Origin of the sequence: Bradyrhizobium sp. JYMT SZCCT0428 (genome assembly GCF_018131075.1) — a bacterium.
GTDB lineage: Bacteria > Pseudomonadota > Alphaproteobacteria > Rhizobiales > Xanthobacteraceae > Bradyrhizobium.
This window is the reverse complement of sequence record NZ_JAFCLS010000024.1, coordinates 1-57,671: the sequence shown is the minus strand read 5'-3', so window position 1 is coordinate 57,671 and position 57,671 is coordinate 1. Positions and strand designations below refer to the sequence as shown.

The window sequence follows — 57,671 nt, the reverse complement described above, 5'->3', positions numbered from 1 at the left end:
GGCCGACATCTGGATCATTCCATCCCGCCGCAACGCGCCCGGCGTGTCCGTGCCAAGCCGGATCTATAATCCTCTCGCCGTCGGCCGGCCCGTGATCATCTGTTCCGAACCGGACGGGAGGCCGCCCTTCTCGTTCGCGAGGAAGAAATCGGCTGGGTGGTCGCGCCCGAGAAGCCGATTCGATCGCGAAGGCGATCAGCGCCGCCGCCGGCGCGCAGGCCGCCACGCGGGAGAAAGGCCATCGGGCGACACTGGTCGCGTCGCGCTATACTGGGCCGATCGCATTAAAAGCATATCGCAATCTCATGAACGACCTGCTCGACCGTAACCTTTCAAACACCGGAACGCACCCTCGCCAATTGGTGCGAAAGTTGAGCACCGGCTTCACCGACGATATTTTCAGACCGGTATTTTCGAACCAGAATCTATCTGATACGAACCGTTGGCGCCAACGCCAGACCGCCGCTGAGCTTTCATGCCCCCCTTCGATTCCTATCAAACTCTCCTCATTCCGGTCGTGGCCGCACTTATTTGTGGCGGCCTCATCGTGCTGTTGCATCCGCTGCTGCGGCGCTACGCGTTGGCCCGCCCGAATGCGCGCTCATCGCATGTCACACCGACCCCGCAAGGCGGCGGCATCGCCGTGATGGCCGCCACCGCGGTCACGGCTGTTCTAGCCGGATCGCTTGGGCTATCCCCGTTCGGACACGAAATCGCGACCGTCATGGCGGCGGCGTTCTGCCTCGCTGTGGTCGGCATGATCGATGATCTCCGGCCGATCGCGGTCACTACGCGCCTGGCACTGCAACTGGCCATCGTCGCGGTTCTAGTTGCAGCGCTTCCCGCCGAGATACGGATTGTCCAGGCGATCCCGCTTGGTCTGGAACGGGCGCTGCTGATCTTGGGATTGCTCTGGTTCATCAATCTAGTGAACTTCATGGACGGCCTGGACTGGATGACGGTTGCCGAAATGCTGCCTTTGTCGGCATCACTTGCGGGATTTGCATTTTTCGGCGCGGCACCACCGGTCGTTCTGCCGATCGCGCTGGCGCTTGCCGGCGCCTTGCTCGGCTTCGCTCCGTTTAACCGGCCGGTCGCGCGCTTATTCCTCGGCGACGTCGGCAGCTTGCCAATCGGTCTGATGATCGGCTGGTGCCTGATCGAACTAGCCGCGCAACAGCACGTTGCGGCTGCGCTGCTGCTGCCGTTGTATTATCTCGCCGACGCGACGATTACCCTGTTCAGGCGGATGGCAAGAGGCGAGCGGTTCTGGGACGCGCATCGCTCGCATTTTTATCAGCGCGCTACCGACAACGGGTTTGGCGTCGGTCAAGTCGTCGCAGAAGTATTCCTGCTAAATTTATATCTCGCAGGGTTAGCCGTGGCATCGATCGTCATCGGCTCAATTGCTGTGAATGCAATAGGGCTGGTTCTCGGAGCGATCGGCGTTATGGTTGTGCTTGTTCGATTTTCGAAGCCGCGAGCTGGATAGTTGCACGCGCGCCCGCACCGAATTCCGGAATCGCCTCGTTCAGCACCGCTTCGATCAGGCCGCGCTGCTCGCCATTGACCGCCTGGTGAAGCGTGGCGAGCCAGGCGCTGATAGTCTCGAGCGAGGACTCGCGCGGACGCGCGGCGACGATGCCGGCAACGCCAATCTCGACGGTCTCCTCTTGATGGGCAAACAGGATTTCGTTAAGTCGCTCTCCGGGCCGCATTCCGGTGAAGACGATTTCGATGTCATGGCCCGGCTCCAGGCCGGACAGCCGGATCATGCGTTCGGCAAGGTCGACGATCCTTACCGGCTGCCCCATGTTGAGCACGTAGACCGACACGTCCTGATGCGCCGGCGCCACCGCGTGCGTGGCCGCCGTGATCACGAGATCGCAGGCCTCGCGGATCGTCATGAAAAACCTGACCATGTCGGGGTGCGTGACCGTGACCGGACCGCCTGCATCGATCTGCGCCTTGAATTTCGGAACCACCGATCCGTTCGAGGCCAATACATTGCCGAACCGCACCGAAATGAGCCGCATCGGCGGCTTGCCGTCCAAGCGCATCGCCAGATCATGGTCCAGCGCCTGGCAATACATTTCGGCAAAACGCTTGGTCAGGCCCAGCATCGAGACCGGCTCGATCGCTTTGTCGGTCGAGATCATTACCATCGCCGTGGCGCCCGCCGCCAATGCCGCGTCGGCGACATTCACTGATCCGAAGATGTTGGTCTTGACCCCCTCGCTCCAGTCGCGCTCGAGGATCGGCACGTGCTTGAGCGCCGCGGCATGGAACACGATATCCGGGCTGAACTCGCGCATCAGCCGCAGCACGCGTTCACGGTCGCGGATATCCGCGATCCGGCCCTCGATATCGACGCCGGCTTCCCGTGCGGCCAGCGCTTCCGTGACCGCATACAGCGCCGGTTCTGAATTCTCGATCACCAACAGTCGCGCGGCGCCGAACGTCACCACGCGCTCGCAGATTTCCGAGCCGATCGAGCCGCCGCCGCCGGTGACGATCACGGCTTTGCCCCGAACCAGCGCTTCGAGACGCGCGTAATCGATTTTTTCGCTGGGCCGCAGCAGCAGGTCTTCGACGGCGACGTTCGTCAACCGCGGCGTCTCTCCACTCTCCAGCCCCGGAAGCCGGCTGACGATCAGGCCCAGCCGGCGCGCGCGCATCAGCACGGACTCGGGCCGCGCATCGGGTTCGAACGCCGACGGCGCCATCACGATACGCGAAATCGGCTTGTTGCGTTGTGCAAAATCGCGAACCACGTCCTCGATATCGTCGATCGCGCCCAGTACCGGAATGTTGCGTATCAACTGCCCCCGGTCGGCCGGCGACGGCGACAATACGCCAACCGGCCAAATCCGCTTGACGGCACCGCTCTCAATTCCGCGCAAAAGGATCTCGGCATCCGCGGCACGGCCGATCAACAGCGCCAGCGAAGCACCTTCTGCCTTGGCGTGCGCGCGGGCGCGCGTATAGCGAAAATACCGATAGGCAAAACGAAAACCGCTCAGGAAGAACACCTCAAGAAAAAAGTAGAGGATGATGGTGATCTTGCCGATGAAAAATGCGCCCAGGACGTTCGGCGCCACAGGGTTGCCAACGATGTTTGGCGCGACAAAGATGTAGTCGAGCACTAGCAGGGCGAGCGTCAGCACCGTTGCGGCGCGCAGGATGTTCAATGCATCTGGCAACGATATAAAGCGCCATTTCGTCGTCGTCAGATTGAAAACATAGCAGACGACAACGCTGAGCACGATGAAGAAAGGCAGGATGCGCAGCAACAGCGGCAGGCGGTCGAAGAAAGCCTCCCCTTCAAAACGCAGATAAAAGCTCACCAGCAACGCGACTGCGGTTGCGAGCGCATCATGCGCCGCGATCAGGAAATTGCGATAGGTCAATTGCGAAAGGCGCGTCATATCACTCGCAGGCTATAAACGACATCAGGTCCGGAAGGGTGTCCCCTTGCTCGCTGATAGCTCATCTTCCGCGTGCAGGCCAGCGATCATGATCTGGGTCGCGTCGCTTATTCGGCGGTCTTTTCGCCTCGTTTGGCTCGCAGCACCATGCCACCGGCCACTCCGACACCCAGAACATACATCCAGCCCTCGTGGAAATCGAACAGATGCGAGTTGAACAATGAGCTGAAGAAGTTCTGTAGGACGACCATGAGGCCGATCCAGGCCACCAGGCCTTCGCCACGAAACAACAGCAGATGCACCAGCCACATCGCATACAAGAGGACGACCCCGACGGAACCCCATTGGACCGCGACGTTGAGCGTCTGGTTATGCGGATTTCCGATTACCTCGCGCTGGGCAAGTTCTGCGGGACCGGTGGCGGCGGCCTCAAAGAGCCTCCGCGTCGATCCGGTCCCATGTCCAATGATCGGCGCCTCGGCAAAAAACCGCAGCGACTTCTCCCAGAACACCAGCCGCAAGCCGAGCGACGTCGGCTGGTTGAGTTCCTTGTACAACCGGTAATCTCGCGCAAACCTGTCCGTCGTCGCCTGCAACTGGGGCGATGCGATCCACGCCAGCCCGCCCAGCACGGTCGTGGTCACGAACAGGATGACGTTGGTCCGCCATTTCAGGTGCATCAGCGCGAATACCGCAAGCATGACCGGCATGGTGACGAGCGCGGTGCGCGACACGATAACGAACGCCATGTTGGCGAGCAGGCTTGCAGCAATCGAGATCAGCAGCAACGCCTGCCAGAACTTCTTGTCCCGCAACAGCGTGATGACGGGATAAGCGAGTACGATCGCGCACAGTGCAAATTCCTGGCTCTGGTCGATGTAGTTCTTGACGAAAATACCGCGGTCGGCCCCCTCCGGTTTGAGCGTCAGGCCGGGATACATCAGGACCAGCCAGGACATCACCATCAGCAGCGCGCAGGAGACCAAAAAGGCGACCAACACCCACATGCCGCGCGCCGAGCGTTCGAAATGATAGAACAGCAGCGGCAGTACAAGGAGCTTCGTTGCGGGACTGAGGGCGTACCTGCGCGCGTCCCATGGCGCGTCGGACCAAAGCGTCCCGACCAGCGCCAGCAGAAACAGCGCGATCGGCAACGCGCTGATCGGCCGCTTCAGCGATTGCAGGAAAAGCCTCAAATCGAGCGTCGGCGCGACCGCCAGCAGCCAGATCACGGCAAAGATGCCGACCAGCGAGGTCGACCAGGGCAGCGAGAACGCGATCAGCACCGCGAAAATATCGGCAGCTTTCGTCCACCAGGCGGGATCGCGCCAGAGCGGCAGCGCCTGCCCTCCCGGCGAAGTGGCCGTCCTGGCGTTCACGCTGCGCCTCCGCGGGCGCGGTCGACCAGCGAGGTCGTAGAGTGTCCGGGCAGGATATCGATCAGCAGCACCTCGCCGCCGCAGGCCTCGACGACCTCATAGCCGACGACCTGCTCGCGGGTATAGTCTCCGCCCTTGACCAGCAAGCTCGGCTTCACGCGCGTGATCAGGTCGATCGGCGTGTCCTCTTCGAAGATCGCGACGAGGTCGACCGCCTCCAGCGCCGCCAGCACCTCGGCGCGCGCGCGCTCGTCCTGCACCGGGCGCCCCTCGCCCTTCAGCCGCTTGACCGAGGCGTCGCTGTTCAACCCGACGATCAGGCGGTCGCAGGCGCCGCGCGCCGCGGTCAGCACCTTAACGTGGCCGGGATGCAGGATGTCGAAACAGCCATTTGTGAAACCGACGCGCAGGCCCTGTTTGCGCCATTCCGCCAGGTGAACATCGAGGTCGCCGCCGGCCGCCACGATTTTTTCCTCGGCCGCCAGCGACGCATGCGGCAGAATTTTCCGCCGCAGTTCGGCCGGCGTGACAGTGGCGGTGCCCTTCTTGCCGACCGCGACGGCGGCCGCGGCATTCGCCATCCGCAGCGCCGTCTCCCAATCGGCGTTGGCGGCGAGCGTCAGCGCCAGTACCGCGGCGACCGTATCGCCGGCGCCGGAGACGTCGCGCACCTTGACCGGAAGCGCCGGAACATGGATAGCCCCGCCGCCGCGCTCGATCAACGTCATGCCACGTTCGCTTTGCTTCACCAGTATGGCTTCGCAATCGGCCAGATACATCGCATCCTGGGCGGCATCCGCAATGCCCTGTTCGGTGTCGGCGCGGGTGTGGGTCGCAGCGGCGAATTCCTTGCGGTTGGGCGTCAGCAGCGTAGCTCCCCGATAGATCGCCAGATTCGCGCTCTTGGGATCGACGATCACGCGCTTGCCGAGTTTCTTGGCGGCGTCGATGACATTGCGGATCACACGCGGCGTCAGCACGCCCTTGGCGTAGTCGGACAGCAGCACGATGTCGGCGCGGGCGAGTTGCGGCAGGATGGCGTCGATCAGCTTTTGCTCGATGTCGGGCGCCGCCGGCTGCGCCAACTCCCAGTCTGCGCGCAGCATATGGGTCGAAAAATGCTCGGAGACGAAACGCACTTTTCGCGTTGTCGGCCGGCCGGGATCGGAAACCAGCACGGCCTCGATCCGGTCTTCCCGCGAAAGCTCGGCCCTTAGTTTCGCGCCCGCTTCGTCTTCACCGACCAGACCCACGAAAGTGCAGCGCGCGCCGAGCGAGGCGATATTGCGCGTGGCGTTGCCGGCACCGCCGACATTGGTCTCGCTGCGCTGGACTGCAATGACAGGCGCTGGCGCCTCCGGCGAAATCCGTGAGACTTCGCCATAGATGAACTCGTCCAGCATGAGATCGCCGACGCAGAGGACGGTCTGCCGGGTCATCGCATGCGACAGGGCATCAAAATCAAACATATGGTCTACCTGTGGCCCGTCAGCGGAAGCGATCGGTGCGGTCGAGGAAACCCTTCACGTAGGCGTCGACCGCGTCTTCCAGCGCCGTGAAGCCGCCGTTATAGCCGGCGTGCTGCAGGCGATCGACTTCGCTCTGGGTGAAATATTGATAGCTGCCGCGGATCTGTTCGGGCATGTCGATATACTCAATGTTCGGCTTGGCGCCGAGCGCGGCGTAGGCCGCAAGCATCAGATCGCGAAAGCTGCGGGCGGTGCCGGTTCCGACGTTGAACAGACCGCTGACACCGGGCGTCGCCAAGAGCCATATCATCACGCGAACGACGTCGTCGACATAGATGAAATCGCGGCGCTGATCGCCGTCCGCAATCCCCTCGCGATGCGACTTGAACAGCTGCACGGGTCGACCGGCCTTGACGTCGTCGAAGCGCCGCGCCAGCACGCTCATCATCGTGCCTTTGTGATATTCATTGGGCCCGAACACGTTGAAGAACTTTAGCCCGGCCCATTGCGGCGGCAACCGCTCGCCGCGCGCGGCGCGTTCGGCCACCGCCATGTCGAACAGATGCTTGCTCCAGCCGTACAGATTCATCGGCCGAAGTTTTTTCAGGTTTTCCACGGATTGGTCATCGCGAAAGCCTCGCTCGCCATCGCCATAGGTGGCCGCAGAGGACGCATAGATCAGCGGCGTCGCATTCGCGGTGCACCAGTCGAGCAGCCGCATCGACAGCCGGAAATTGGTTTCGATGACGAGATCGCCGTCGGTCGCGGTCGTTTCGGAAATGGCACCGAGATGGATCACGGCCTCTAACCGCCGGCCCTTCAGCCAGTCCATCAGTTCCGCCGGCGGGACAAAGTCGGCGAGCTGGCGCTTGGCGAGATTATGCCATTTGCCGTCATGGCCGAGGATGTCGCACACGGCCACGTCAGTGCGCCCCGCGTCGTTCAATGCGGCCACGACGTTCGATCCGATAAAACCGGCGCCACCGGTCACCAGTAACATGTCATCCCCTGCCTTGATGTGCGGCGCCAGCTTTGCCCCAGACGCGCGCGGCAGGCAACTTGGCTTATGAGGCGTGGTGAAGTCACGGGCTGCGGCTTTACCTGCCGGTGCGGAGCGGTTACCGACGGAGCCGGAAAAAGACCAGTCGTCAGACACCTAAGATATGAATAAAGATTCAATAGATGGGATTGCGATGGAGGATGCGGCCGATACGCGGCCCATCCTGATCATCCCCTATATGTGGATCGGTGACTTCGTCCGAGGCCATACTGTCGTGCGCGTCCTCAAGCAGCGCTGGCCGAACCGGCCGGTCGATTTGCTGGTGACCTCCCTTTGCGCCCCACTGGTCGATTACATGCGGGGGGTCCGCGCCGGGATTGTCTGGGACCTGCCGCGTAGCCGGCTGGCGGTGGCCAGGCAGCAGGGTCTGGCCAGAGAATTGCGGTCGAGGGGCTATGCGACCGCCCTGGTCCTGCCCCGGACCTGGAAGGCGGCGATTGCGCCGACGCTGGCCGGTATCCCGGAACGGGTAGGCTTCTTCGGCGAAGCCCGGTTCGGGCTGATCAACCGGATGCGTTGGGGCGAGAAGGCCCTGCCCCGCTTTATCGACAAGAATGCCGCGCTGGCGCTGCCCGATGGCGCGCCACTGCCGCCGGAATGGCCGGTGCCGCAACTGGCCGTGCCGCCGGAAGATGCCAGCCGTTGGCGGCAGGCCAATGGGCTGGCTACGGGGCCTGCGGTGGCGCTGGGGCCAGGTTCCGTCGGTGCGTCCAAGCGCTGGACCTATTTCCCGGAAGCGGCCCGGCTGCTGGCAGAACGCGGCTTTGAGGTCTGGGTGGTCGGCGGTCCCGGCGAAAAGGCGCTGGCGCAGGAGATCGTGGCCGCCGGGGGACCCCGAATCCGCGACCTTACCGGATCAGACCTGCGCAACGGAATCCTGGCAATGGCGGCGGCCAGCGTCGCCATCTCAAATGATTCGGGCCTGATGCACATCGCCGCCGCGATCGGCACGCCGACCATGGGCATTTTCGGGCCGACCAGCCCCTATCTCTGGGCGCCCCTGAACGGCCTGGCGGCGACGGTTCTGCAAACCAAATCGCAACTCACCTGCCAGCCCTGCCAGCGCACGATCTGCACCATGAACGACCATCGCTGCATGCGGGACATCCCGGCATCCGACGTAGTCGAGATCGTGCAGCGCGTGCTCGGCGAAACCCGCGCGCATGCGCAGCTCCCCCCATGACCTTGCGCATGGACCGCACGATCAGTACCAAGACTTGCCAAGGTAGAATTCGCGCGTTGCAACCCTGACGGTGCATCTTGAACCAGAATTCGAAAGACCCGATCGCCGCCCATCTGAAAGAGTCGCTCGTCGCGCTCGAACGCGCCAACACCGACGCGGCACTGCTGGCCGTCGCGCACGCCATTGCAGCCGCGATCATTGCGGCGCTGCGCGCCGGCAACAAGCTTCTGATCATCGGCAATGGCGGCAGCGCCGGCGACGCCCAGCACATCGCCGCCGAAATCGTCGGCCGCTACAAGCAGGACCGGCCCGGCTATGCGGCGATTGCGCTCACGACGGACACGTCGGCGCTGACGGCTATCGCCAATGATTACGGCTATGAGCAGATTTTCGCCCGCCAGGTCGAAGGCCTCGGCGTGCGCGGCGACGTGCTGCTCGCGCTCACCACGTCGGGCCGCTCGCCGAACGTTCTGGCGGCGTTGCGCAAGGCGCGCGAGCGCGGGCTTGTCACGGTCGGCTTCACCGGGGGCAAGGGCGCGGCCATGGGCGCGGATTGCGATCATTTGCTGGTGGCGCCGACCGACGACACACCGGTGGTGCAGCAGATCCATCTCGCGATCGGCCACGGCATCTGCGACGAGATCGAGCAGGCCATGATGCGCGAGGCCTCTCCGAAATGAGCGGCGCCGAGCTCGCCCGCGCCATCCAAAAGCCCGCCGCCTTCCTCGACCGCGACGGCGTCGTCAACCATGACGACGGCTATGTCGGAACGCGGGAACGGATTCGCTGGATGCCGAATGCGGCGAAGGCGATCCGGCGGCTGAACGATGCCGGTTACTTCGTGTTTTTCTTCACCAACCAGGCCGGTATCGCGCGCGGTTATTTCACCGAAGCCGAACTCAACACGCTGCATGACTGGATGCGCGCCGAGCTCGCGGCGCAAGGCGCCGTCATCGACGACATCAGGTACTGCCCGCACCATCCGGAAGGCACCGTCGCCGGCTATCTCGAAAATCATCATTGGCGTAAGCCAAGCCCCGGCATGATCCATGATCTGATGCAGCATTGGCCGGTGCGTCACGCCGGCAGCTTTGTCATCGGCGATCGCGCGACCGACATCGAGGCCGGGCAAGCCGTTGGCCTGCCGGGCTTTCTGTTCACCGGCGGCGACCTTGATGCGTTTGTGTCAGATATCTTGCAGCAAACATACGTCTCCTGACATGGCCTATCAACCACGCGACGTTGGACCGGAAGAAGCACGATCGAAGGGCGTCTCGATCGAACATAATCTAATGCCAAACGGCGAATTTCGATTTCGCCTCAAGCACGACGATGGCATTGCCTATATCCGGACCGAGGCAACCGACAGCGGCGGCTGGCAAAAGAGCCATTATCACCGCAGCGTTCGCGAAACCTATATCGTCCAACGGGGGCAAAATGGCTCTCGCTGAACTGGTCGACGGCGCTTTAAAGCTACGCATACTCGGACCGAACGAGATATGCACCACCGAGCCAAACGTTTCGCACAACGGTTACATGTATCGCAATTCGGTCATTCACACCGTCAAGCACGGCGAGGCTGGCGATAGCGCCGACTGGCACTCAAATCCTCTTCTCGATGAGAAAACAGCTCATCTTGATGATTTGGACATCACGCGTTTGGAGACGAGATAGAAAGACTGCGATAAACTTCGGCGATCGCATTGGCTTCAGCTTCGAGACTGAACTTCTGCAGCACGCACGCCCGCGCCCGCGTCCCCATCGCTGCCGCGGAAGCGGGATCGCGCATCAGCGGTTCCAGCGCCGTCACCAGCGCATCGACGTCACCGGGTGGCGTCAGCACGCCGGTGACGCCGTCCTCGACCACGAATTCGGCCGCCCCCGCCCGCGACGCCACCAAAGCTGCACCGGACGACATCGCCTCGATCAGCGTCAATCCAAAGCCTTCATTGCGCGAGGTGAAGGCGTAGATCGTCAGCCGCTGATACCAGCGCTGCACTTCCTCGATCTCGATCTCGCCGGTGATGATAATTCGTGACTGCAAACCAGCAGCCTCGATCTGCTTTTTCAGGGCGTTGGCAAAACTCTGCTGCTCGGGCACGACAGCGCCGACGATCACGGCGGTGAAATCGGGATAGCGCGGCAGCAGCCGGCACATCGCTTCGACAAAAACGTCGCTGCCCTTTTGCGAGCGGACCCGGCCGAAGCAGCCGATCGCATAACGGCCCGGCAATCCGCTTTGCGCAAACGCCGCCGCACGATCGGCCGGCGGCGCATAACTGATGGTATCGACGCCATGCATCACGACCGTCGATTCACGGTTGAGGAAGGAAGCCGAGAGCGCGCTGGTGGCGATGATCGCGTCCATGCGGCGGATCAGCCAGCGCGTCAGCGATTTATGATGCCGCTGCGCCGCCGAGGTGAACACGAGCTTCAGCGGCCAGCCGAGCGCGCGCAACAACACGCCGGCAATCATTTCGTCGTTGCGCCGCGCGTGCCAGATCAGCGGTGTGCGGCGGCGCCAAAGCTTCAGCAAATCGCCGAACCCCATCCGCGCAATGCCGTCGGGGGCGTGGGAACCGAGCCATGCGGCGCGAAACATTTGGGCGAGTTTCGGCGCCACCATCCGGTTGGTCGCGGTGACGCCGGAATAACGCCTGTGCAGATTCGGCACGATCAGCTGCAGATCATCGGCTGAATTGTTCTCGATCGGCACGTCCGGCTCCGTTTACATGGGTTCCTATACGCAACATTAAGCATAGTGGCCAGTTCACTCATGCCGAAACCCACTCTTCACCGCGCCCCGGCTAGCATCGGCGGCAACAACTGGGAGAGAGGGTAAGCCCATGACCGTGCTTGTCACCGGTGGCGCCGGCTATATCGGAAGTCATATGGTTCACGCGCTGGCGGACGCCGGCGAAAGCGTCGTCGTGATCGACAATCTCTCCACCGGATTCTCCGCCTTCCTGCCCGAGGGCGTGCCGCTGTTCATCGGCGATGCCGGCGACGAAAACCTCGTCGAGGGCGTGCTCTCCCAGCACGGCGTCGAGAGCATCATCCATTTCGCCGGCTCGGTGGTGGTGCCGGATTCGATGCGCGATCCCCTGGCTTATTATCGCAACAACACCATGACGACGCGCAGTTTGCTGAACGCAGCCGTCAAAGGCAGCGTCAACCGCTTCATCTTTTCATCGACCGCCGCCGTCTATGGCAACCCGGATACAGTGCCGGTGCCCGAGCATGCGCCGACCCGGCCGCTGTCGCCCTACGGTTCTTCCAAGTTGATGACCGAACTGATGCTGCACGACGTCGCCGCGGCGCACGATCTGAAATATGTCGCGCTGCGTTACTTCAATGTCGCCGGCGCCGATCCGAAGGGACGCGTCGGCCTCGCCACCGTCGGCGCGACGCATCTGCTGAAGATCGCCGTCGAAGCCGCCACCGGGCAGCGCGCCAAGATCGACGTGTTCGGGACTGATTATCCGACGCCGGACGGCAGCTGCATCCGCGATTTCATCCATGTCAGCGACCTCGCGCAGGCGCACCTCGCTGCGCTGTCGTATCTGCGCAGCGGCGGCAATTCGGTGACGCTGAACTGCGGCTATGGCCGCGGCTATTCGGTGCTGGAGACCCTTGAGGCGGTGCGTCGCGTCGCCATGCGCAATTTCGCGGTCCAGTACGCGCCGCGCCGGCCCGGCGACATCATGACCATGGTCGCCGACACCAGCCGCATCCGCTCAACGCTGGACTGGACGCCGCAATATGATGATCTCGAGACCATAGCCACCCACGCGCTGGCCTGGGAAGAGCGGCTGTTCCACGAGCGCGGCGGCCTCGGCCGGCAAGCGGAATCGGCGTAAAATCAAGCTGTTATTTGGCTTGAAAAACCGCCATTTAGCGGGCAAGCAGTCACCGTAGCAGCCCTGACACGCGGGTAGATTCATGCCCTGCGCCGTCGATGGAACGCGGATGACCGAGCTTCCCAAAGATACGCCGAGAAAAATCACCGACGACCCCTATGGCGCCGCGATCCTGATTCGCCGCCTGGTGGCCGAACAGGGCCTCGCCTATTGGCGGCGCTATCTGCTGGCGTTCGCGCTGATGGGGGTTGCGGCGGCGACGACCGCCGGTTCCGCCTATCTGCTCGGCGAAGTCATCAACAAGGCCTATGTCGACAAGGACGTGCGCGGGATCGCGATCCTGTCGCTGGTCACCATCGTCATTTTCACGCTCAAGGGTGCGGCGACCTACGGCCACACCGTGATCCTGTCGCAGATCGGCAACGCGATCCTCGCCAACAACCAGCGCCAGCTGTTCGCCAAGCTGATGAGCGAAAACATCGCCTTCTTTTCCGAGCGGCATTCCTCGGAATTTCTGGCGCGGCTGACCGCCGGCGCCACGTCGGTGACGCAGGTCCTCAATCTCCTGATCAACGCCATTGGACGCGATCTGCTGTCGCTGATCGCGCTCGTCGTCGTCATGCTGATGACGGACCCGTACATGGCGCTGCTGGGTTTCGGCGTCGCCCCGCCGGCGATGCTGGTGCTGCGCAAGCTCGTCAAGCGCATTAAGGGCCTCGCGCATAACCAGTTCTCCGGCACCGCCGACATCATGGAAACCATGCAGGAATCGCTGCAGGGCATCCGCACCGTGAAAGCGTTCACGCTCGAGCAGGCGATGCGCGAGCGCATCGACGCCAGCATCACCGCCGTCGAACGCAACGCCAACAAGATGGCACGCGTCTCCAGCCGCTCGAGCCCCCTGATGGAAACGCTGGGCGGTTTCGCGATCGCCGCGGGACTGATGTATGGCGGCTATCGCGTGGTCGCGATGGGCGCCTCGCCCGGCCAGTTCTTTTCGTTCCTGACCGCGTTCCTGCTGGCCTATGAGCCGGCCAAGCGGCTGGCGCGGCTCAATATCGAGTTGAACAGCAACCTGATCGGCGCGCGCAAGCTGCTGGAAATCGTCGACAGCCCACCCACCGAGCCCGCCGACGACGACAAGCCGGCCCTGAAACTCTCGGACGCGCGGGTCGAGTTTCGCGACGTGACCTTCGCTTACCGGCCAAGCGAGCCGGTGCTGCGCCGCATGAGCTTCATCGCCGAACCCGGCAAGACCACCGCGTTGGTCGGCCCGTCCGGCGGCGGCAAATCCACCGTGCTAGCGCTGCTGCTGCGGCTCTACGAGGTGGGCGACGGCGCCATCCTGATCGATGGCCAGGCGATCTCGGGCGTGTCGCGCCATTCGCTGCGCCAGCAGACCGGCTATGTCGGCCAGGACGTCTATCTGTTCCGCGACACCATCGGCGCCAACATCGCCTTCGGCAAGATCGGCGCCACCAGGGACGAAATCGAGGCCGCCGCCAAGGCCGCCTGCGCCCACGACTTCATCATGGGTTTTCCGCTCGGCTACGACACCCCGGTCGGCGAGCACGGCACGCAACTGTCCGGCGGCCAGCGCCAGCGCATCGCCGTGGCCCGGGCGCTGATCAAGAACGCGCCGATCATCCTCTTGGACGAGGCCACCGCCGCACTGGATTCGGAATCCGAGAAAGCCGTACAGGAAGCCATCGAGCATCTGTGCCGGAACCGGACCACGATCGTGATCGCCCACCGCCTGCACACCATCATGCACGCCGACGCCATTCTGGTGGTCGAAGGCGGCGAGATCGTCGAGCGCGGCCAGCATGACGACCTGTTGCGGCGCGCCGGGCGCTACGCCTCGTTCTTCCGCCTGCAACAGCGCGACGCCGGTCACCCCAGTCTGGCGCCGATCAGCGCAACCGCGTAAAGCTATCGCCGCCGTTCCACCCCAAAACCCGTCCAGAGACCCATTTCATGAACGCCGCATCCTACGTCATTCCCGTCCCCCCGCAGCCGTCGCTTCCCGTCGTCGGAGAGACAAAGTCCTATCCCGTGCGCCGCATCTGGTGCGTCGGGCGCAACTATCTCGAGCACATCCGCGAGATGGGCAATGACGAGCGCGCGCCGCCGTTCTTCTTCGCCAAGCACGCCGACATGCTGGTGCCTGACGGCGCCACCATTCCCTATCCGCCGCTGACCAAGGACCTGCATCACGAGGTCGAGCTGATCGTCGCGATGAAGAGCGGCGGGCTGAATATTCCCACCGAGAAGGCGCTCGACCATGTCTACGGCTATGCCGTCGGCATCGACCTGACCCGCCGCGACCTGCAGATCGCCTCGCGCAAGAAGGAGCGCCCGTGGGAAGTCGGCAAGTCTTTCGACTATTCCGCGCCCTGCTCGGCGCTGCAGCCGGCCTCCAAGATCGGCCATCCCGCCAAGGGCAAGATCTGGCTCACGGTCAACGGCACCGAAACGCAAAAGGGCGATTTGACCGAGCTGATCTGGAACGTGCCGGAAATCATCTGGCAGCTCTCGCAGCAGGTCGCGCTCGCCGCCGGCGACATCGTCATGACGGGTACGCCGGCCGGCGTCTCCCAGCTCAAGCCGGGCGACAAGATCGAATGCGGCGTCGACGGCGTCGGCACGCTGAAGGTTGCGATCGGCAATCCGGAGTAGACCGTCGCCCCGGATCTGATCCGGGGCTTTTTCATTACTGCGGTGTAGGAGCGATCAGTTCCGCCCCATCGCCTGCAGGCCCTTGAAGGTCAGGCGCTTGGGGTCCGTGACGCCGGCCAGATAGAGCCTGCGGATAAAGGCAACGACCGCGTCGCGGTCGCAATCGGTCAATGCAACCACGGCATCGACGGCAATTCGCTGGGCATCCATGGGCTTCCTCGTGCTGTCAGTTAGCCTCAGGCCGGACAGCGTAGGCGGCACCGGTTAATCCGGTGTTAACCGTTGGGGCAGGCTGAACGATTCGCGCGGGCCCGCGTATACGCGAAATTACGCAGGAGGCTTTCCGGCTGGTGCCACGGACAGCCCGCGGCGAGGCCGTCACGAATACTGCATCACCCCGTCGTCGATCCTGCCGTAGCGCAGCGTGACGATGTCGAGGGCGTAGTTCTGGTAGAGCCGCCACGGCCGCTTCGAGCCCTGCTTGGGCATCTGCGCGATGGCGCGCTGCACGTAGCCGGAAGAGAAATCCAGCCAGGGCACTTCGGCTACGGTGGGATCGAGATTATGCGGCGTACAAGATCTGTAGCCCTGCCGGTCCATGTAATTGATCAGGCGACAGACATATCCGCACGTCAGATCGCATTTCAGCGTCCAGGATGCGTTGGTGTAGCCAAACGCCGACGCTAGGTTGGGCACATCCGCATACATCATGCCCTTGTAAGTCAACGTTTTGGCGAAATCGACCTGCTTGCCATCGACGCTGACTTCCATTCCACCAAGCAGTTGCATCACGAGCCCGGTGGCGGTGACGATAATGTCCGCCTCCAGTTCGCTGCCGTCCTTCAGCCTGATACCTCTCGGCGTGAAGGTATCGATCTGATTGGTGACGACCGACGCCCGTTGATCCCTGATCGCCGTGAACAGGTCGCCATCGGGCACAAGGCACAGCCGCTGGTCCCACGGATTGTAACGCGGCGAAAAGTGCTTCGCGATGTCGTAATCCGGCCCAAGCGCCATTTTGACACCGCCCAAAATCAGTTGCTTGACGCGCTCGGGTTTGCGCCGGCTGAGCTGGAAGAAATACATGCCGAGCAATACGTTGCGCCAGCGGACCAGATGATAGGCGAGCTTGGCCGGCAGATTGCGCCTCAATTTGTTGGCGAGCGCATCCTCGGCCGGCCGCGCCACCACATAGGTCGGCGAGCGCTGCAGCATGGTGACGTGAGCGGCGGTCTTGGCCATCTCCGGTACCAGCGTCACCGCCGTCGCCCCCGAGCCGATCACGACGACGCGCTTTCCCGTGTGGTCGATGTCTTCGGGCCATTTCTGCGGATGCACGATGCGGCCGGCGAAATCGGCGGAGCCGGCAAACTCCGGCGTGTAGCCTTCCTCGTATTTGTAATAGCCCGAGCACATGAACAGGAAATTGCAGGTGAAGCGCGCGGTCTCAGGTCCGCCCTCGCCCACCTTGCGTTCGGCCTCCACGCTCCAGCGCGCGTCCTGCGACGACCACGACGCGCGCTTGACGCGTTGGTTGAAGCGGATTTTTTTGTCGATTCCGTTCTCGACGGCAGTCTGCCGCACATAGTTGAGAATATCAGGCCCGTCGGCGATCGCCTTGGCCTCGGTCCACGGCTTGAACGCATAGCCCATCGTGAACATGTCGGAGTCGGAGCGGATGCCGGGATAGCGAAACAGGTCCCAGGTGCCACCGATGCAGTCGCGGCCTTCGAGAATGGCGTAGCTCTTGCCCGGGCACTTCTCCTGCAGGTGATAGCCCGCGCCGATGCCGGACAACCCGGCGCCAACGATGAGGACGTCGAAATGCTCTGATGTATCCGTCATCGCGCTCTCCCTGCCCAATGGTATGGGCAGGGTCATGCGAAATTGCAACCGGCTTCAGGTGGCCGCGGCGGCGACGGCCGCGGAGTCGAAATATTCGTAGAATTCAACCGCCTTGCCGTCCTTGAAGCGCCAGAAGTCCATCTTCGGCGTCTCCGCAAGTTTGCCGGTCTTCTTGTTGATCCACGCCGTCGAGCCGCGAGCGACCACCGCATCACCCTGCGCGATGTACTCCTCGATGGTGTAGTGCTGCATGGTCCACTCTCCAACCAAGGTGTTGAAATAGGTACGAAGCTGCTCGCGATTGTCGTACCGCGTCGCAAATTCCAGCGGAGCCGCGCCGCGTGGGACCGATTGGAAGTTGATGTTCGGCGCGACGACGCTGTCGAACCAGTGATCGACGCTGCCGCCCTTGCTGTCGTGCCACTGGCGATAGGCTTCCTTCAGGATCTGAACGTTGACTGCTTCACTCGACATGACCTTCCCTCCGCAATGTTGTCGGTGTTCTGAAAATGAAGTCTGGAAAGCGGGCCGCCCGCTTCATAGTGGCGGGCTTTTTTGTGTTTTCTACCTCAGATCGTATCAGGGTTCTGCCATGAAAAAAGCCCCGGATCGCTCCGGGGCTTTTTTGTCGCGCATGCGGATGGATCAATACCGGTAGTGATCCGCCTTGAACGGGCCTTCCGGCTTGACGCCGATATACTCGGCCTGGTCGGGGCGCAGTTCGGTCAGCTTGACGCCGATCTTGGCGAGATGCAGCCGGGCCACCTTCTCGTCGAGCGACTTCGGCAGCACGTAGACTTCCTTCTTGTACTTGCCGTCCTTGTTGTTGGCGAACAGTTCGATCTGCGCCAGCGTCTGGTTGGTGAACGAGGCCGACATCACGAAGCTCGGATGGCCCATGGCGTTACCGAGGTTCACCAGGCGGCCTTCCGACAGCAGGATGATACGGTGGTTGTCGGGGAAGGTGATCTCGTCGACCTGCGGCTTGATGTTGTCCCACTTCAGGTTCTTCAGACCCACGATCTGGATCTCGTTGTCGAAGTGGCCGATGTTGCAGACGATGGCGCGATCCTTCATCGCACGCATGTGCTCGATGGTGATGATGTCCTTGTTGCCGGTGGCGGTGACGAAGATGTCGGCGCGGGGTGCCGCGTCTTCCATGGTCACGACCTCGTAGCCTTCCATCGCCGCCTGCAGCGCGCAGATCGGATCGACTTCCGACACCATGACGCGGCAGCCGGCCTGGCGCAATGACGCGGCCGATCCCTTGCCGACGTCGCCGAAGCCCGCGACCATCGCAATCTTGCCCGACATCATCACGTCGGTGCCGCGGCGGATGCCGTCGACCAGCGATTCACGGCAGCCATAGAGGTTGTCGAACTTCGATTTGGTCACGCTGTCGTTGACGTTGATCGCCGGCCACAACAGCGTACCGGCCTTCTGCATGTCATAGAGGCGATGCACGCCCGTGGTGGTCTCTTCGGAAACGCCCTTGATGCTCTTGGCAATCTCGGCGAAATAGCCCTTCGGCTTTTCCTTGAGCTGCTTCTTCAGCAGCGTGAAGAAGACTTCCTCTTCTTCCGAACCCGGCTTGTCCAGGAACTTGGTGTCGCCGTTCTCGGCGCGCAGACCAAGATGGACGTACATGGTGGCGTCGCCGCCGTCGTCAAGGATCATGTTCGGGTGACCGCCACCGTGCCAGTCGAACAGCTTGGCGGTGTAATCCCAGTATTCGGTGAGGCTCTCGCCCTTGACGGCAAACACCGGAATGCCGGCGGCTGCGATCGCCGCCGCCGCGTGATCTTGCGTCGAATAGATGTTGCAGGAGACCCAGCGGATGTCGGCGCCGAGTGCGGCCAGCGTCTCGATCAGCACGCCGGTCTGGATCGTCATGTGCAGGGAGCCCGCGATGCGCGCGCCCTTCAGTGGCTGCTTCGGGCCGTATTCCTCGCGCGTCGCCATCAGGCCGGGCATTTCGGTCTCGGCCAGCGAGAGTTCCTTGCGGCCGAAGTCGGCGAGCGAGATGTCCTTGACGATGTAGTCGGTAAAGGCAGGCTTCTTGGCGGCGGCGGTCATGTGTTGATCCCTTGAAAAAGCTTATTCCGAAAAGCGCGAAAGGCTTTCCGGAATAAGCAGGATGATTACGGAGAAAATCAGAACGCACCCTTCAGTGCGGACACCAGATCGGTTTTTTCCCAGGAGAAGCCGCCATCCTTTTCCGGCGCGCGGCCGAAATGGCCATAGGACGCGGTGCGGCGATAGATCGGCCGGTTCAGCTTCAGCGTGCGGCGGATGTTGGTCGGGGTCAGCCGGAACAGTTGCGGCAGCACCTTTTCGAGCTTCTTTTCATCGACCTTGCCGGTGCCGTGGGTATCCACCAGCAGCGACATCGGATCGGCGACGCCGATTGCATAGGCGACCTGGATGGTGCAGCGATCGGCAAAGCCGGCTGCGACAACGTTCTTGGCGAGGTAGCGCGCGGCATAGGCAGCGGAACGATCGACCTTGGTCGGATCCTTGCCGGAGAAGGCGCCGCCGCCATGCGGCGCGTAGCCGCCATAGGTGTCGACGATGATCTTGCGGCCGGTCAGGCCGCAATCGCCGTCGGGACCGCCGACCACGAAGTTGCCGGTCGGATTGACCAGGAAGTCGGAATTCTTTTCAGGCATCCAACCCTTCGGCAGCGCCGACTCGACTTCATGCGCGATCATGTCCTTGATCAGGCCGGGCGAATACTTCTTGCCGTTGCGGCTCTTCTCGTTGTGCTGGGTCGAGACCACGACCTTGGTGCAGCCGACCGCTTTACCTTCGACATATTTCACCGTGACCTGGCTCTTGGCGTCGGGCTGCAGGTCGAACAGCTGACCGCTGCGGCGCTTCTCCGACAGCACCTTCAGGATGCGGTGCGCGAAGAAGATCGGCGCGGGCATGAAGCTGCCCTTTTCGTAGATTTCGCTCTCGTTGCAGGCATAGCCGAACATCATGCCCTGGTCGCCGGCGCCTTCTTCTTCGCCGCTCTTCTTTTTCTTGGCGTCGACGCCCATCGCGATGTCGGGCGACTGGCCATGCAGCAGCACCTCAATATCGGCGCCATGATAGGAGAAGCCGTTCTGGTCGTAGCCGATGTCCTTGACCACGCTGCGGGCGATCTCGGAGATCAGTTCGCGATCGACCACCGAGACGCCGTGAATGTCGCGGAACAACTGGCCACGGCCCTCGCCCGCAATCACGATCTTGTTGGTCGTGCAGAGTGTCTCGCAGCCGAGACGGGTATTGACCGCACTGTCGTCGGCAATACCGAGCTTGACGTCCTTCTCGAGGAAGGCATCGAGAATGGCGTCGGAGATTTGATCCGAAACCTTGTCCGGATGGCCTTCGGAAACCGACTCGCTGGTGAAAAGATAAGACGCGCGCATCAACAACCCCTTGTTTCCGCCTGATGTCGGCGGGCTCTCTTTGTCATTTATCCCGGAATGTCAGTCGCGACGGCGCGAGATGACGTAGGATTCGTCGTAAAACCAAAGCCCATTATGTTTGCGCAGAACCTCTCGGGTGGCATCGAGGGTTCGGCCGTTTTCGGTCATTTCCGTCAACCGTTCGTCTTCGATCTGGGCCACATACACCGCCGCGTTCCACGCTGCAAAGGCCGTCGAGGTTCCGATCGAGCCGGTGACCTCGTTGGGCAGCGCTTCCATATCATAACGGAAGATGGAACGGTTATCGGCGTAGGCATTAAAATTGAGGTCGCGCCCGGCCGACCCCAGCTCGTATTTCACCGTGCGCAGTAGCTCATGACGGCTCACCGCGAAAGGATTTTCTCCGGGCCACACCGCCTGGATGATTTCCAGCCCTGGATCCTGCCCGTGGGAGTGAATTCCGATCAACCGGCCGCCGGCCCGCAGCGCCCGCGCCAGCGGCGCGATAATCCGCTTGGCGCGGAAATTCACAGAGGATTTGGCCCGGTATGGCTGGGATGCAATGACGAGGTCGAAATTGGCCTCGGTTCGGCCCGCCCGGGGGATGATCGAATCAAGCAGGAACCGGTGGTCCTCCCGGTAAACTACCAGCGCCACCGGCCGTTCATAGATCGGCATGCCCGATTTGGGACTAATATTGGCTCGCCAGTTCTGCTCCAGAAATGGGCCCAGTGCGGCGATCTGGGTCTCGAATTCACCTGAGGATGCGCCCTGGAGTGCGACCTCATGCCAGATCATGCCCGCGGCAGCCGCGGGCGAGGCCGGGGTCAGCCAGGGCGCCTCGGCGTAGTACATGTTGGTGAGCACAAAGACGGTCGCGGGATGCTCGAACAGCCGGTCCGGGACCTTGTCGAGCGTCAGGCGGACGTCCTCCAGGCTGAGCTCCTTGCCGGCGATATAGAACGGCATATGGGGGAAGCGGCCGTGCATCGAGCGCATCACCCGCGCCAGCACGGTGCCGTCGCCGACGCCGGCATCGAACACCCGCAGCGCCGGCGGCCGCGGATGCAGGCTCGACAGCTCGAGCGCCACCCGGTCGGCGGTCACCCGCTTTTCGCTGCAGGTATGGACGAACAACAGATATTTCTGCCGGTTCTCGAAGAAGCGGAAATTGCCCCTGGGGTCGCGCTTCTCGGGCGGCACTTCGATCCCGCGCGGCGGCGGCAGCCCGCCCGGTGTGGAAGCGGCGATATAGGCCTGGATCCGGTCCAGCGTGTCGATGGTGATGCGCTTGCCCTCGCGCAGGCGGTGCACCAGCTTGCCGTCATTGACGGCCCGGCGGCCAAACGTCGTCTCCGCCATATCGGCCTGGCGGCAGAACTCCGATATCTGGCTGAGAATCTTGTCGTTTTTCATCGGGTGGCGGATTGGGACGGAGCGGTGGGCAACGGCAGATGACCAGGATGTCCTACCATCATCTGCCCACTGGGGAAAGGCCTGTTTCCCGGTCCGGCCGGCATGAACCGCCATCCCGCATTTCGCCACCAAGACAAGGACGCAACCCCTTGATGTAAGGACCAATTGATGCGCCGCGCGATCCTGACGCTGACCTTGCTTGCAGCCGCCCTGTGGTCGGCGCCCTCCCTCGCCCAGTCCCGCAAACAACTCGGGCCGCTCTGCACCACCGACACCACGCCGGCCGATCAGATGATCGATGCCTGCAACAAGATCATCGCGCTCAAGGTGTTTTCCGGCGAGAAACTCGCGGGCATCTATTTCTGGCGCGCGGTCGGCTGGAACAAGAAGGGCGACTACGTCAAGGTCATCGCCGACACCAGCGAGGCGCTCAGGCTCAAGCCTGATATCGCAATCTACAATCTGCGCGGCTCGGCCTATTACGACAAGGGCGAATACGACATCGCGATATCGGACTTCAACGACGCGCTGCGGCTGGGACCACCGAGCGGCATCCTGTTTCACAACCGCGGCAACGCGTGGCGCGGCAAGGGCGAGTACGCCAAGGCGATCGCCGACTATGACGCATCGATCAACGCCGGACGGAAGTCTCCGTTCTCCTACCAGAACCGCGGCATCTCGAAACAGGCGCTCGGCGATCTCGACGGCGCGATGGCCGACATCAACGAAGCGATCCGGCTCGACGCGGCGCTGCCGCAGCCGCTGATCCACCGCGCTGTGCTTTGGCGTGCCAAGGGCGACTTCGAACGCGCCATCGCTGACGGCACCGAGGCGATCCGCCTCGCCAAGGCGAAGGCGCCGGTCAACATCATGACGCCGCCCGGCAGCGTGTTGATTTCGGCCTACAGCCAGCGCGGCCTCGCCTATGAAGCAAAGGGCGATTTCACCAGCGCGAAGCAGGACTACGCCGCCACCCTCGAAGGCAAGGCGTCGGACGCCGGCAGCAAATCCAATCAGGCCACCGCGAAGGTTCGGCTCTCGCTGTTGTCGGACGCAACGGCGCCGGCGCCGAGAGATGCGACATCAAACACGACATCGACAACGACGACGGGGCCGGTCGGTGCGGCGACCCCTGCCCCACCTGCCGCCCCGGTCCAGAGCATCACGCGGCGCGTCGCGCTCGTGATCGGCAACGGCGCCTATGCGCACGTCACGCCGCTACCCAACCCGGTCAACGACGCCCGCTCGATCGCCAGGAGCCTGCGCGACATCGGCTTCGTCGTGAACGAAGGCATCGATCTCGATCGTGTGGCGATGCAATCGACGATCCGCGACTTCCTGCGCGATGCGGCACGGGCGCAGGTGGCGGTGGTTTATTACGCCGGTCACGGCGTACAGGTCGAGGGCCGCAATTATCTCGTGCCGATCGACGTGGCGCTGCAAGCCGGCGGCCGCATGACGGATGCGATGGTGGAAATGGATACGATCATGGCCGGTCTCGACGATCAGGTGCGCACCAACATCCTGATCATGGATGCCTGCCGCAACAATCCCATGACTCCCCCCGTGGCGACGACACAGGTCGCTTCCGCGGGCGCCAACCGCGGCATCCAGCCCGGACCGGGCCTCGCCGCACCGGCCAGCCTTGGCGCCGGCTCGACGCTGGGCGCGGGAACGCTGATTGCTTACGCGACCGCGCCCGGACAGGTGGCGCTCGACGGCGAAGGCGTCAACAGCCCGTTCTCGGCAGCCCTGTCGCGCCACATCGGCACGCCCGGGCTCGAGGTGCAGCAGATGCTGACCCGGGTCCGCGCCGAAGTGGTCGCCGCGACCAAGGCCAAACAGGTGCCGTGGTCGAACTCGTCGCTGCTCGGCGAGGTCTATCTGACGGGGAAATGAGGACGCCGTCTCTCCACGTCATTGCGAGCGAAGCGAAGCAATCCATATCGCAGCATAGCGGATGGATTGCTTCGTCGCCTCCGCTCCCTTGCGCAAACGCTTCGCGCTTGTCGCAGGCGATGACGATGAGGAGAGTGACGTCTACTCCCCCACCCGCTGCGCAACGAAGACGCCGTTCGGCTGGTGAAAGACCACCTCGTCAATAGCTGCCTCGCCGCGAAATTCGACGACGAAGCCTTCCAGTTCGACGATGCGAAACCTTCTGCCCTGCTCGGGCGCGAGGCGGTAGGCCGGCTGGTAGTCGGGCTTCAGCACGAGCCGGTTTTCGCTATCCAGCGTGACGCGATGCGTTATCGAACCGCTCTTGAAGTGACCGACGCATCGGGCGCGGAACGCCGGATCGGTGCAGTCGCCGGCCGCAAGCCGTGCAAAGACGATATCCTTCACCATTGCCTCCAGCGGCGCCGACAGGCTGACGATGTTGCCGTCGCGGTCGGTCAGGAAGGTGATGGCAAGCCGGTCCGGCTGCAGGCGGTGCGGCTCCTCGGGCAATTCGAACGTCTCGTAATGACGGTGCGTCAGGGGCGCGGACATCCCGCGCCATGCCCAATGCAGCGCACCGTCCTCAGGCTTCACCGACATCACCCCATAGGCCGGATGCGCGTACTCGCCGGCATACGCCGGCAATTCGTGCGCCGGTCGCGTATCCTTGTGACGCGCCTTTTCCCGCGCGTCCTTGTCGACCTGCATGTGGGCGATGAATTTGTCGCGCTGCTTGAGGAAGCGCGCGCGCCACTCGACCGGCTCGCGTCCGCGCAGCCGGTCGAGGATGTACCAGGTCAGCGTCGACGGCACTTCGCTCGGGCTGCGGTTGGTCAGGACGGCAATTCCGATGCCCAGATCCGGCATCAGTGTCATCAGCGATCCCCAGCCGACCCAGCCGCCGCCGTGAAACACCATCCGGTCGCCGCGATAGTAGTTGGTCTGGAAGCCAAGGCCATAAAGCGCCTGACCGAATTCGGCGAGGTTGGGCGCCGAGATGAAGGCACGCGACGCATGCAGTTCATTGATCAACGCCTCCGGCAGCAGTCGCTCGCCGTCGAACTCCCCTTTGCCCAGATGCAGCCGCATCCAGTTCGCCAGATCGGCGACCGAGGTGTTGATCGCGCCGGCCGCAATGGTGCGGATCGGCAGGCGCATCGCCGGCAGCCGTGTATCCTCGTGCATCATGTACGGCCGCGCCGCTTCACCTGCGGCTTCAAGGTCGTCGAGGTTGAAGCTGACGGTCATGCCGAGCCGGTCGGTCAGTCGGGTCCGGATGAACGCGTCAAAGCTCTGCCCGCTGAGGCGCTCGATCAAGAGACCCGCAACGTTGTAGCAGAGGTTGTTGTATTGCCAGGTGGTGCGGATATCGCGGCTCAATTCGAGATGCCGCATCAGGCCTAGCATTTCGGCGGGCGCCCGGTCGCCTGCCATATGCACCCAGTCATGGCGCGGCAGCCCCGACTGATGGCTCAGCAGGTCGCGCACCGTGACCCGCTCGGTCGCGACCGGATCGCTCAGGCGAAACTCGGGCATGTAGTCGCGCACCGGCTTGGTCCAGTCGAGCCGCCCCTCATGGTGCAACAGCGCCATCGCCGTCGCGGTGAATGATTTGGTGATCGAGCAGATTACGAACTGCGTCGCCGGTGTCACCGGCAGCTCCGCCTCGACATCGCGCTGACCATAGGCCCGCGTCAGCGCCACCTTGCCGTCCTGCACCACGGCAAGGGCGACACCCGGCACCTTGCAGTCGGCCATCACTTCGGCGGCAAGACGATCGAGATCGGAAGCGAACGAGGAAACCGGCGCAGTTGGCGCCTCGGCGGATGCGTGGGACATGAGCTTCTCGGCTCGAACAGCACTAGCGCACATCCCGGGTCAGGCTGCACCACGCGGCAAGGTTGCGTTGTGGATTATAGCTCGTGGCGAGCCACTCGCGAAGCCTGCCTGACGGAGAAGTGAAGACGCTTGGTTTGGTGCGGTTCGCCCTCGCGGCCCTCGAAGGAACGTACTTGCACCGGCTAACGGCTGCGCCGGAGCAGCTTCTCCGCCTCTTCGATTTCGGGGAGATCCTGCCCTGCGTCGAAATCGACGAGGAATGGCCCCAGCAGTTCGGATACGGGCGCCGTTCGACCATTCCTGATGTAGAAGCGCGCCAGGCCAAGCGCGCTGCGCAATTCGAAAGTCTTGGTCTGCTGGCGGCGGGCGATTTCAAGCGCCTTGTTGAACGCATCTTCGACCTTGGAAGCGTCCGGCGGGTCGCAACGGAACAGCAACTCTCCCTGGGCACGATGCAGTTCGGCATCGAGCCAATGCTGGCCGGATTGTTCCGTCCAGCCGATCAACTCGCGCACAATTTCCAGCCCGGTCTCGAGTTGCCCCGCTTCTGCGTTCGCCAGGGCAACATGCATTCCCCAGAACGGCTCACACAGGTAGCAATCATTTTCATGCAGCAAGGTCCAGCCGCGGCGCATTTCGCTCAGCCCCTCCACCTGTTCGCCGGCGCGCCACTTTGCAAGGCCGTTCAGGTAGGTCCCGGCGGCCACATACAACGGCATGGTATGTTCGCGGGCGAGAGCGAGGGCAAGGATGGTCTCTGTCTGCTGCAACATGCCCCGGCACAGTCCGTCGAAGACGGCCTTGTGAACGAGCGCGTTGGCCTGCGACAGCGCCCGCTTTTCTCCCGGAACGCTCACCGCTGCCGCGGCGAGCCGGCGCGCTCGATCGATCTTCCCGGTCGGCCAGAGCACCAGGGCAAGAAACCTCATGATGACGAACGGCAGGTCCAGCGTCGACGCCCTGAAGGTCTCGGGGTCAGGCTCGGCGCCGTAGATCGCAAGGGCCCGCTCAAGATGCACTTTCGCGTTGATGTAATCGCCCCCGAACCAGGAGGTCACCCCGCTGGTGCAATGGGCGAGGACTGCCGCCACCGGCGATTCCGGCCGCCGGTCGGCGGCGCTGACGATTGCATCAACCAATTCCCGCATCGGCGCGATCTCGCCGTGGGTGAGGCAGGCATTGAACAGGCCGGAATGGATCGGCGCCAGTTCGACCGGATCATTGATGTCAGCCGCGAACTGCCGGGCGCGCGTCCATGCCGCCACCGTTTCCGGCGCGCTGTGCCCAAGGCTTCCGCGCAGCGCGCGGCTATAGGCAATCTGGAGATCGAGCCGGCTCATGATGCGGCCCGGTTCGCCCGGCAACCCATCGGCGATCGCGACGGCCTTGCCGAGATGGGCGATCGCCTCGGAATAGGCCGAGCGCTTCAGCGCCTGCTGGCCGGCCTTGCGCCACCAGCCGAGGGCCACCTCGCCCAATCCAGCTTCAGTGAAGTGGTAGGCCAGCACTTCCGGCTCGGTTTCGGCGATGACCGGAAAGCTGTCGCGCAGGACATCGCCAATATGCTTGTGGAGCTGCAGCCGCCGGCTCTTGAGCAGGCTCTCATAAGCCGCTTCCTGAACCAGCGCATGCTTGAAGCTGTAGCGCGCTTCCGGCGGCGTGCCGCGCCGCATCAGCAGCTCGGCCTGCTCGAGCTGCGCCAGCGCGGCGCTCAATGTCAGATCATCGCGACCCGCCACAGATCGCAGCAGCGTATAGGAGAAGTCGCGGCCAATGGCGGCGCCGATCTGCGCCACCTCCTTGACCGGCGCCAGCCGGTCGAGCCGCGCCATCAGCGAGTCCTGCAGCGTCGCGGGAATGGCGAGCGACGGGAACGGACTATCGAGCCGATAGCGCCCGGCATCTGCCACCAGCAGTCCGGACTCCAGCACCATCTTGGTCAGTTCCTCGACGAACAGCGGGATGCCATCCGTCCTCTCGATGATCTGCGTCATCATTTCGCCTGGCAGCTGGCGACCGACGGTCACCTGCTCGACCAGCGCGCGGGTGTCCTGCGGGTCAAGCCGATCGAGCCGCAACAGGCTGACGTTGGGAAGCCCCACCCAGGGCGGCTCGAACTCGGGCCGAAAGGTTATGAGCATGAGTATCGGCAGTCCCCTGATCCGATCGACCGTGAGATCGAACAGCTCGAGCGTCGTGGCGTCGGCCCAATGCATGTCCTCGCAGACGACCAGCACAGGCTGCTGCCGCGCCAGACCCTCGACCTGATCGAGAAGGGTAACGAAGGTCTGCCGCCGCTGCTGCACTGGATTAAGGCCGAGCGGCGGATAGCGCTCGCCGGTTGAGATCGAAAGCAGAGCGGCGATCAGCGGCGTCGCCTTGGCCACCTGCTGCGTTCCGAGCGCCAGCATGGCCTCGAGCTTGTCGAGCTTTTGCTCCTGCGTATCCTGCGACCTGATGCCGGCAGCGCGCTCGAGCTGAGCGACAAAGGGATGAAGCGCACTGTTGGTATGGTAGGGCGAGCACTGATAGCGCACCCGGCGGTGGGTCCCCAAGGCAGGGTTCTCCAACAGCGTCGCGACGATGCGCGACTTGCCGATCCCGGCCTCGCCGGAAATCAGGACCACCTGGCCCTGGCCCTGCCACGCCAGTTGCTGGCGCGAAAGCGCGAATTCGATCTCTGCCTTACGGCCGACAAAGCCGGTCGAGCGCACGGTTCGCACCGCCTCGAAGCGACTCTCCGATGCGGCTCCGCCTTCGACCGCCCAGACCGCGATCGGCTCGTCGATGCCCTTGACCTCGCGGCGGCCGAGGCTGCGAAACGTGAACAGGTCGCCAAGCAGTTGGCGCGTCGAAGCCGCAACGACAACCGCCCCGGGCTCCGCCAGGCTCTGCAGCCGCGCAGCGACGTTCGGTGTATCGCCGACCATCGCCTGCTGTTCTGACGCGCCTCCGCTGATGAGGTCGCCTACCACAACAAGTCCGGTCGCGATCGCGATCCTCACCTCCACCCGCTGTATCGCGCGCGTCTCCAGCGGCCCTATTGCGGCGGTGATGTCGAGCCCCGCCCGCACCGCGCGCTCTGCGTCATCCTCGTGCGCAACGGGATAGCCGAAATAGGCAAGGATTCCATCGCCGACGAACCTGGCGATAATGCCGTCGTAAGTGGCAATGACCCTCGCGCAGGCGGCGCGATAGGCGCGGATCACCTCCCACATGTCCTCGGGATCGAGGCGCGCCGAAAGCGCCGTCGAACCGACCAGGTCGCAGAACAGGACGGTGAGGTGGCGTCTTTCGGCATCGCGCCGGATCGCGGGCTCGGCGACCAGTTCGGCTTGATTGAGTTCGGCAATCGCGCGCAGCATTTTGCGGCGATGTCCGAGCAGGACTCCCAATCTGTCGTAGTCCTGATCCGTCAGTTCGGGAAGGACACCAAGATCAATGCCGTTCTCGGCAAAACGCAGCGCGTATTGCCCAAGCCCCAGCTTCTCGAGCCAGTCCGCAATTTGCTGCATTGGCACCACCACGCTCTGGTTGGCGGCCTGCCCAATATTGGAACCACGGTAACGAAAAAATTATTGCATATTTTTCCCGGTCGTCGCACGTCCTGTTTGCGGCATCCGGGCGGCGCCTGGCTGTCGATTTTTCCGGAGGTCGCGCAGCCGAAATGTCCGCTACTCAAAAGAGTAGTGGCAGGATGCAAAACGGCAGGATTGCTGGACGCTCCGCGCGGCGGCAAGACCGAACCCACTCGCAACGTTGAAAGAATTCGTACCGATATGCACTCTGCGCCAGATTGAGCCGATCGATCAGTCGGCGATATCTGACCCGCCGAGACCTGCGCTGCATCAACCGTCGGCCAACGAAAAGTCAGGTACTACGTTACTCCGAACACGTTTGTTTGAACCTTGTCTCCCGAAACATGACGAAGGGAGCATGCCGTGGCGATGTGAAGGGGTTCACACCGACGTGCGGTAGGCAGTGCTAGAAGCTCGATCGGTCCCAACGGCTGCTGTCATGAGCGACATCTGATTTTTCCGGGGACCCGAGGGCGTTCAATAGCGCCCCGCGTGGAAGCGGCGCAAATACGCGCCCGGCAATGTGGCGGCAACCTGCGCGAGCCCAGGCCAAACACATTCAACAAAACTGCAGGGCATACGGTGTGTTCGGGGACATAGGCGCATGACGCCGTCAAACGCGTTGATGCGGCCGATCGGGATTTCCTCACGCCGGACGATTGCTGCACGAGGCGCGGCCAACTTATCGCGTCGTTCCGGCAGGCAACTCTTAGGAAAGGCAGCCCCATGAAAATGGCCAATGCAAATTTCGACAGGTCATCCGGCACGAAGACGGCCGGGTTCGCTCCTGCGGCTCTCATCAAATCGGCGCATCTCATTGAACGAGTAGGACTCGCCGCGATTGGAGGCTCCTGCGGCTTGTACGTCGCCGCAGCATTATTGCGCCGGCTAAACGAACTGCCCTTAAGTGTCGGGATCGTCCTGTTGATGATGCTCTTTGGGGCTTTCAGCTTCTATGTCGGCATCGACCTGCCCCGCCGTTCGGCCCGGAGATCAGCCTCGATCCAACGGCAACGATGGAGCCCGGATACTGTGGTTGAGATCCTGAGCGCGGTCGGAATATTTCTTGCCGCGATTGCGACGTTTGCGTCCGTCGGCATCATCATCCTCGATGAGACCGTGTCTGACGGATGGCTGGCCTTGATCGGAGGCGGCTGGATGACCGGCTCTTCGTTGCAGGTTGCTGCCGGCATCATCGCCCGCAGCTACGGCACGGCCGAAAATGCCGGCAAGTGATTTCCGATTGCCGTTGGAATGCACAGCCCGGCTGGGGCGCAGGCCGACGCGATTGGCTCATAGCGGCTATTTGCAATTCAAGACCGATCGGTCTATATATATGGCCATGACACGCCAATCCCCAATGCAGCTACCACGTGGCCGGCCCCGTGGTTTCGACACGGATGCCGCCGTCGAGCGCGCCATGGGCGTGTTCTGGTCACGCGGCTATCACGGCACGGCGCTTCCAGACCTGCTGCGAGCGACGAAGCTTTCGCGCGGCAGCCTTTATGCCGCCTTCGGGGATAAGCACGCGCTCTTCCTGCGTGCGCTCGATCGCTATATCGCCGACGCTCTGGCGCGGATGGACGTCGAACTCGGTCCGCGCCGACAGCCGGTTGATGGCCTGCGGACCTTCCTTGCTGGTTACGTCGAGCGCACGAGCGGCGCCAGCGGTCGACGCGGATGCCTGCTGGTGGCCACAGCCATGGAATTGGCAGGCCACGACGGGGATGTCGAAGGTCGCATCGGCGGTTTTTTCAAAGCCATGGAGGCCAGGCTCGCCAGCGCATTCTCGCGCGCGAAGGCAGCCGGCGAACTGGCAGCCGGCGTTGAGCCTGCAAGTGCCGCGCGGATACTGGTCTGCTTCGTCGAGGGACTTCGGGTGGTCGGCAAAACGGGACCAACGCGAACCGCGTCGCAAGCTACTGCCGACGCCCTTCTCGACCGCTTCATCAAGTAGCTCAACCATGGACGCACGCCATATTCGCGCGCCTATCTGGACCGATTGGTCCTGAAATGAGGATGCCATGTCTGCCATTCAGATCGCCTGCGCAGTGCTGGTGCCTCTCATCTGGGGCTATCAGTTCGTGGCCATCAAAGTGGGCGTGCTGCAGTTTCCGCCACTTTTCTTCCTTGGACTGCGCTTCCTCGCCATAGCGCTGCTGCTCATCCCCTTCGTCACAAGGCCGACACGTCAAGAGTTCGGCTCAATCGCCGTCATCTCGGTCTTCCTTGGTGGACTGAATTTCGGGTTGTTCTATGTGGGCCTGGGGCTCGGTTCCGGCAGCATGTCTGCCGTCGCCTATCAACTCACGACGCCCTTCACCGTCCTGTTGGCCTGGCCGCTGCTTGCGGAGCGGCCGTCGCTGATGACGTCCGCCGGTGTGTTGGTTGCCTTCGGCGGCGTGGTCGTGCTGGCCGCCGGGCCGGGCCTGTCCGCAAATGCGTTACCGATCCTACTGGTGGTCGGGGCAGCCTTCGCGTTCGCGGTCGCCAACGTCCTGACCAAGCGCCACGGCCCGTTCGATCCCCTGATGTTGACGGGATGGTCGTCACTTTTCACGGTACCGCAGGTCATGTTGATGTCGCTGTTCCTTGAACACGGGCAATTGACGACCCTGGTCACCGCGGACGAACGTGGCTGGATGGCGCTCGCCTACACTATTTTCATCGGAGGAATTGTCGGGTTCGGCCTTTGGTTCTGGCTGATCGCCCGTTGCACCATGGCCCGCGTGGCACCATTCGCGCTTCTGCTTCCGGTCTTCGCCTTGCTGTCGAGCGTGTTGTTCCTTGGCGACCGCGTGACCCCGACGTTAGCCATCGGGGCACTGCTCGCCATCTCGGGCGTCGCCATCACGCAAGTAAGACCAATCGCTCGACCAGATGCGTCGCCCCGCACGCAATAGCAATTGGATACGACGGGTGCGACAAAACAACCCGACGGGCAAATCAGTTCGGATTTACAGAATCTGTGTCAAGCCCAAGAATCAAAAATATTTCCGTTTACCAGAATGACAATCAAAGGTATGTATTTGCCCATCCCGTCCTGGTCAGAAGGGCGTCGGCCGTCGTCACGGACGTTGGACGGGTTGCGGTGGACGCTTGTTTACGTCTGACGACGGCGTGGATTAAGCGTACGGCAAAACCGTGTGGTCCTGGCGCCCGTTGCTGGCGTCAAGCCGTCGGCTAGGCGTGAGCTGAACCGGCGGTGACGGAGTCAACCAAGAACTCGTCTCCGGGGAGATCACGGCATAGGCCGTAAAGCCATTGCGCAGGGAAGGCCGGGTGTTCACCGCTGCCCTGTATGCTGGTGTGCACTTTGTTTTGTGCAAACCGCACACGAGACCGCGGGTGCAGCGCGCACCCGGTCTTCCCTGCGCCCTCTTATTTCGAGAGCAAGGAATTTCTGGCAAAGCTCGGTCGCAGTGCGCCGCGAGAATGCGAAACTGCGTTTAGTGCACGCTTCAACAACAAACACGGCCGTCGTCCCGGGCTTGACTCGGGACCCATACGCCGCGGCAGTTATTGTTGAAGAAGGTCTCTAACACCAGCGTTCTCACCGATGGGCCGCGGCGTATGGCTCCCCCGATGCGCAATTGCGCATCTGAGGTCAAGGCCGGGACGACGGGTGGAGAGGGCCGGGACGACAACGCGGAGTTATGAAGCTACTTCCCCCACACCTCGTTGGCGACATCGACCGCGAGCTTCAGCTTGGCCCACTGCTCTTCCTCGGACAGGATGTTGCCTTCCTCGGTCGAGGCGAAGCCGCATTGCGGCGATACCGCGAGCTGCTCGAGCGGCGCGAATTTTGCCGCCTCCAACAGCCGGCGCTTGATGTCTTCCTTGTTCTCGAGCTCGCCGAACTTCGAGGTGATGACGCCGACCACGACCACCTTGTTGCCCTTCGGCAAATAGCGCAGCGGCTCGAAGCCGCCGGCGCGGTCGGAATCATATTCCAGGAAATAGCCGTCGTAATTGGTGCCGGCCAGCATGGTCTCCGCGACGGGCTCGTAGCCGCCGGAGGAAATCCAGGTCGAGCGGAAATTGCCGCGGCAGACATGCGTGGTGACAATCATGTCGGCTGGCCGCTCGGCCAGCGCGTAGTTGATGACGCGGGCATAGATCTCCTGCAGGCCGTCGGGATGGTCGCCGCGCTCGCGCGCCTTCTGCAACTCGTCCGGCGAGCAGAGATAGGCCCATACGGTGTCGTCGAACTGCAGATAGCGGCAGCCCGCGTCGTAGAACGCCTTCACCGCCTTGCGGTAGGTCTTGCCGAGGTCCTCGAAGAAGGCTTCGAGATCGGGATAGACGTCCTTCGAGATCGCCTTGCGGCCGCCGCGGAAATGCAGCACCGCGGGCGACGGGATCGTCATCTTGGCCGTGACATGCGCGGTGTCGCAATGCTTCTTCAGGAATTTGAAGTGATCCAGCATTGGATGGTTGTCGGGGAAGTCGAGCTTGCCGATGACCCGGATGGCGTCGTGCCGGGTCTGGACGCCGGCGAACTGGATGCCTTGATCAGGGTGATACAATTCGCAGCCGGTTAGATGGCTCAGAAAATCGAAATGCCACCAGGAACGGCGGAATTCGCCGTCGGTCGCGAGCTTGAGTCCGAGCGAGGCCTGCTTGTGCACGACCTTTTCGATTTCCATGTCCTCGGCCTTGCGCAAATCCTCGGCCGTGATCTCACCCTTCTCCAGTTTGGCGCGCGCTTCCTTGATGCGCTGCGGCCGCAACAGGCTGCCGACCTCGTCGGCACGGAACGGGGCTTTGGTTCGCTGCATGGTCTTACTCCCAGAAAATTTTCAGTGTGCGGCGCCAGCGACGCCAAGATAGCGTTCGAGTACCGCAGGATCGGCCTTCAGCGCGCTGGAGGCCGCATCATGCACGATCGCGCCGCGTTCCAATATCACAACCCGGTCGGCCAACCCCAGAATCTTTTGGGCATTCTGCTCGACAATAATCGAGCAAATGCCACCGGCGCGGGTAATGGTGCCGAGCGCCCGCAGCAGCTCCTCGACGATGATGGGCGCCAGCCCCTCGGTCGGCTCATCCAGCAGCAGCACCTTCGGATTGAGCGTCAGCGCCCGGCCGATCGCCAGCATCTGCTGTTCGCCGCCGGAGAGCTGGTTGCCGAAATTACTGCGGCGTTCCTTCAGCCGCGGAAACATTTCGTAAACCCTGTCGACGGTCCATGGGCCGGGCTGCGCCACCGCGGTCATGTTCTCTTCCACCGTCAGCGAGCGGAAGATGTTGCGCTCCTGCGGCACCCAGCCGATTCCGGCGCGCGCCCGCTGGTCCGGCCGCATCGGGGTAATGTCGAGCCCGCCAAGCGCGACCGTGCCGCCAAAACGCCGGGTGATCCCGACGATCGAGTTGATCAGCGTGGTCTTGCCGGTGCCGTTGCGGCCGAGCAACGCCAGCACCTGGCCTTCGCCCAGCGTCAGCGACATCCCCGGCAGCACCACCGCCTGCCCGTAGCCGGCGCGCAGGCCATTGATGACGAGTAAATCAGACATCGGCAGCCTCGCCGAGATAGACCGCCTTGACCTGGGGATCGCGCGCCACCTCGTCCGGCGGGCCTTCGACCAGCATGGCGCCGTTGACCAGCACCGAAATCCGGTCGGCGAACGAAAACACCAGATCCATGTCGTGCTCGATCAGAAGAACCGTAACGTCGCGCGGCAGCGCTGCGACCGCGGCCAGAATATCGTGGCGCTCGCTCTCGGGCACGCCGGCGGCGGGCTCGTCGAGCAGCAGCACCCGCGGCTTGGTCGCGATCGCGACCGCGATCTCGAGCAAGCGCTGCTTTCCGTAGGGCAGCGTCGCGGTGAGTTCATTCATGACGTCGAGCAGGTGAAAGCGCGACAGCGTCTCGGCGACCTCCTGGTTGACGTCACCCCGCGTCCCCATCCGCCGCCACCAGTCGCCGCCGCGGCCGAGCCGTTCGGAGACCGCAAGGCCAATGGTCTCCAGCGGCGTCAGATCGGCATAGAGCTGGTTGATCTGGAAGGTACGCGACAGGCCGCGCAACACCCGCTTGTGAACCGGCAGGTCGGTGATGTCGTTGCCCTCGAGCAGAATGCGCCCGGAATTGGGGGCAAGCACGCCGGTGAGCAGGTTGATGACCGTGGTCTTGCCGGCGCCGTTCGGTCCGATCAGGGCATGGCGGGCGCCCTGCTCGACCCGCAGCGACAGATCACGCGTGACCCGCAGGCCCCCGAATGATTTTTCAAGTCCCTTGGTTTCCAGCGCGATCGTCATGGCGCGTCACTTTCGGGAACGGCCACGACGGCTTTGCGTCCGGCGATTTTCCGGATCACGAGATTGGGCAGCCACAGCGCCCAGCGATGCATGCGGTCACGGCCGACCAGCACGATCACGACCAGCACGAGACCGATCCAGAACAGCCAGTACTGCGGCGTGATGGTGGAGAAGAACTCCTGCAGCATCTTGAAGACAACAGCGCCGATCAGGCCGCCATAGAGATAGCCGGTGCCGCCAAGCACCAGCACCAGCATCAGATCGGCCGATTTTTCGAACGCGAACACGTCGAGCGAGGCCAGCGCCGTGGTCTGGGTGAACAGCGCGCCGGCAATGCCGGCGTAGAATGCGGCCAGCGTATAGATCGCGATTAGGCGGCGATTGACCGGCACGCCGATGGCGGACGCCCGCAGCGGATTGTTCTTGATCGCACGCAGCGACAGGCCGAATGGCGAGTTCACCACCCGGCGCGCGAGCAGGAACAGCAGGAACAGCACGATCAGCGAGTAGAAGAAGCCGGTCTTGCCGAACATATCGAAGGCGAACGTTCCAAGGATCGGCGCCATCTCGATGCCCTGCAGGCCGTCGGTGCCACCGGTGATATTGGAGAAACGCTCACCCAGCGCTTCCAGCAGCAGCGCGATGCCGAGCGTCACCATCAACCGCGTCAGGTCGACGCCGCGGATCACCAGGAAACTGGTGAGAAAGCCGAGCACCATGGCGACGAGACCCGCCGCGACCAATGCAATCACCGGTTCGGTGATGATGCCATGGAGCGCCAGCAGCCCGGCACAATAGGCGCCGACACCGAAGAAGGCGGCATGGCCAAGCGACACGATACCGGCATAGCCAAGGATCAAATCGAGCGACAGCGCGAACAGTGCCAGCCGCAGGATGTCCGTCATGATCAGATAGCGCGACGGAAACAGGAATGCGCAGGCCAGGACCAGAACCCAGAACGCGATTTCGCCTCCGCGCCAGCGGGAGCGGGCCATGGCATGAGACGAGATTTCGGGAAGCGAGCTCATATCGGTTCACCGCGCCGCGGTGCGGCCGAACAGACCGTTCGGGCGCCAGATCAGGATCACGATCATGATGGTGTAGATGACGAATGGCCCCATCTTGGGAACGTAATATTTGCCGGCGACGTCGCCGATGCCGAGCAGCAGCGAAGCCAGAAACGGCCCGGTGATGCTCGAGGAGCCGCCGACGGTGACCACGATCAGGAAGTAGATCATGAACTTGAGCGGAAAATACGGATCGAGGCCGAGAATTTCGGCGCTGAGCGCGCCGCCCAGACCGGCAAGCCCGCAACCGAAAGCGAAGGTAAAGGCAAACACCTGCGGCACGTTGATGCCGAGGCCGCTGGCGGCACGGGGATCATCGACCGCCGCGCGCAAACGGCTGCCAAACCGGGTTTTCGCCAGGATCAATTGCAGCCCAACCGTCAGCAGGCCGCAGATCACGATGATCATCAACCGGTAGCGGCCGATGCCGACGCCGAAGAAATCGAACTGGCCCTCGAGCGCCGCCGGCAGCTTGATGAAGATGCGCGACGATCCCATGATGTAATCGACCGAAGCCACCGACATGAAGGTGAGGCCGATCGAGAACAGCACCTGGTCGAGATGGCTTCTTGTGTAGAGATGGCGGTAGAGCGAGCGTTCGAGCACCACGCCGATCAGCGCGCTGGAAACGAACGCCAGCGGCAGCGCCGCAAAGAACGGCCAGCCGGAATTGTTGACCAGAACGGCGCAGACATAGCCGCCGGTCATCGCGAACGCGCCATGGGCGAGGTTGACGAAGTTCATCAGCCCCAGCGTCACAGCCAGCCCGCAGGCCAGCACGAACAGCAGCATGCCGTAGGCGACGCCGTCGAACAGGATGGTGAAGAGCGTGGTCATTCAGGGATAGCCCGAGGATTGGGAGCCGTCATTCCGGGGCAGCGCACAGCGCTGAACCCGGAATCTCGTGCTACAGTTTCGAGATCCCGGGTTCGCTGGCTTTGCCAGCGCCCCGGGATGACGGCTTCGCCGTCACTTCTTCGTCTTGCCGGAATCCTTGACCGCCTCGAAGGTCGCGAATTCGACGTTGTAGAGTTCACCGTCGACCTTCTCGACCTTGCGGATGTAGATGTTCTGCACGATGTCGCGGGTTTCCGGATCGATCGAGATCGGGCCGCGCGGGCTCTCCCACTTCAAGCCCTTCATCGCCTCGATCAGCGCATCGCCGTCGGTCTTGCCACCGGTCTTCTTCAGCGCCTCATAGATCAAATGGATGCCGTCATAGCCGCCCACCGCCATGAAGCCTGGGCGCTGGTTATAGGCCTTCTTGTAGGCAGCGACGAAATCCTTGTTCATCGCGGACGGATGCGCGGCGGAGTACAGATGCGCGGTGACTGTGCCGAGCGCCGCATCGCCCATGCCGTTGAGCAGATCGTCATCCATCACGTCGCCGGGGCCGATCACCTTGATGCCCGCCTTGTCGAGGCCGCGCTCGGAATATTGCTTCATGAAGTTGCCGCCCTGCCCTGCCGGCACGAACACGAACACGGCATCCGGCTTGGCATCCTTCATGCGCTGCAGGAACGGCGCGAAGTCCGGATTTTGCAGGGGCACCTTGACCTCTTCGACGATCTCGCCGCCGCCGGCGGTGAAGTTCTGCTTGAAGAAGTTCAGCGCATCGTTGCCGGGCGCGTAGTCGGAGGTCAGCGTTGCGACCTTCTTGATGCCGTTCTTGGCGGCCCAATCACCGATGATCGTCGACGACTGCGCCAGCGTAAAACTGGTGCGCACGATATAGGGCGAACGCTCGGTGATGATCGAGGTGCCCGCCGCCATCACGATTTCCGGGACCTTGGCCTGGGTCGCCAGCGGCGCCGCGGCAAGGGCTGCCGGAGTCACGCCGAAGCCGGCGATGAAACTGACCTTGTCGTTGACGATCAACTCCTGGGCGAGGCGCTTGGTGTTGTCGGGGACCGCGCCGTCATCCTTCAGAATGACCTCGATCTTCCTGCCGGCGACGGTGTCGCCCTTCTGCTGCATGTAGAGCTTGACGGCGTTGTCGATCTGCTTGCCGGTCGAGGCCTGCCCGCCGGTCATCGGCAGAATCAGGCCGATCTTGACGGCGTCCTGCGCCTTCGCGGGTATAACGGCCAGCACGCCGGCGACCGCGCCTGCGGCCAGCAGCAATTGATGACGAATAGACATGAATTTTCTCCCCCTGATCGGTCTTGTGCCTTGAGCCGAGTCCCCGGCCCTTGCCTCACCATAACCCAAATTTTCGGCCGGGTAGCGCCACGACATGGCGTCTCACCGCGGCTTGTTGTCAATCGGACGAAGGGCGCGTTTCCTTGGACGGACACGGTCCCCGGGGCGTTCCTGCGTCAGGTCGCTGACAGTATTATAACACCGTCATCGCTTCGAGACCCACCGGGCGGCCCGACCGTCTCCGGCCTTCGTTCCATTTGTACATTTGTACAAATAAAATGTTGCTGTCAACAAATAAGCGGCAGGTCACTCCCTGCCGCAAGGCGGCCTCAAATCCATGATCCTTAAAGGTCTAAGTTGTAACCTGCCGCCCATGTCGATCCGTGCCCCCCAAATCCTTGTCCTCGTTGCCGTCGCGTTCGCGGGCTGCTCGCTGAGCGGCTGCGGAACCATCAACGAAAAAATCTCGGCCGGGGTCAGCGACGCCATTCCGGCCTGGGCCGGAGGCGTGCCGGCGGACGCGCCACCGCGGCCGGGCACCGCGAAGTACGACGAGTTCATGAGGGAACGCGAGCGGAAACGGCTGCTGCCTGCCGCAGAACGCGGCGAGGAAGCAAAACCTGCTTCATCCTCGCAGGATGCAATTCGCTAACGAGACGATACGGAGCGGCCGTCCGCATCGTAAGGCCGGATCGGCCACCCGCTCCTGGGCGATTGCAAAATACCAGCTCGCGAACCCTGGCAACAATGATGACGTGATCCCTTCAGTTCGAAGCCCGAACGGCGTAGGGTGACTCGGCATTTCGACGCCCACGGCATCGACGTCCATTTCATTGTGGTATCAGCCCAAATGGGTGCGGGACCGTTCTAACAGCAAATCAAACGATGTGAGTTGCATGGCTTTCGCAACGACTACCGCGCGCCCGCGCTTGTTATACGTGGTAAACGAAGACTTCGCGTTTTTGCTCAACCGGCTGCCGATGGCGAGAGCTGCGCGCGCCGCAGGCTATGAAGTGCACGTGGCAACGCGCGTCGATAAAGGCGCGACCGCCATAGAAGCAGAGGGCTTCACGCTTCATAGGATACCATTCCGCCGAGGCGGATTATCTCCATTTGCAGCAGTTCCGACAATCGCCGCACTTCGACGGCTTGAAAGCAAGATCAGGCCGCAGATCGTTCATCACTCCGGCTTGCAATGCTGCGTGTATGGATCGATTGCAGCTTTGGGAAGAAAAATCCCGCTTGTTAACGCAATTACCGGCCTGGGCTACATCTTCACTTCGGTGACTTGGCGAACACGGCTTCTGAAGCGAAGCATGGCTATACTCCTTCCCTGGCTCTTCAATAGGAAGCAAAGCGTTGTTCTCGTCCAGAATCCCGACGATCTGTCTGCCCTCGAAAGCCTTGGGATAGAGCACGGTCGAACTATCCTGATCCCCGGATCCGGTGTCGATACTGATGTGTTGCAGCCACTGCCGGAGCCGACTGGCCCAATCACGATGGGCTTCGCCGGGCGCTTGCTGACCGACAAAGGAATCCGGGCGCTGGTAGCCGCCCACGGCATTTTGCGAGAACAAGGTCACGATATAAACCTGATCATTGCCGGTAATCCCGATCCAGCCAACCCCGCCTCCGTCCAAATTGAAGAAGCGTGGGAATGGAGCCAACGGCCGGGAATCACCTGGCTTGGGCACATCGAAAATATCGTCTCGCTTTGGCGGCGCTGCCATTTTGCCGTGTTGCCGTCGCATCGAGAAGGCCTGCCCATGAGTCTGCTTGAAGCAGCAGCATGCGGCAGAGCGATGATCGCCACCGACGCTCCGGGTTGCCGCGAGGTTGTCATCCATGATCAGACCGGCGTCCTGGTGCCTATCGAGGAGCCATTGGCACTTGCTGCGGCGATCCTTGGCCTGGCGAAGTCGTCCCAGCTTCGCGACCGTTACGGACAGGCTGCGAGAAAGCTCGTCGTCGAAAAGCTGTCAGCCAAAATCATCGGGAACTCCGTCGTCGAACTCTACGACGAGCTAACGCGAAATCGGCACCAGCATCGGGCGCCAGACGGATCGATACTGCCGAGTCCCCTGGTGCAGAGCACCGGGAAAATCCTGCTCGTTTCCCAGCATTATGCCCCGTTTCCGAGTACGACCTCGGCCTACATGACCGAGATTGCCGAGGAGTTGGCTCGCGACTGCGACGTCACCGTTCTGTCGGGCTCGCCCGGCTCCAACTCGAAGGCGCCCCCGAAGTCATCCTTCCCGACAATTATTGAGATAAAGAGCTGGTGGCCGGGAAAATCAGCACTGGTTTCGAGATCACTTGCCGCAGTCCTGTTCGCGTTACAGGTGTTCTTTGCCATCCTGAAGCACGCCCGCCGCGAGGATGCCATTCTTTGCGTTACGACGCCTTTCACAGTTCCGTACGCCGTAACTGTAGCAGCAAGGCTCCGCAAAATCCCCGCGGCACTTATTATTCATGACTTCTATCCGGACACGCTTGTCATGGCCGGAATTCTGCATCCCCGCTCCATAGTAACAAAAATCATGCGTTGGGCGAACTCTGTCTTGTTCAAATGGCTCGACGCTGTCGTCACCATCGGGCGCGACATGAATGTGCTGTTGATGGCCTATCCACGCATGCAGCCAAGCAAGATCGTCTTTATCCCAAATTGGCCAACGCTTCCTATTCAGCATCGAGTCGTCACCGAGAATTCCTTTCGCGTCCGCTGCGGAAGCAAATTTCTGGTGGCCATGTCTGGAAACGCGGGATTCACGCACGACCCAAACTCAGTATTCGAAGCTGCTCGAATACTGGAAAATAATACGGACATTCACTTCCTGTTTTCGGGCGAGGGCGTCGGCTGGACCACATTGAAGAAAAGACAGGCGGCGACGCCCCTGCGTAACGTCACTTTGATTGAGCGCGTACCCGAAGCGGAGCTGGAAGAATTCCTGTCGGCTGCCGATATTTGGATAATCCCGTATCGTAAAAACAATACCGGCGTGTCTGTACCAAGCCGGATCTATAATCTGCTCGCCGTGGGGCGACCGGTGATAATCTGCTCCGAGCCAGATGCGGAGGCTGCTCTTCTCGTGCAGGAACATGACTTGGGCTGGGTCGTACAACCCGAAGATCCCGCCGCAATTGCTCGTACCGTCGAGCTCGCAGCATCGGCTGCCGGCAATACCCAAGAGAAGGGTCGGCGGGCGACCGAGATTGCCCGTAGCTATGCGCGACCAACCGCGTTGAATTCATACCGGCAACTGATGCGTCGGCTTCTGAACAAACACGCTACTGTATCCGATGACTTATGAGATCACTCGCAGCTGTCGGGACAAATCCCGCAACGCTAACGCCCCCGAAGGCATGACGTTTTAGCTGTTGACTCTCCTGGAGGTTTATTCCTTATCCAGAGAGTGCGCTCCAATCAGCCATTCGAAACTCTTCACTCCAAGGCACGCTCGTTATGACTAAAGATCCGGTTTTGGTAACGGGCGGGAACGGATACGTGGGCCGGGAGTTGGTGCGCCAGCTTATCGCCGAGAGAGATTGCGAAGTCCACGTACTGGACAATATGGCGAGCGGTGAACATCGCCTGGCGCAGATGGACCGGCAAGCTTTCGTACTGCACCGGCACGATATCCGCGACGCGGATACGGTTTCCGAATTGCTCAACAAGATACGGCCGTCGATCATCTATCATTTGGCTGCCGTTCATTTCATTCCAGCGTGCGAGGCCGAGCCCGGGAATACGGCCGCAATCAACGTGGCGGGAACCGTCAATCTGCTGAACGCAGCCCCGGCCGGGACCAAGTTCGTCTTCGCTTCATCGGCCGCCGTCTACCGACCATTGCCCGACGCGCATCTGGAACGCGACCAAGACCTCGGCCCGGTCGATGTCTACGGCTACACAAAATTGCACGGCGAGCATTTTGTCAGGCATTACCACAACCAAAACAAGGTCCGCGGCATCATCGTCAGACTTTTCAACGTCGTCGGGCCCGGCGAGACCAACCCGCATCTGGTGCCCGCGATCATCAGCCAGCTTGCTTCCGGTAACCACCAACTCGCGCTCGGAAACCTGTTTCCGCACCGGGACTATATCGACGTCAGCGACGTTGCTTATGGATTCCGCGCGCTCGCCAAGCACGATGCTTTCGAGGGCGGCCCGCTGATTTCGAATCTTGGCACCGGCAGCACGCACTCCGTGGGTGACGTCGTCGCGACGATCGGAACGGCGGCCGGAATGACGCTCGACATTCAACAGGATCCGCTTCGTGTGCGCGCGGTCGATCGTCCGATGCTGAAGGCCTCAACCCAAAAGCTGAAGCAAATTACCGACTGGGCCCCGTCTGTTTCACTTGCCGAAAGCATGAATCGGGCGTGGGCAAATCGGATGGAGGATGGACTAACGTGACGGCTACCAAGCTGCGCGTTGGCGCGGTCGTCATCACGCCACCGACGTTCAAGGCAAGCGGAGGGGTATCGGCTGCGATCCAATTAACCGAGAGAATCGCAAAGCAGATCGACAGCTCGCTGTTGCTGATGGCCGAGGACAACGGCGAAACCGTCGAGAACGGCCTGCGCATCATTCGTCAAAAGGCAGCAAATCCCCTTCTGCCCCTGCGGCGCGTCCTGCCGCGGCAAGCCGTCACTCTCGCATGGCGGGCGAATATCAAGCCATGGCTTCGCGAGGGAAAGTTCGATGTCATTCATTTTCACAATCCGCATCCACCGGGTGCGCTCAAGGCGGCGGCGCAGGCCTGCGACGAGCTAAAAATCCCCTACGTGATTTCAACGCACGGCTTCATCGAATTCAACGAATTCTCACAAGGCTTCGGTGCCCCGGCCTGGCAGAAACCATTGCTGGAATTGCTGGTGCGCCGACCAGTCGTTCACGTGGCGCAGAACGCGGCGAGAGTCCTGATGCTCTCGCCTCAGGAGGAACCTGTTCTATCCGGCATGGGGGTGCATGCTCGCAATCTTCGCGTCGTATCCAATGGCGTGGACCCCTACTTCACGATTCCTGTTTCAGAGGCCGAGCGGCAACGACTGGTCGCACGCTTCGCCCTTCCGACGGACCGCCCACTCATGCTGTATGTGGGCAACCACACGGCAAACAAGGGCCTGGACGTACTGCTCAGAGCCCTGCCCCTGATGCGCGAAAAGGCTGTGGCTGTTGTCGCCGGTGCTATCCGTTCGCAGAAGGAGCATGCGCAGATCCTTGCTGACAACGGCATGCCTGCCGGCAGTGAGAAGATTCTGTTCACCGACTTCATCACCCGCGAAGAATTGCGCGCCCTCTATCAGAGCGTCGACTTGTTCGTCTTCCCCTCGCGCGCCGATACGCTGCCACTTGTCATTCTCGAAGCCATGGCCAGCGGCCTGCCGGTGGTTTCGACCTTGATCGGCGGAATTCCATTCGAAGTTTCCGCCGACACGGGGATCTTGATGAAGCCCGGCGATCCCGCGGCACTCGCTTCGGCGCTGGACCGGCTGTGTGCCGACCAGCCACTCCGCAAGGCGATGGGCGATGCCGGGCGCGCGCGTGTCACTCAGTTCTTCAACTGGGAGAGATCGGCAGAACAGGCCGTGGCGATCTACGAGGAAATCGTTTCCAACAAGACGTCGCAATAGTTCTTAGTGAAAGATGGCCGACATCGGCTTCATTGCTCGGGCTTGTATCCCACAAACGAATAGAGTCGACCGGGCCGGTTGTCGAATTGTGCAGCGATCAACAGCATGAATCTGAATATACGGTCATGACTCAGGAGCGCCCGCCAGCCCGGCACGGGAAGCCTGGCCGAAAGCCGTGAGACGACAGCCGATCGCAAGCTCTCAATGGTATAAGGAAACAAGTTGATCGGGCTCGTAAGCGGTCGAAGTATCTCAAGCGGCTCAAAGCCGGCAGTGCGCAACGCGCCAACGTACCGATCAAGACGAAAGGCGTTCTCACCGCCATAGAGCCGATGCAGCGGATGCTGATCCAGAAACTTCTGAAGGTCGGAATCACGACTGATAACGTGTTCGCGGGCGGCAACCGCAATGCCACCCGGCTTCAGTACGCGATAGATTTCACTGCATGCACCTTCCAGATTGGTCGTGTGATGAAGCACCGCACGCGCAAACACGACATCGAAGCTCCCATCGGCAAACGGCAGCCGCTCGGAAACTTCCTCGACAATGTCAATGGCAATTCCGGCATCGTGCGCGAGCATGCGTATCGCCGCTGCGCCAACAATCTCGCTTGGGTCGGGCTCAAGGGCCGTGACTGCGAAACCATCACGGGCCAGTGCGTAGCTGGCGATACCACGGCCAGCTCCGATATCGAGCGCTCGGCCACGACGACCATGCAATAGCTTGGAGACGGCGCGCCACTCGTCCGATGCATGGTAACGCGCCGCGGCATCCACCAATGGGTCATCGTAGTATGCGTCGCGCGCAACTTGCTGCTGCTCGGGTTGATTTCGAAACCAGACGACCGCCTCTTCCCAGGACGACAGCTTGGGATCAGCGCTCATCGGGCGATAGCTCCCTGACAACGACTGCGGGATTTCCTGCCGCGATCGAGAACGCCGGCACATCCCTGGTGACGACCGCCCCGGCGGCGACGATCGCACCCTGCCCGATGGTGACGCCGCGCAGAACAAAGGCGCCCGCGCCTATCCAGGCGTCGTCGTGAATCGTGACAGGCTGCTCGCCCAACTCCAGCTTACGCGGATGACCACGCTCGAATATTTCCCTGGCCTGCTGGTGTCGTTGCGAGGCTTGCAGCGGATGCGTGAGGTTATCGAATATATTGACGGAATGGGAAATCAAGACGCGATGTCCGATTTCGATCGATACAGCGGACCAAATGCGGGTTCCGTCTCCCACATAGCACCAATCGCCCAGCACAATTCTCCCCCCGTGCCCGAACGTCATCAGCTCGCCGCGCACAAATGTATCGCTGCCAATCAGGATACGATCGGAGTCGCCTGCGGCATTTTTGATGCGTGCCGCTTGACTGAGGCGCGACCTCGCACCGACCCTGCAGGTTGCACGCCCCAGGATCTGCTGGGCTAGACGATGAAGGTTCATGTAGTTCAACTGCGCTATTGGCCGGGAGTAATTAGCACGATCATAACCGCCCGACGAGATCAACAAAGCTCTTCCATTGCAATGGCTTACCGTAGGCGGCGGCGACCCTTTCGCGACCGAGCGAGGCAATCCTCGACGATTCATCCCAGCCCGCCAGCCGCTCCTCGATGAGGGTAAGCGCTTCCTCGGGCGAGCCATAGGTCGCGATTGTGACGCCAGGTTCCATCGCCTCTGGGTACCGCCCGTCATCCGACACCAGCAAGGCACCGCACCCCATGGCCTCGAAGCATCTCATGTTGCCGCGGTCCGCTCCCGCCATATCGATCGCCCCGTTGAGCACGATCCTGGATCGCCCGATGAGATCATAGAGCTGCCGTCCGAAGACAGGTGGTCTGGCAATTTTCGATATGGCGCGAGGTCGGCGATGCTTCTTCAGGGGCGGCAAAAACCCGAGAGCGGTTTCGGCGAGCTGCGTCAGACGCGATGCGTCAAGGCAGAACACCACGTTTCGTCTCTCGGCGAGTGCAGCGACCCGCTCCAAAATGCTCGCACGACGCGAATGGTGTCGGGAGTAACCGCCAACGAACAGCACGTCGATAGGCCGATCGCCGCGACCATACTGATCCATCAGCGGATCGATCGCCGGAAAAAACGGCGCAACATTGCAACCCTTTCGTCGCCAGTCATCAAGGATAGAGGGAAAATTACTGACAACGGCATCGTAAGCCGACAGATCGACGCCACCCGATGGCGCAGCACGCCAGCATACGGCCTTCCTTACACATCCAGGCAGCTTGCGAACAAAGCTGCTGCTGTAGCGGATCGGATCCAGATTGTAGAACACGTCAGCGCGATGATGTTCGATCTGCGCAAGAAGAATGTCCTCCGGCGCGCTCGTCGACGCCATTCCGTGCTCGCGCGCCCAGTACGTCTGCAGCGTCGTGTCGTTAGCGTTGGTAAAAAATGCATCGGGCGACCGGTCAAGGACCGGCTGGAGGAAATGCAACGCACCGAACCTGTCGTCCAGGAACACGCGCAGTCGATCGTCGAAGCTAACGGCCCCAGCCGCGAGACCATCAAAATGCTGCAGGTAAGATGGGTAAAGAGCGCTATTCTGAAATAACCGCATCAAGGGTCCGCCAAAGGATGCCATGAGATAGCAAACTGCACACGAATAACAACACTCAACGCGCCTGCAGCTCAGACACGCCAACTGACCATTGGTTCGCCCACAGTTGACACCCCCATGTGCTGCTGCGAAATAGGCCAGTTTTTCGCTTCAGGCGACGGGCATACGAGACCGGAATAGCGCATGAGCAGCAAGAATACCGTGGGCCACCAGCTCGAAACGGAGTCGATCTATTCCAACGCGGAGTATCTCGCGAACAATCCCACTTGGCATGCCGAGGATTCAGCCTGGAAGGCCGCCAAGATATGCAGCACCTTGCGCAGAAACAATCTCAATCCTTCCCGGATCGCAGAAATCGGCTGTGGCGCGGGCGAGATATTGGTACAGCTCAAGACTCTCCTGCCTGAAAGCACCTTCGTTGGCTATGAGATGTCCGGGCAAGCCTTCGAGCTGGCGCGAAAGCGCGAACGTCCCGGCTTACACTATGTCAACAGCAACATGCTGGACGAGAAAGTCCACTTCGACGCCCTGCTGTGCATTGATGTGTTCGAGCATGTCGACGACTATATCGGATTCATCAGATCGATCCGCAGCTATGCGGATTACAAGGTTTTTCACATCCCGCTCGATCTATCGGTCTTTTCGGTAGCGCGGAGCGATACGCTGCTGGACGCACGGCGGCGCGTGGGGCACCTGCACTATTTCACCAAGGAAACTGCGATCGAGACGATCAGGTACTGCGGCTACGAGATAATCGACACCGATTTCACCGCGCGAGCAGTTGAACTTGACAGCAGCAGGTTACGCACCAACCTGATGAAGCTACCGCGCGCGCTGTTATCAAAGGTCTCGCCGGATCTTGCCGCCCGTATTTTGGGAGGCTGGTCGCTGATGGTGCTGGCTAAATAGACTTCAATACCGGGGATTCGACAGAATTTCGCAACCCGAGAAGAACCGAGCGGGCGTGAAGGGATTGGACATACTATTCTCTTCAAAAAACGTCATCACGGCAGGCGAGCCAGTACCCACTTCATATGGAGATAGGGCCAAATTCGTCCCGCCGACTCCCAATCCCACGACCTGTCACGATTCAATTTCAAAACTGCCTTCTCGAACGCCGGCTCATCGACCAGTTCCGTGAAGGCCTCAACCTTCCTTGCCAGCAAGGATGCGGTCCAGCAAGAAAGCGGACCGTTCAACCATTCCGGCATCGGCGAATTGAAGCCGATCTTGCGCTTTGCGGTCCGGATTGATTCCGGCATGCAGCCGGTCATGGCACGACGCGCAATCAACTTCGAGTATCCGTCGGCGTACTTGGCCTCTTCCGGAAGAGCAACCGCATAGGTCACCAGCCGCCAATCCAGAAAAGGCATCCGCACTTCTATCCCGTGCGCCATCGACAGGCGGTCGAAGTTGCGCAGGATTGTCGGCAGAACGGTTCCATGGAGCATACGATAGAGCCTGCGATTGAAGGAGCCCCACTCGGTTGGCAAACGGTCCTCGTCGCCAACCACCGCGAACCCCCGCGGCAGCGAGGAAAGCCCGCCCCGCAGGAAAAAATGGCCTCGTCGCTTGAGCAGCGCCGCGCGCGCAAAATCGACGGCGTTTGCCAAAAACCGCCAGCGCTCCGTGATGCCAGAAAGAACGTTACGCATCCAAAACGCTCCCGTACCACCCGCCTGCAGATAGCCCCCCATCAATTCATCAGCACCATGGCCATCGAGCGAAACAAGCACTTTTTGGCGACGCAATTCCCGATAGATCAACCAGACGGCCGTTGGCAGGCCAATGTAGACCTCGTCCATGTCTTCGAGCACGCGATCGAAATCCCGCAAGGCGTCGTCGTCGCCGATTTGCAGTATCGTGGGCTCGACACCGGCCCAGGCAGCGGCTTCCTCGGCCTGTGGCCGTTCGTCGTTGGGAGATCCCGGAAACGACGCGACAAAGGCGTGCCGCCAGGCATGATTGCCACGCGGCCCCATCCCCTTCTTCTCGGCCTCGGACATCGTACAAATGATGGCAGAGGAATCGAATCCACCGGACAGGCAAGTGCCAATCGGCACGTCACTGCGCATGCGCAAAGCCACGGCATCTCGAAAAATCTGGCCGAAACGTTCGACCCGCTCGGCCTCGGTGGAAGGTAACTGAGGCAGATGATCCAGCGTACGCCACCAGCGCGTAACGCTGGTACGGCCGCCCCTTATCCAAAGATGGTGCCCGCCCTGCAACCGCTTGATTTCCCGGTGCAGGGTCCTCTCGCTTCCCTCTATGCCAAAGGCATCGACCATGATCCGGCGCGCAGCATCTGCATCAATGTCGGTAGGCACCAATCCGGATCGAACAATGGCACGCATTTCCGACGCAAACACCAGGCGGCCATCCGAAATCGAATAGAGCAATGGTTTGATGCCGAACCGGTCGCGGGCGAGGAACACGTCGCCGGATACCTTGTCCGCGATCGCCAGGGCCCACATTCCGTTGAAGCGCAAGAGCATGTCCGGTCCCCACGCCTGCCAGGCGGCGAGGATCACTTCCGTATCGGACTCGGTGCGGAACGGGACACCCGCAGCGTGCAACTCCGCCCGCAATTCGAGGAAATTGTAGACCTCGCCATTATAGACGATGACAAAACGGCCATCTGGCGAATACATCGGCTGATCGCCACGGGCGCCGGGGTCGATAATCGCCAAACGCCGGTGTCCGAGCGCGATCCGCCTGTCATCGCTGAACCAGAATCCGGCACCATCGGGACCGCGGTGAGCGATCAGGCCGGTAATTTTCTCGATGGCAGATGGGGCGACGGCTTCGCCGCGCAGATCGACGATACCAGCAATACCGCACATGAATCAGAAGCTCCGCGCGGGGAGAAACCGCGTTACGATGCGATACAGATCCCGCCGGCAAATTGCTCCGTAGGGGCCGATGCTGGAAACGGCAATGACAGCCATCAGGATCGCCGCGGCCGAAAGAGCGTAATAGCCGGCAACCTCCCACAAAGCGGCGCCTTGATCTATCCCATAGGTCGTAATCCAGACTCGCAACAGGATTGCAGCGACGACCCCTACTCCAATCGGCATCAGGACAAAATGCCAAACCCGCAACCCGATGTCCGGCAAGGCGAAACTCCGCCGCAGCAGCAGCGTCATCAAAACCATCTGGGCCAGTACGCCGGCACATGCACTCCAACCCGCCGCCGGCCATCCAAAATAGGGAAGCGCCACCGCACTGGTTCCGAGGGTGAATAGCGCGGTGACCAGCGATATCGCGGCGTTTGCGCGTGTCCTGCCCTTCGCCATCAGATAGAACGTGAAAACGTTGGTACCGCTGCCAAGGATGCCTGCCAAGGCCAGCACGATCAGCACGCGCTGGCCTTCGGCCGCAACTTCCGGGCCGGTCCATAGGTACAGCACATTACCAGCCACAGGAATGAGAGCTCCGAGCACCGTTACGGCGAGCACGTTCAATATCCATGATGCACGAAAAAACAGGTCGCCGACGCGCTCGTCGCTCTCGCCCTGCAAAGCACTGAAGAATGGGAACAGAATCTCGCCAATCTTGAGAACACCAATGTAAATTGCTTCCTCCGCGCGCAGCGCGATCGAATAGTATCCGACGTTCTGCGGCTGAAGAAACATGCCGAGCAGATAGCGTTCCGCCTGTCCGGCGACCAATCCACCGCCCTGCGCCAGCGCCTGCCATTTGCCGATGTGCAGGAGAGATGCCAGTGATCTGGAATGCAGCGCTGGAAACGCCACCACATCTGGGCATAGCAGTCGCGCCAGCAGCATCGACAGCAGCAAATTGACGGCAAAACCGATCATTTGACAGGCCACGAAAGTCGAGGCCTGCGGCCAGTGCGGGATCAACAGAAGCATTGAAAGTGTCGACGCCACGCTGCCTGCGACGCTTACCAGAGCCAGCCGTGCGTAATCCTGATGGGCCGTGAACAGCGCCAGGCACACGCCGGCGATGCACTGGAAAAGCCACCCCACCGCACCGAAAGCGAACGCAGCGAAAAGATCGGCCGCCAGGTCGCCGCCCAGACGAAAAACGCGCTGCGCAAAAGCCGGGCCGACGAGCCAAAAGAGGCCCACAAGTGGAATTCCGACCGCCAGGCTGAGAAACTGCGCTGTTACAAAAAACTGTCGAGTCTCATGGCGCGCTCCCGAGGCGAGCGTTCGGGCAAACTCACGCGTCGACATCATGGCGAGCGAGCCGCTGAAAATGAGAGCAGGCGCAATGGTGGCGACGACAAGCCCCGCCATCCCGAAGGATGCAACGCCCAATTTACCGACGACAAACGGCAGGATCAGCAAGTTCAACCCGACGCTGACGAGGAATGCCATGGCATTCCAGGTCGAATTTGCCAGCAGTCGGGAACCGCTCTTCATGAGAAATGCGCAACCATTTCATAATCGATATCGCCTGCACTGCGCAGCACGACTAACCGAAGGCGCGAATGAGATCGACCACGGTCTTCTGTTGCGGCGCCGTGATTTCCGCAAACATCGGCAAAGACAAGATCCGGCTTTGAGCCCGATGCGCATTCGGAAACTGCTCTGGACGATGCTCCAATCGTCCATAGGCTTCCAGAAACGGAAGAGCCACCGGGTAGTTGACGGCGGTTTGTACGCTGTTTGCGCTCAGGTGGGCGGCGAGCTTGTCGCGTTCCGGATGCTGGATGGTATAAAGATGATACACATGGGTACGGTCCGGAGCCACCTGAGGAACAACGACGTCTTCGATCTGATTGAGGCCGGCGTCATAAACCTTTGCCGCCGCCTGCCGAGCCTCCGTCCACCGAGTGAGATGCGGCAACTTTGCCGAAAGGATAGCGGCCTGCATGCCGTCGAGACGACTGTTGATCCCCTCGATACGATGCTGATGTTTGACAAGACCACCGTGTCGCGCCAACACCGCCATTCGTTCGGCAAGATCCGGGCGACCGGTCACAATTGCGCCAGCGTCTCCCATCGCTCCGAGATTTTTCCCGGGATAGAACGAATAGGTCGCGGCGTCCCCGAACGTGCCGACTTGTTGGCCTCGGTATTCGGCCAGATGAGCCTGCGCGCAGTCTTCGATCACCCACAGTTTGTGTCGACGCGCGATCTGCATGATCGCGTCCATGTCGGCCGGCTGACCGTAAAGGTGGACCGGAATGATTCCCACCGTCCGCGGCGTAATGGCATTTTCGATCGCGGCCGGATCGATCGTGTAGGTGCCGGCGTCCGTATCACAAAAAACGACGTTCGCGCCGGCATGCGTAATCATGGCCGATGTGCTGATCCAGGACCACGCGGTCGTAATCACCTCATCGCCGGGCGAAACTCCCAAAGCCCGCATCGCGACGTAAAGAGCGTCCGTGCCGTTTGCGCAAGACACGCAGTGGGGGGAACCGACGGCGGCCCCAAACGCAGCTTCGAAATTGTCGACGTATGGACCGCGTATGAAGGAGCTGTCACGAATGACGGCGGCTATCGCGGCGTCGATTTCCGACTTGATGCTCTCATATTGCAGATGGAGGTCGGCGTATGGCACGGCCATGGGATGGAGCCTCATTTCGAACCAGTAGCTGTCAATGGCGCCGAATTAGACGCGCCGGATTTCCGGCGTAGGATCCGGGCAACGTAATGTCCTTGGTAACGACCGCGCCGGCCCCGATCACAACATCGTCGCAGATTTCAACCGGCAGAATTGATGCCCCCGATCCGATCGATACGCGATTTCCGATTTTCGTATGGCGCCACAACTCCTTGCGGCCTCGCGCCGGACCACCCGTCGAAAACGTGTCGTTGATGAACATCACCCCATGACCGATGAAGCAATCGTCGCCGATCGTGACAAGCTCGCAAACAAACGCGTGGGACTGAACGCGCGTTCGCGATCCAATCCGTACTGATTTCTGGATTTCAGTGAACGGGCCGATAAAGCAATCGTCGCCAATTTCGCAACCGTAAAGATTGCACGGCTCGACGATAATGACGCGAGCACCGAATACCACGTCACGCACGCCCACCTGTCGGATTTCGGGCTGGTTCATGGCAGTTCGCCGAGACGGCATAATTGCGGGGCAAACTTCAAAGAGACTTCTTTGCCGGTCTCGATGGATTCATACAACGCAGATATCAATTCAAGGCTCTTGCGACCCTGAAGGCCATCGACAAGCGCGGGACCCTGATCGTTAAGGCATTTGACGACATGTTCGTAATAGGCCTGGTGTCCAAAACCGTAGACGTTTGGCGGATTAACCGAGAATTTTTCGACAACCTCTCTGTCTGAATCAAGCTCCTTTGAGAACTGCCAGTGCCGGATCTTGTTGACGGCAAATCCCGCAATTTCAACGGCTCCCCCCTCACCAAGTATTGACAACGAGCCTTCGAGATCCGTTGGCCTGACTGCCGTTGTCGCCTCGATGATTCCGAGCGCACCGTTCTTGAATTTGAGCGTCGCCACTGCAGTGTCTTCGGCTTCGATGTTCACCAGCGCAGTTGCCGCCCGGGCGTGAACGCTGACCACGTCGCCAAAGAACCACTCGAGCATATCAACATGGTGACTTGCCTGGTTGGCCAGAACGCCTCCATCATATGCCCAGGTTCCACGCCACGCATCCTGATCGTAATAGGCCTGATCACGACACCAGCGCACCCTTACGGTTCCCAGGATCAATCGTCCGAAGCGACCGGCCTCGAGCGCTTCGCGTGCCTTTATCACGGGGACATTGAACCGGTTCTGCTTCACGACGAAAAGCTTGACGGCGGCAGCATCGCAGGCGTTCATCATGGCATCGGCGTCGTCGAGCCGGAGCGCCATCGGTTTTTCGACGATGACATGCTTGCCGGCCTTGGCAGCGGCAATGGCGTGAACGGGATGCATCCCGCTGGGCGTCAACACCGAAACCGCCTGCATATCCTTGTGGCTCAGAAATTCATCAATGCTGAAGAAGGCCGGCACGCCAAACCGCGAGGCGATCGTGTCGGCCCGCTCACGCACCACGTCGCAGACTGCAACCAATTTGGCCCCAGCGATATGGCCGCCGCCAAGAAGATCAGCGTGACGCTTTGCGATACGTCCGCACCCCAGCAAGCCAAATTTGATCACTGATCACCCAATATGCGGATCGCCACGAAGAGCTCTCGAAGTCAATTCGGGGCTATTCGATCCCGTGCGACAAGGGCATCGCAAAATCAACTTGCCCACCCCGCCGAGCCCTTTTTCCTCGGATAGCCGAAGCAGCTATGTTTTTCAACAGCTTGCATTGATTTGAGGCTCCTGGTTGCAGAATTGCGGGCCGGGCCAGGCGTGACCGAACCGACATCGGATGATGAAGGACCTGCGACGCAAGGCACCTTTGGCAACTGCCGACGCGCCATGGGGCAATTGCAACGACGGTCTCATTATACCATATCGCACTGCTCCTGCACGAAGGCTTCTTTCAACACTTTTAAGTTGTATTGCCGACAAAAATCCTATTGCTGACGCGATTTCAAGGCTGGATCGCTGCTTCCGCCCTATGCCGCGAAAAGTGACCGGTTTATACCGGCTGAAGAGTGGAACAACGGAGATAACTCTCGACCATCGACCGGTCGCGGGTGCTTGAATTCTGGGAGCGGTATCGAATTGCTAGGATTGGATGAACGAGCCGAACACAACAAAACTGAGACGAAGATTCTGGTTATTGGAGCCACCGGCCTTGTCGGCGGCTACATCGTTGAACGCCTGGTCCGCAGCGGTCAACGCCCCCTTGCCTTGTCAAGGGCACCACAAGATGGGATGGGGATCGATTGGTTTTTGGGCGACCTTGAAAAACCTGAAGCTTTCAAATTTCCACCATTTACGACCCTGTTTTGCACGGCAAGTGCTGCGCTGTTGTCCAGCGCTCTTCCCTATCTATTGAATCCTTCCCTGAAGCGAATTGTTGTCTTCACCTCGACAAGCGTCCTTACCAAAATTGACAGCGAGATTGCTTCCGAACGAGCAACCTTGACCAGGCTGGCCGAAGCGGAGCGAAACATCGAAAGTATCTGCTCACGGGCCGGCATTGAATGGACCATATTGCGTCCGACACTCATCTATGCCGAAGGACGGGATCGCAATATTACGCCGCTGTCGCGGCTTATTCGGAGATTTGGCTTTATGCCCCTCGTCGGGGGCGCGCAGGGCTTACGGCAGCCTGTGCATGCGGAGGACTTGGCCATCGGCGCGATCTCCGCAGCATTGAGTCAAGCTGCGGCGAACCAGATATACTCGTTGCCCGGCGGCGAAACCCTCACCTACCGCGAGATGATCGGTCGAATTTTTGACGGGATGCGGCTGCCGCGACGGACACTCTCAATACCGCCTGTCTTGTGGCGAGCTGGATTTGTCGTCGCCAAGCCGTTGTTCCCAAGCGCCAACGCGGCAATGGGCATCCGGATGATGAAGGATATGGCCTTCGATTCAACGCCTGCGGTACGCGACTTCGGATGGAAGCCAAGAAGTTTCTTTCCGGTCTTCGATTAGGGTCGACGTTCGATCAGTCGCCAAATACCACCGTCTTCCGGCCGTTGAGGATCACACGATCTTCGAGGTGATGGCGTATCGCGCGGGCCAGCACGCGGCGCTCGATATCGCGGCCCTTGCGCGAAAGATCTTCCGGCGTATCGCGATGGCTGATGCGCTCGACGTCCTGGTCGATGATCGGGCCCTCATCGAGGTCGCGCGTCACATAGTGTGCGGTCGCACCGATCAGTTTGACGCCGCGCTCATGCGCCTGGTGATAGGGCCGAGCGCCTTTGAAGCCCGGCAGGAACGAGTGGTGGATATTGATGCAGCGGCCCGAAAGCGCTTCTGACATCTCATCCGAGAGAATCTGCATATAGCGCGCCAGCACCACGAGGTCGGTGCCGCTGTCCTGCACCAGTTTCAGGACCGCCTGTTCCTGCTCGCGCTTGGTCTCCTTGGTGACCGGCAGATAGTGGAACGGGATCCTGCCGAAATCGAGATTGTCATAGGTTTCGCGCGGATGATTGGAGACGATCGCGGTCGGGATCATCTCCAGTTCGCCGGTGCGCCACCGATAGAGGATATCGACCAGGCAATGATCCGATTTGGAAGCCAGCAACATCACCCGGCGGCGGCTGGCGCGATCGCGCATCTGCCAGTCCATGCCAAAGCGGTCGGCGATCGCGGTAAAGCCGGTCTGCAACGCCGCCAGTTCGACCGCGAGGTCGGCAGCGGTGAACACCACCCGCATGAAGAATTTTCCGGTCTCGACATCGTCGAACTGCTGGGCGTCCAGAATGTTCTGCCCGTTATGGGCGAGAAAGGTCGACACCGCGGAGACGATGCCGGGGCGGTCGGGGCAGGACAGTGTCAGGACGAATTGATGGTCGGGCATGGCGCAGGTTTGATTACGATTCAGGCAGAGGCGTGGGACGCTTGTTAGCGCCCTGCTCTATCACCACCAACCGGCTTGCGCCAATCCGGAAACCGGGGTCATGATGAACAAAGCACAACGATTGGCGTTGGAGCGAGGCCATGGCTGACAGACTTAACGGCTACCGTATCCTGATCCTGGAAACGCGCGAGGAAGCGCAGTTTTCCCGCCTGCTCACCGAGCAAGGCGCGGACGTGCTGCAATGTCCGATGTTCACCATTCACGACACGCCCGATCCGGCGCCAATCGAGGCATGGATCAGGCGGTTCGTCGCCGCGCCTTGCGACGACCTGGTGCTGATGACCGGCGAAGGCCTCCGCCGGCTGATGAAGGTCGTGCGCCGCATCGGCCTCGAACCGGAATTCGTGGCCTCGCTTGGCAAGGCCCGCAAATTCGCGCGCGGCCCCAAACCGGGCCGTGCGCTGCGCGAAATCGGGCTGGAGCCGCAGGTGACGACGGAGAAACCGACTTCCGAAGGCATCGCCGAGATGCTGTCGCGCATCGACCTGCGCGGCCACCGTCTTGGGCTGCAGCTCTACCCGGACAAGGATCACAGCGTCCTGGTCGGCGCGATCAAGGCGCAGGGCGCCGAGGTCGATACCGTGCTGCCCTATGTCTATGACGCGCAGGCCGCCGACGCCAACATCGTCACCGCCATCGACGAGATGGCGCAGGGCCGCATCGATGCGATCGCGCTGACCAATCTGGGTCAGGTCCGCCGCCTCGTCGAAGTCGCGCGAGCACGTGGATGCGAGGCACGGTTGCGAGAAGGGCTGGCGCAGACGCCGATTGCTTCGGTGGGCCCCGTGGTTTCCGATGAACTGAAATCCCATGGGCTGCACGCCGACATATCGCCGGCCGAGGACGCCTACTTCATGAGGCCGCTGATATCGGCGATGGCGGCGGCGCTGGGAAAAAATCCGCCGCGTGCGAGGGCTGCGAAGGCTGGCAACCACTCGGCAGCGATCACTCGGCTGCTTGCTTGGATTCGTTGAGGTAAGCCTGATAGGCGAGCTTGAGGCCGTCCTCGAGCCGGGTCTTGGCGCGCCAGCCGAGCTTGGCGAGCCGGCCGCTATCGAGCAGTTTGCGCGGCGTCCCGTCGGGCCGCGAGGTATCATAGCTGATCTCGCCGGCATAGCCGACGGTCGCGGCAACGAGCCGGGCGAATTCGGCGATGGTAATGTCGTCGCCGAGGCCGATGTTGACAAGCTCGCCGCTGGAATAGGTTTTCATCAAATGGATGCAGGCGTCGGCAAGATCATCGACATAGAGGAACTCCCGCCGCGGCGTGCCGGTGCCCCAGACCACGATGTTCTTTGCGCCCGAAACCTTCGCCTCGTGGAAGCGCCGGATCAAGGCAGCGACGACGTGGCTGTATTCGGGATGATAATTGTCGCCGCGGCCGTACAAATTGGTCGGCATCACGTTGATGAAGTCGGAGCCATACTGGCTGCGATAGGCTTCGACCATCTTGATCCCCGCGATCT

At 61.5% G+C, this 57,671-nt stretch carries 50 protein-coding genes (1 of these 50 running past the window's edge); 21 read left to right on the top strand and 29 right to left on the bottom strand.

Features of this window, described 5'->3' with window-relative positions:
• Positions 1-328 carry the 3' portion of a glycosyltransferase gene (locus JQ575_RS23985; RefSeq protein WP_212035624.1) on the top strand. 359 nt of this gene lie to the left of the window's left edge, so only the last 328 of its 687 coding nucleotides appear in the window; its start codon lies beyond the left edge, outside the window; its stop codon occupies positions 326-328.
• 318 nt (positions 329-646) lie between these two features.
• Positions 647-1,492: a glycosyl transferase gene (locus tag JQ575_RS23980; RefSeq protein WP_312016008.1), complete on the top strand. Its 846-nt coding sequence runs from the start codon at positions 647-649 to the stop codon at positions 1,490-1,492.
• Here the strand turns inward: JQ575_RS23980 and JQ575_RS23975 are convergent.
• From JQ575_RS23975 to rfaD, 4 genes are all read right to left on the bottom strand, one after another.
• On the bottom strand, positions 1,449-3,428 hold the full coding sequence (locus JQ575_RS23975; protein WP_212035622.1) for an SDR family NAD(P)-dependent oxidoreductase: 1,980 nt from the start codon (positions 3,426-3,428) through the stop codon (positions 1,449-1,451). The genes JQ575_RS23980 and JQ575_RS23975 overlap by 44 nt on opposite strands.
• A gap of 107 nt (positions 3,429-3,535) precedes the next feature.
• Positions 3,536-4,807 (bottom strand): O-antigen ligase, encoded by a 1,272-nt coding sequence (locus JQ575_RS23970; RefSeq protein ID WP_212035621.1) that lies wholly within the window; start codon positions 4,805-4,807, stop codon positions 3,536-3,538.
• On the bottom strand, positions 4,804-6,276 hold the full coding sequence (rfaE1, locus tag JQ575_RS23965) for a D-glycero-beta-D-manno-heptose-7-phosphate kinase (protein WP_212035620.1): 1,473 nt from the start codon (positions 6,274-6,276) through the stop codon (positions 4,804-4,806). The genes JQ575_RS23970 and rfaE1 overlap by 4 nt, the downstream gene beginning before the upstream one ends.
• 19 nt (positions 6,277-6,295) lie before the next feature.
• The gene (gene rfaD / locus JQ575_RS23960; protein ID WP_212035619.1) at positions 6,296-7,276 is read right to left on the bottom strand and encodes an ADP-glyceromanno-heptose 6-epimerase; all 981 of its coding nucleotides are present in this window, start codon (positions 7,274-7,276) and stop codon (positions 6,296-6,298) included.
• Between the two features lie 163 nt (positions 7,277-7,439).
• Here rfaD and waaF point away from each other — a divergent pair, with 163 nt between their 5' ends.
• The 5 genes from waaF to JQ575_RS23935 all read left to right on the top strand — a co-directional run bounded on the left by waaF (position 7,440) and on the right by JQ575_RS23935 (position 10,193).
• A complete protein-coding gene (gene waaF / locus JQ575_RS23955) occupies positions 7,440-8,519 on the top strand; it encodes a lipopolysaccharide heptosyltransferase II (protein WP_212035618.1) in 1,080 nt (359 codons plus the stop codon).
• Positions 8,520-8,596: 77 nt separating this feature from the next.
• Entirely contained in the window at positions 8,597-9,199 is a 603-nt protein-coding gene (locus tag JQ575_RS23950) for a D-sedoheptulose 7-phosphate isomerase (protein WP_212035617.1), read from the top strand.
• Positions 9,196-9,738, top strand: coding sequence for an HAD-IIIA family hydrolase (locus JQ575_RS23945; protein WP_212035616.1), 543 nt, complete (start codon positions 9,196-9,198; stop codon positions 9,736-9,738). Before JQ575_RS23950 ends, JQ575_RS23945 begins: the two co-directional genes overlap by 4 nt.
• Before the next feature lies 1 nt (position 9,739).
• Positions 9,740-9,970 carry a hypothetical protein gene (locus tag JQ575_RS23940; protein ID WP_212035615.1) on the top strand — a complete coding sequence of 77 codons (231 nt, stop codon included), beginning with the start codon at positions 9,740-9,742 and terminating at the stop codon, positions 9,968-9,970.
• On the top strand, positions 9,957-10,193 hold the full coding sequence (locus JQ575_RS23935; RefSeq protein ID WP_212035614.1) for a hypothetical protein: 237 nt from the start codon (positions 9,957-9,959) through the stop codon (positions 10,191-10,193). Before JQ575_RS23940 ends, JQ575_RS23935 begins: the two co-directional genes overlap by 14 nt.
• On the opposite strand, the gene JQ575_RS23930 is transcribed toward JQ575_RS23935, so the two are convergent.
• Positions 10,171-11,235: a glycosyltransferase family 4 protein gene (locus JQ575_RS23930; protein ID WP_212035613.1), complete on the bottom strand. Its 1,065-nt coding sequence runs from the start codon at positions 11,233-11,235 to the stop codon at positions 10,171-10,173. The two genes, JQ575_RS23935 and JQ575_RS23930, sit on opposite strands and share 23 nt — an antisense overlap.
• Before the next feature lie 130 nt (positions 11,236-11,365).
• On the opposite strand from JQ575_RS23930, the gene galE reads away from it, so the two are divergent.
• The 3 genes from galE (at position 11,366) to JQ575_RS23915 (ending at position 15,058) form a co-directional block, all read left to right on the top strand.
• Complete coding sequence (gene galE / locus JQ575_RS23925) at positions 11,366-12,379, top strand: UDP-glucose 4-epimerase GalE (RefSeq protein WP_212035612.1); 1,014 nt, start codon at positions 11,366-11,368, stop codon at positions 12,377-12,379.
• Between the two features lie 109 nt (positions 12,380-12,488).
• Positions 12,489-14,309, top strand: a complete 1,821-nt coding sequence (locus tag JQ575_RS23920) for an ABC transporter ATP-binding protein (protein WP_212035611.1) — start codon at positions 12,489-12,491, stop codon at positions 14,307-14,309.
• Positions 14,310-14,356: 47 nt separating this feature from the next.
• Positions 14,357-15,058, top strand: coding sequence for a fumarylacetoacetate hydrolase family protein (locus JQ575_RS23915; RefSeq protein ID WP_212035610.1), 702 nt, complete (start codon positions 14,357-14,359; stop codon positions 15,056-15,058).
• Positions 15,059-15,112: 54 nt separating this feature from the next.
• Here JQ575_RS23915 and JQ575_RS23910 read toward each other — a convergent pair whose 3' ends face one another.
• The 6 genes from JQ575_RS23910 to JQ575_RS23885 all read right to left on the bottom strand — a co-directional run bounded on the left by JQ575_RS23910 (position 15,113) and on the right by JQ575_RS23885 (position 21,735).
• A complete protein-coding gene (locus tag JQ575_RS23910; RefSeq protein WP_212035609.1) occupies positions 15,113-15,268 on the bottom strand; it encodes a hypothetical protein in 156 nt (51 codons plus the stop codon).
• 168 nt (positions 15,269-15,436) lie between these two features.
• Positions 15,437-16,903 (bottom strand): NAD(P)/FAD-dependent oxidoreductase, encoded by a 1,467-nt coding sequence (locus JQ575_RS23905; protein ID WP_212035608.1) that lies wholly within the window; start codon positions 16,901-16,903, stop codon positions 15,437-15,439.
• A gap of 54 nt (positions 16,904-16,957) precedes the next feature.
• Entirely contained in the window at positions 16,958-17,377 is a 420-nt protein-coding gene (locus JQ575_RS23900) for a nuclear transport factor 2 family protein (RefSeq protein ID WP_212035607.1), read from the bottom strand.
• Positions 17,378-17,548: 171 nt separating this feature from the next.
• Positions 17,549-18,979, bottom strand: a complete 1,431-nt coding sequence (ahcY, locus tag JQ575_RS23895; protein ID WP_212035606.1) for an adenosylhomocysteinase — start codon at positions 18,977-18,979, stop codon at positions 17,549-17,551.
• Between the two features lie 77 nt (positions 18,980-19,056).
• The gene (metK, locus tag JQ575_RS23890; protein WP_212035605.1) at positions 19,057-20,319 is read right to left on the bottom strand and encodes a methionine adenosyltransferase; all 1,263 of its coding nucleotides are present in this window, start codon (positions 20,317-20,319) and stop codon (positions 19,057-19,059) included.
• Positions 20,320-20,379: 60 nt separating this feature from the next.
• Positions 20,380-21,735, bottom strand: a complete 1,356-nt coding sequence (locus JQ575_RS23885; RefSeq protein WP_212035604.1) for a hypothetical protein — start codon at positions 21,733-21,735, stop codon at positions 20,380-20,382.
• Between the two features lie 168 nt (positions 21,736-21,903).
• Between JQ575_RS23885 and JQ575_RS23880 the strand changes: the two genes are divergently transcribed.
• A complete protein-coding gene (locus JQ575_RS23880; protein WP_212035603.1) occupies positions 21,904-23,634 on the top strand; it encodes a caspase family protein in 1,731 nt (576 codons plus the stop codon).
• A 141-nt stretch (positions 23,635-23,775) separates the two neighbouring features.
• On the opposite strand, the gene JQ575_RS23875 is transcribed toward JQ575_RS23880, so the two are convergent.
• Entirely contained in the window at positions 23,776-25,515 is a 1,740-nt protein-coding gene (locus tag JQ575_RS23875) for a serine hydrolase (protein WP_212035602.1), read from the bottom strand.
• A gap of 182 nt (positions 25,516-25,697) precedes the next feature.
• Positions 25,698-29,030 carry an adenylate/guanylate cyclase domain-containing protein gene (locus JQ575_RS23870; RefSeq protein ID WP_212035601.1) on the bottom strand — a complete coding sequence of 1,111 codons (3,333 nt, stop codon included), beginning with the start codon at positions 29,028-29,030 and terminating at the stop codon, positions 25,698-25,700.
• A 795-nt stretch (positions 29,031-29,825) separates the two neighbouring features.
• On the opposite strand from JQ575_RS23870, the gene JQ575_RS23865 reads away from it, so the two are divergent.
• The 3 genes from JQ575_RS23865 (at position 29,826) to JQ575_RS23855 (ending at position 31,996) form a co-directional block, all read left to right on the top strand.
• Positions 29,826-30,329 carry a hypothetical protein gene (locus JQ575_RS23865; RefSeq protein WP_249166852.1) on the top strand — a complete coding sequence of 168 codons (504 nt, stop codon included), beginning with the start codon at positions 29,826-29,828 and terminating at the stop codon, positions 30,327-30,329.
• A gap of 124 nt (positions 30,330-30,453) precedes the next feature.
• Positions 30,454-31,050, top strand: coding sequence for a TetR/AcrR family transcriptional regulator (locus tag JQ575_RS23860; protein WP_212035599.1), 597 nt, complete (start codon positions 30,454-30,456; stop codon positions 31,048-31,050).
• Positions 31,051-31,117: 67 nt separating this feature from the next.
• Positions 31,118-31,996 (top strand): DMT family transporter, encoded by an 879-nt coding sequence (locus JQ575_RS23855; protein ID WP_212035598.1) that lies wholly within the window; start codon positions 31,118-31,120, stop codon positions 31,994-31,996.
• 759 nt (positions 31,997-32,755) lie between these two features.
• On the opposite strand, the gene JQ575_RS23850 is transcribed toward JQ575_RS23855, so the two are convergent.
• From JQ575_RS23850 to JQ575_RS23825, 6 genes are all read right to left on the bottom strand, one after another.
• A complete protein-coding gene (locus JQ575_RS23850; protein ID WP_212035597.1) occupies positions 32,756-33,874 on the bottom strand; it encodes a cobalamin-independent methionine synthase II family protein in 1,119 nt (372 codons plus the stop codon).
• A 21-nt stretch (positions 33,875-33,895) separates the two neighbouring features.
• Positions 33,896-34,609, bottom strand: coding sequence for an ABC transporter ATP-binding protein (locus tag JQ575_RS23845; protein WP_212035596.1), 714 nt, complete (start codon positions 34,607-34,609; stop codon positions 33,896-33,898).
• On the bottom strand, positions 34,602-35,354 hold the full coding sequence (locus tag JQ575_RS23840; protein ID WP_212035595.1) for an ABC transporter ATP-binding protein: 753 nt from the start codon (positions 35,352-35,354) through the stop codon (positions 34,602-34,604). Before JQ575_RS23840 ends, JQ575_RS23845 begins: the two co-directional genes overlap by 8 nt.
• Positions 35,351-36,382, bottom strand: a complete 1,032-nt coding sequence (locus JQ575_RS23835; protein ID WP_212035594.1) for a branched-chain amino acid ABC transporter permease — start codon at positions 36,380-36,382, stop codon at positions 35,351-35,353. Before JQ575_RS23835 ends, JQ575_RS23840 begins: the two co-directional genes overlap by 4 nt.
• 6 nt (positions 36,383-36,388) lie before the next feature.
• A complete protein-coding gene (locus JQ575_RS23830; RefSeq protein WP_212035593.1) occupies positions 36,389-37,258 on the bottom strand; it encodes a branched-chain amino acid ABC transporter permease in 870 nt (289 codons plus the stop codon).
• Between the two features lie 132 nt (positions 37,259-37,390).
• Complete coding sequence (locus JQ575_RS23825; protein WP_212035592.1) at positions 37,391-38,563, bottom strand: ABC transporter substrate-binding protein; 1,173 nt, start codon at positions 38,561-38,563, stop codon at positions 37,391-37,393.
• Positions 38,564-38,936: 373 nt separating this feature from the next.
• On the opposite strand from JQ575_RS23825, the gene JQ575_RS23820 reads away from it, so the two are divergent.
• From JQ575_RS23820 to JQ575_RS23800, 4 genes are all read left to right on the top strand, one after another.
• A complete protein-coding gene (locus JQ575_RS23820; protein ID WP_212035591.1) occupies positions 38,937-39,215 on the top strand; it encodes a hypothetical protein in 279 nt (92 codons plus the stop codon).
• A gap of 244 nt (positions 39,216-39,459) precedes the next feature.
• Positions 39,460-41,874, top strand: a complete 2,415-nt coding sequence (locus JQ575_RS46140; protein WP_312016007.1) for a glycosyltransferase — start codon at positions 39,460-39,462, stop codon at positions 41,872-41,874.
• A gap of 152 nt (positions 41,875-42,026) precedes the next feature.
• On the top strand, positions 42,027-42,977 hold the full coding sequence (locus tag JQ575_RS23805; protein ID WP_249166851.1) for an NAD(P)-dependent oxidoreductase: 951 nt from the start codon (positions 42,027-42,029) through the stop codon (positions 42,975-42,977).
• Positions 42,974-44,197: a glycosyltransferase family 4 protein gene (locus JQ575_RS23800; RefSeq protein WP_212035589.1), complete on the top strand. Its 1,224-nt coding sequence runs from the start codon at positions 42,974-42,976 to the stop codon at positions 44,195-44,197. The genes JQ575_RS23805 and JQ575_RS23800 overlap by 4 nt, the downstream gene beginning before the upstream one ends.
• 29 nt (positions 44,198-44,226) lie before the next feature.
• Here the strand turns inward: JQ575_RS23800 and JQ575_RS23795 are convergent, their stop codons facing one another.
• From JQ575_RS23795 to JQ575_RS23785, 3 genes are read right to left on the bottom strand one after another with little or no spacing between them, the layout of a single operon-like run.
• Entirely contained in the window at positions 44,227-45,081 is an 855-nt protein-coding gene (locus JQ575_RS23795; RefSeq protein ID WP_212035588.1) for a class I SAM-dependent methyltransferase, read from the bottom strand.
• A complete protein-coding gene (locus JQ575_RS23790; RefSeq protein ID WP_212035677.1) occupies positions 45,071-45,640 on the bottom strand; it encodes a DapH/DapD/GlmU-related protein in 570 nt (189 codons plus the stop codon). Before JQ575_RS23790 ends, JQ575_RS23795 begins: the two co-directional genes overlap by 11 nt.
• A 40-nt stretch (positions 45,641-45,680) precedes the next feature.
• Positions 45,681-46,769 carry a glycosyltransferase gene (locus JQ575_RS23785; protein ID WP_212035587.1) on the bottom strand — a complete coding sequence of 363 codons (1,089 nt, stop codon included), beginning with the start codon at positions 46,767-46,769 and terminating at the stop codon, positions 45,681-45,683.
• Between the two features lie 183 nt (positions 46,770-46,952).
• Here JQ575_RS23785 and JQ575_RS23780 point away from each other — a divergent pair, with 183 nt between their 5' ends.
• Positions 46,953-47,678, top strand: coding sequence for a bifunctional 2-polyprenyl-6-hydroxyphenol methylase/3-demethylubiquinol 3-O-methyltransferase UbiG (locus tag JQ575_RS23780; RefSeq protein ID WP_212035586.1), 726 nt, complete (start codon positions 46,953-46,955; stop codon positions 47,676-47,678).
• Positions 47,679-47,773: 95 nt separating this feature from the next.
• On the opposite strand, the gene asnB is transcribed toward JQ575_RS23780, so the two are convergent.
• From asnB to JQ575_RS23755, 5 genes are read right to left on the bottom strand one after another with little or no spacing between them, the layout of a single operon-like run.
• Complete coding sequence (gene asnB / locus JQ575_RS23775; protein WP_212035585.1) at positions 47,774-49,612, bottom strand: asparagine synthase (glutamine-hydrolyzing); 1,839 nt, start codon at positions 49,610-49,612, stop codon at positions 47,774-47,776.
• Between the two features lie 3 nt (positions 49,613-49,615).
• Positions 49,616-51,160, bottom strand: coding sequence for a lipopolysaccharide biosynthesis protein (locus tag JQ575_RS23770; protein ID WP_212035584.1), 1,545 nt, complete (start codon positions 51,158-51,160; stop codon positions 49,616-49,618).
• Positions 51,161-51,212: 52 nt separating this feature from the next.
• Positions 51,213-52,313 carry a DegT/DnrJ/EryC1/StrS aminotransferase family protein gene (locus JQ575_RS23765; RefSeq protein ID WP_212035583.1) on the bottom strand — a complete coding sequence of 367 codons (1,101 nt, stop codon included), beginning with the start codon at positions 52,311-52,313 and terminating at the stop codon, positions 51,213-51,215.
• Positions 52,314-52,344: 31 nt separating this feature from the next.
• Positions 52,345-52,809 (bottom strand): acyltransferase, encoded by a 465-nt coding sequence (locus tag JQ575_RS23760; protein WP_212035582.1) that lies wholly within the window; start codon positions 52,807-52,809, stop codon positions 52,345-52,347.
• A complete protein-coding gene (locus tag JQ575_RS23755) occupies positions 52,806-53,867 on the bottom strand; it encodes a Gfo/Idh/MocA family protein (protein ID WP_212035581.1) in 1,062 nt (353 codons plus the stop codon). The genes JQ575_RS23760 and JQ575_RS23755 overlap by 4 nt, the downstream gene beginning before the upstream one ends.
• 519 nt (positions 53,868-54,386) lie before the next feature.
• On the opposite strand from JQ575_RS23755, the gene JQ575_RS23750 reads away from it, so the two are divergent.
• The gene (locus JQ575_RS23750; protein WP_249166850.1) at positions 54,387-55,268 is read left to right on the top strand and encodes an SDR family oxidoreductase; all 882 of its coding nucleotides are present in this window, start codon (positions 54,387-54,389) and stop codon (positions 55,266-55,268) included.
• 13 nt (positions 55,269-55,281) lie between these two features.
• Here the strand turns inward: JQ575_RS23750 and purU are convergent, their stop codons facing one another.
• The gene (gene purU / locus JQ575_RS23745; protein WP_212035580.1) at positions 55,282-56,145 is read right to left on the bottom strand and encodes a formyltetrahydrofolate deformylase; all 864 of its coding nucleotides are present in this window, start codon (positions 56,143-56,145) and stop codon (positions 55,282-55,284) included.
• A 140-nt stretch (positions 56,146-56,285) separates the two neighbouring features.
• Between purU and JQ575_RS23740 the strand changes: the two genes are divergently transcribed.
• Positions 56,286-57,179, top strand: coding sequence for a uroporphyrinogen-III synthase (locus tag JQ575_RS23740; protein ID WP_212035579.1), 894 nt, complete (start codon positions 56,286-56,288; stop codon positions 57,177-57,179).
• On the opposite strand, the gene JQ575_RS23735 is transcribed toward JQ575_RS23740, so the two are convergent.
• On the bottom strand, positions 57,151-57,671 hold a 521-nt coding region (locus JQ575_RS23735; protein ID WP_212035578.1), incomplete at its 5' end, for an NAD-dependent epimerase/dehydratase family protein. The two genes, JQ575_RS23740 and JQ575_RS23735, sit on opposite strands and share 29 nt — an antisense overlap.

Excerpts from the sequence above, each read along its gene's own strand:
- asnB (WP_212035585.1), bottom strand. The coding sequence starts at position 49,612 with ATGTGCGGTATTGCTGGTATCGTCGATCTGCGCGGCGAAGCCGTCGCC.
- JQ575_RS23805 (WP_249166851.1), top strand. The coding sequence starts at position 42,027 with ATGACTAAAGATCCGGTTTTGGTAACGGGCGGGAACGGATACGTGGGC.
- JQ575_RS23870 (WP_212035601.1), bottom strand. The coding sequence starts at position 29,030 with ATGCAGCAAATTGCGGACTGGCTCGAGAAGCTGGGGCTTGGGCAATAC.
- JQ575_RS23865 (WP_249166852.1), top strand. The coding sequence starts at position 29,826 with ATGGCCAATGCAAATTTCGACAGGTCATCCGGCACGAAGACGGCCGGG.
- JQ575_RS23845 (WP_212035596.1), bottom strand. The coding sequence starts at position 34,609 with ATGTCTGATTTACTCGTCATCAATGGCCTGCGCGCCGGCTACGGGCAG.
- JQ575_RS23850 (WP_212035597.1), bottom strand. The coding sequence starts at position 33,874 with ATGCAGCGAACCAAAGCCCCGTTCCGTGCCGACGAGGTCGGCAGCCTG.
- JQ575_RS23840 (WP_212035595.1), bottom strand. The coding sequence starts at position 35,354 with ATGACGATCGCGCTGGAAACCAAGGGACTTGAAAAATCATTCGGGGGC.
- JQ575_RS23885 (WP_212035604.1), bottom strand. The coding sequence starts at position 21,735 with ATGAAAAACGACAAGATTCTCAGCCAGATATCGGAGTTCTGCCGCCAG.
- JQ575_RS23765 (WP_212035583.1), bottom strand. The coding sequence starts at position 52,313 with ATGGCCGTGCCATACGCCGACCTCCATCTGCAATATGAGAGCATCAAG.
- metK (WP_212035605.1), bottom strand. The coding sequence starts at position 20,319 with ATGCGCGCGTCTTATCTTTTCACCAGCGAGTCGGTTTCCGAAGGCCAT.
- JQ575_RS23780 (WP_212035586.1), top strand. The coding sequence starts at position 46,953 with ATGAGCAGCAAGAATACCGTGGGCCACCAGCTCGAAACGGAGTCGATC.
- JQ575_RS23975 (WP_212035622.1), bottom strand. The coding sequence starts at position 3,428 with ATGACGCGCCTTTCGCAATTGACCTATCGCAATTTCCTGATCGCGGCG.
- JQ575_RS23830 (WP_212035593.1), bottom strand. The coding sequence starts at position 37,258 with ATGACCACGCTCTTCACCATCCTGTTCGACGGCGTCGCCTACGGCATG.
- galE (WP_212035612.1), top strand. The coding sequence starts at position 11,366 with ATGACCGTGCTTGTCACCGGTGGCGCCGGCTATATCGGAAGTCATATG.
- JQ575_RS23980 (WP_312016008.1), top strand. The coding sequence starts at position 647 with ATGGCCGCCACCGCGGTCACGGCTGTTCTAGCCGGATCGCTTGGGCTA.
- waaF (WP_212035618.1), top strand. The coding sequence starts at position 7,440 with ATGAATAAAGATTCAATAGATGGGATTGCGATGGAGGATGCGGCCGAT.
- JQ575_RS23825 (WP_212035592.1), bottom strand. The coding sequence starts at position 38,563 with ATGTCTATTCGTCATCAATTGCTGCTGGCCGCAGGCGCGGTCGCCGGC.
- JQ575_RS23820 (WP_212035591.1), top strand. The coding sequence starts at position 38,937 with ATGTCGATCCGTGCCCCCCAAATCCTTGTCCTCGTTGCCGTCGCGTTC.
- JQ575_RS23935 (WP_212035614.1), top strand. The coding sequence starts at position 9,957 with ATGGCTCTCGCTGAACTGGTCGACGGCGCTTTAAAGCTACGCATACTC.
- JQ575_RS23855 (WP_212035598.1), top strand. The coding sequence starts at position 31,118 with ATGTCTGCCATTCAGATCGCCTGCGCAGTGCTGGTGCCTCTCATCTGG.
- JQ575_RS23790 (WP_212035677.1), bottom strand. The coding sequence starts at position 45,640 with ATGAACCTTCATCGTCTAGCCCAGCAGATCCTGGGGCGTGCAACCTGC.
- JQ575_RS23915 (WP_212035610.1), top strand. The coding sequence starts at position 14,357 with ATGAACGCCGCATCCTACGTCATTCCCGTCCCCCCGCAGCCGTCGCTT.
- JQ575_RS46140 (WP_312016007.1), top strand. The coding sequence starts at position 39,460 with ATGGCTTTCGCAACGACTACCGCGCGCCCGCGCTTGTTATACGTGGTA.
- JQ575_RS23760 (WP_212035582.1), bottom strand. The coding sequence starts at position 52,809 with ATGAACCAGCCCGAAATCCGACAGGTGGGCGTGCGTGACGTGGTATTC.
- JQ575_RS23900 (WP_212035607.1), bottom strand. The coding sequence starts at position 17,377 with ATGTCGAGTGAAGCAGTCAACGTTCAGATCCTGAAGGAAGCCTATCGC.
- JQ575_RS23875 (WP_212035602.1), bottom strand. The coding sequence starts at position 25,515 with ATGTCCCACGCATCCGCCGAGGCGCCAACTGCGCCGGTTTCCTCGTTC.
- JQ575_RS23740 (WP_212035579.1), top strand. The coding sequence starts at position 56,286 with ATGGCTGACAGACTTAACGGCTACCGTATCCTGATCCTGGAAACGCGC.
- JQ575_RS23945 (WP_212035616.1), top strand. The coding sequence starts at position 9,196 with ATGAGCGGCGCCGAGCTCGCCCGCGCCATCCAAAAGCCCGCCGCCTTC.
- JQ575_RS23770 (WP_212035584.1), bottom strand. The coding sequence starts at position 51,160 with ATGAAGAGCGGTTCCCGACTGCTGGCAAATTCGACCTGGAATGCCATG.
- purU (WP_212035580.1), bottom strand. The coding sequence starts at position 56,145 with ATGCCCGACCATCAATTCGTCCTGACACTGTCCTGCCCCGACCGCCCC.
- JQ575_RS23920 (WP_212035611.1), top strand. The coding sequence starts at position 12,489 with ATGACCGAGCTTCCCAAAGATACGCCGAGAAAAATCACCGACGACCCC.
- ahcY (WP_212035606.1), bottom strand. The coding sequence starts at position 18,979 with ATGACCGCCGCCGCCAAGAAGCCTGCCTTTACCGACTACATCGTCAAG.
- JQ575_RS23835 (WP_212035594.1), bottom strand. The coding sequence starts at position 36,382 with ATGAGCTCGCTTCCCGAAATCTCGTCTCATGCCATGGCCCGCTCCCGC.
- JQ575_RS23940 (WP_212035615.1), top strand. The coding sequence starts at position 9,740 with ATGGCCTATCAACCACGCGACGTTGGACCGGAAGAAGCACGATCGAAG.
- JQ575_RS23785 (WP_212035587.1), bottom strand. The coding sequence starts at position 46,769 with ATGCGGTTATTTCAGAATAGCGCTCTTTACCCATCTTACCTGCAGCAT.
- JQ575_RS23795 (WP_212035588.1), bottom strand. The coding sequence starts at position 45,081 with ATGAGCGCTGATCCCAAGCTGTCGTCCTGGGAAGAGGCGGTCGTCTGG.
- JQ575_RS23910 (WP_212035609.1), bottom strand. The coding sequence starts at position 15,268 with ATGGATGCCCAGCGAATTGCCGTCGATGCCGTGGTTGCATTGACCGAT.
- rfaD (WP_212035619.1), bottom strand. The coding sequence starts at position 7,276 with ATGTTACTGGTGACCGGTGGCGCCGGTTTTATCGGATCGAACGTCGTG.
- JQ575_RS23905 (WP_212035608.1), bottom strand. The coding sequence starts at position 16,903 with ATGACGGATACATCAGAGCATTTCGACGTCCTCATCGTTGGCGCCGGG.
- JQ575_RS23880 (WP_212035603.1), top strand. The coding sequence starts at position 21,904 with ATGCGCCGCGCGATCCTGACGCTGACCTTGCTTGCAGCCGCCCTGTGG.
- rfaE1 (WP_212035620.1), bottom strand. The coding sequence starts at position 6,276 with ATGTTTGATTTTGATGCCCTGTCGCATGCGATGACCCGGCAGACCGTC.
- JQ575_RS23860 (WP_212035599.1), top strand. The coding sequence starts at position 30,454 with ATGCAGCTACCACGTGGCCGGCCCCGTGGTTTCGACACGGATGCCGCC.